Source organism: Alphaproteobacteria bacterium (assembly GCA_024244705.1).
In the GTDB taxonomy this organism is placed as follows: Bacteria; Pseudomonadota; Alphaproteobacteria; order JAAEOK01; family JAAEOK01; genus JAAEOK01.
Window position 1 is genome coordinate 1 of the sequence record JAAEOK010000070.1, and the last position, 48,913, is coordinate 48,913.

General features: G+C 61.0%; 42 protein-coding genes and 1 tRNA gene. 19 read left to right on the forward strand and 24 right to left on the reverse strand.

All coding sequences use genetic code 11. The features are described 5' to 3' along the window. Positions 1–307: 307 nt before the first annotated feature. The 9 genes from GY791_11790 to GY791_11830 all read left to right on the forward strand — a co-directional run bounded on the left by GY791_11790 (position 308) and on the right by GY791_11830 (position 8,209). Positions 308–1,087, forward strand: a complete 780-nt coding sequence (locus GY791_11790) for an alpha/beta hydrolase (GenBank protein ID MCP4329107.1) — start codon at positions 308–310, stop codon at positions 1,085–1,087. Positions 1,088–1,233: 146 nt separating this feature from the next. Next, on the forward strand, positions 1,234–1,998 hold the full coding sequence (locus GY791_11795) for a phosphoribosylaminoimidazolesuccinocarboxamide synthase (protein MCP4329108.1): 765 nt from the start codon (positions 1,234–1,236) through the stop codon (positions 1,996–1,998). A 14-nt stretch (positions 1,999–2,012) separates the two neighbouring features. Further along, entirely contained in the window at positions 2,013–2,264 is a 252-nt protein-coding gene (gene purS / locus GY791_11800) for a phosphoribosylformylglycinamidine synthase subunit PurS (protein MCP4329109.1), read from the forward strand. A 2-nt stretch (positions 2,265–2,266) separates the two neighbouring features. Beyond that, a complete protein-coding gene (gene purQ, locus GY791_11805) occupies positions 2,267–2,956 on the forward strand; it encodes a phosphoribosylformylglycinamidine synthase subunit PurQ (protein ID MCP4329110.1) in 690 nt (229 codons plus the stop codon). Then, positions 2,956–5,169 carry a phosphoribosylformylglycinamidine synthase subunit PurL gene (purL, locus tag GY791_11810; GenBank protein ID MCP4329111.1) on the forward strand — a complete coding sequence of 738 codons (2,214 nt, stop codon included), beginning with the start codon at positions 2,956–2,958 and terminating at the stop codon, positions 5,167–5,169. Before purQ ends, purL begins: the two co-directional genes overlap by 1 nt. A gap of 23 nt (positions 5,170–5,192) precedes the next feature. Continuing rightward, positions 5,193–5,450 (forward strand): BolA family transcriptional regulator, encoded by a 258-nt coding sequence (locus GY791_11815; protein MCP4329112.1) that lies wholly within the window; start codon positions 5,193–5,195, stop codon positions 5,448–5,450. Positions 5,451–5,456: 6 nt separating this feature from the next. Further along, a complete protein-coding gene (grxD, locus tag GY791_11820; protein MCP4329113.1) occupies positions 5,457–5,792 on the forward strand; it encodes a Grx4 family monothiol glutaredoxin in 336 nt (111 codons plus the stop codon). A 62-nt stretch (positions 5,793–5,854) separates the two neighbouring features. Beyond that, entirely contained in the window at positions 5,855–6,523 is a 669-nt protein-coding gene (locus tag GY791_11825) for an FkbM family methyltransferase (GenBank protein ID MCP4329114.1), read from the forward strand. 87 nt (positions 6,524–6,610) lie between these two features. Beyond that, positions 6,611–8,209 carry a phosphoethanolamine transferase gene (locus tag GY791_11830; GenBank protein MCP4329115.1) on the forward strand — a complete coding sequence of 533 codons (1,599 nt, stop codon included), beginning with the start codon at positions 6,611–6,613 and terminating at the stop codon, positions 8,207–8,209. Positions 8,210–8,268: 59 nt separating this feature from the next. Here GY791_11830 and rpsD read toward each other — a convergent pair whose 3' ends face one another. From rpsD to GY791_11865, 7 genes are all read right to left on the reverse strand, one after another. Further along, positions 8,269–8,883 carry a 30S ribosomal protein S4 gene (gene rpsD / locus GY791_11835; GenBank protein MCP4329116.1) on the reverse strand — a complete coding sequence of 205 codons (615 nt, stop codon included), beginning with the start codon at positions 8,881–8,883 and terminating at the stop codon, positions 8,269–8,271. Between the two features lie 230 nt (positions 8,884–9,113). Further along, positions 9,114–9,932: a mechanosensitive ion channel gene (locus GY791_11840; GenBank protein MCP4329117.1), complete on the reverse strand. Its 819-nt coding sequence runs from the start codon at positions 9,930–9,932 to the stop codon at positions 9,114–9,116. Positions 9,933–10,025: 93 nt separating this feature from the next. Beyond that, positions 10,026–10,823, reverse strand: coding sequence for an RNA methyltransferase (locus tag GY791_11845; GenBank protein MCP4329118.1), 798 nt, complete (start codon positions 10,821–10,823; stop codon positions 10,026–10,028). Next, positions 10,823–12,433 carry a citramalate synthase gene (locus GY791_11850; protein ID MCP4329119.1) on the reverse strand — a complete coding sequence of 537 codons (1,611 nt, stop codon included), beginning with the start codon at positions 12,431–12,433 and terminating at the stop codon, positions 10,823–10,825. The genes GY791_11845 and GY791_11850 overlap by 1 nt, the downstream gene beginning before the upstream one ends. Next, positions 12,430–13,812, reverse strand: a complete 1,383-nt coding sequence (locus GY791_11855) for a cysteine--tRNA ligase (protein ID MCP4329120.1) — start codon at positions 13,810–13,812, stop codon at positions 12,430–12,432. Before GY791_11855 ends, GY791_11850 begins: the two co-directional genes overlap by 4 nt. Positions 13,813–13,950: 138 nt before the next feature. Then, complete coding sequence (locus tag GY791_11860) at positions 13,951–15,615, reverse strand: NAD+ synthase (GenBank protein MCP4329121.1); 1,665 nt, start codon at positions 15,613–15,615, stop codon at positions 13,951–13,953. A 42-nt stretch (positions 15,616–15,657) separates the two neighbouring features. Continuing rightward, a complete protein-coding gene (locus tag GY791_11865; protein MCP4329122.1) occupies positions 15,658–16,467 on the reverse strand; it encodes an AraC family transcriptional regulator in 810 nt (269 codons plus the stop codon). 94 nt (positions 16,468–16,561) lie between these two features. On the opposite strand from GY791_11865, the gene GY791_11870 reads away from it, so the two are divergent. After that, entirely contained in the window at positions 16,562–17,773 is a 1,212-nt protein-coding gene (locus tag GY791_11870) for an MFS transporter (GenBank protein MCP4329123.1), read from the forward strand. A 12-nt stretch (positions 17,774–17,785) separates the two neighbouring features. Here the strand turns inward: GY791_11870 and GY791_11875 are convergent, their stop codons facing one another. Next, complete coding sequence (locus tag GY791_11875) at positions 17,786–18,382, reverse strand: LysE family translocator (GenBank protein MCP4329124.1); 597 nt, start codon at positions 18,380–18,382, stop codon at positions 17,786–17,788. A gap of 239 nt (positions 18,383–18,621) precedes the next feature. Between GY791_11875 and GY791_11880 the strand changes: the two genes are divergently transcribed. Beyond that, entirely contained in the window at positions 18,622–19,488 is an 867-nt protein-coding gene (locus tag GY791_11880; GenBank protein ID MCP4329125.1) for an AraC family transcriptional regulator, read from the forward strand. A 22-nt stretch (positions 19,489–19,510) separates the two neighbouring features. Here GY791_11880 and GY791_11885 read toward each other — a convergent pair whose 3' ends face one another. The 10 genes from GY791_11885 to GY791_11930 all read right to left on the reverse strand — a co-directional run bounded on the left by GY791_11885 (position 19,511) and on the right by GY791_11930 (position 30,657). Then, entirely contained in the window at positions 19,511–20,632 is a 1,122-nt protein-coding gene (locus GY791_11885) for a nicotinate phosphoribosyltransferase (GenBank protein ID MCP4329126.1), read from the reverse strand. A 26-nt stretch (positions 20,633–20,658) separates the two neighbouring features. Then, a complete protein-coding gene (locus GY791_11890) occupies positions 20,659–22,038 on the reverse strand; it encodes a 3-deoxy-7-phosphoheptulonate synthase class II (protein ID MCP4329127.1) in 1,380 nt (459 codons plus the stop codon). Positions 22,039–22,215: 177 nt separating this feature from the next. Then, positions 22,216–23,268: a GNAT family N-acetyltransferase gene (locus GY791_11895; protein ID MCP4329128.1), complete on the reverse strand. Its 1,053-nt coding sequence runs from the start codon at positions 23,266–23,268 to the stop codon at positions 22,216–22,218. Next, complete coding sequence (locus GY791_11900; GenBank protein ID MCP4329129.1) at positions 23,265–24,206, reverse strand: hypothetical protein; 942 nt, start codon at positions 24,204–24,206, stop codon at positions 23,265–23,267. The genes GY791_11895 and GY791_11900 overlap by 4 nt, the downstream gene beginning before the upstream one ends. A gap of 77 nt (positions 24,207–24,283) precedes the next feature. Beyond that, positions 24,284–25,240 (reverse strand): glycosyltransferase family 4 protein, encoded by a 957-nt coding sequence (locus GY791_11905; GenBank protein ID MCP4329130.1) that lies wholly within the window; start codon positions 25,238–25,240, stop codon positions 24,284–24,286. Positions 25,241–25,512: 272 nt separating this feature from the next. After that, a complete protein-coding gene (gene gorA, locus GY791_11910) occupies positions 25,513–26,895 on the reverse strand; it encodes a glutathione-disulfide reductase (protein MCP4329131.1) in 1,383 nt (460 codons plus the stop codon). Positions 26,896–26,982: 87 nt separating this feature from the next. Next, positions 26,983–27,876, reverse strand: coding sequence for a hypothetical protein (locus GY791_11915; protein MCP4329132.1), 894 nt, complete (start codon positions 27,874–27,876; stop codon positions 26,983–26,985). Between the two features lie 81 nt (positions 27,877–27,957). Continuing rightward, positions 27,958–29,415 (reverse strand): NADP-dependent succinate-semialdehyde dehydrogenase, encoded by a 1,458-nt coding sequence (gabD, locus tag GY791_11920; protein MCP4329133.1) that lies wholly within the window; start codon positions 29,413–29,415, stop codon positions 27,958–27,960. A gap of 141 nt (positions 29,416–29,556) precedes the next feature. Then, positions 29,557–29,799 (reverse strand): hypothetical protein, encoded by a 243-nt coding sequence (locus GY791_11925; protein MCP4329134.1) that lies wholly within the window; start codon positions 29,797–29,799, stop codon positions 29,557–29,559. 243 nt (positions 29,800–30,042) lie between these two features. Then, the gene (locus GY791_11930) at positions 30,043–30,657 is read right to left on the reverse strand and encodes a TetR/AcrR family transcriptional regulator (protein MCP4329135.1); all 615 of its coding nucleotides are present in this window, start codon (positions 30,655–30,657) and stop codon (positions 30,043–30,045) included. Between the two features lie 166 nt (positions 30,658–30,823). On the opposite strand from GY791_11930, the gene GY791_11935 reads away from it, so the two are divergent. Genes GY791_11935 through GY791_11945 form a run of 3 tightly spaced genes read left to right on the forward strand, consistent with a single transcriptional unit; the run spans position 30,824 to position 34,675 of the window. Then, positions 30,824–32,902, forward strand: a complete 2,079-nt coding sequence (locus GY791_11935; GenBank protein MCP4329136.1) for a VWA domain-containing protein — start codon at positions 30,824–30,826, stop codon at positions 32,900–32,902. Then, positions 32,899–33,516 carry a rhombosortase gene (gene rrtA, locus GY791_11940; GenBank protein ID MCP4329137.1) on the forward strand — a complete coding sequence of 206 codons (618 nt, stop codon included), beginning with the start codon at positions 32,899–32,901 and terminating at the stop codon, positions 33,514–33,516. Before GY791_11935 ends, rrtA begins: the two co-directional genes overlap by 4 nt. A gap of 34 nt (positions 33,517–33,550) precedes the next feature. Next, a complete protein-coding gene (locus GY791_11945) occupies positions 33,551–34,675 on the forward strand; it encodes a DUF3089 domain-containing protein (GenBank protein MCP4329138.1) in 1,125 nt (374 codons plus the stop codon). Here GY791_11945 and GY791_11950 read toward each other — a convergent pair. Both GY791_11950 and GY791_11955 read right to left on the reverse strand, forming a co-directional pair. Next, on the reverse strand, positions 34,635–34,883 hold the full coding sequence (locus tag GY791_11950; GenBank protein MCP4329139.1) for a hypothetical protein: 249 nt from the start codon (positions 34,881–34,883) through the stop codon (positions 34,635–34,637). The two genes, GY791_11945 and GY791_11950, sit on opposite strands and share 41 nt — an antisense overlap. Continuing rightward, on the reverse strand, positions 34,865–35,404 hold the full coding sequence (locus GY791_11955; protein ID MCP4329140.1) for a RidA family protein: 540 nt from the start codon (positions 35,402–35,404) through the stop codon (positions 34,865–34,867). The genes GY791_11950 and GY791_11955 overlap by 19 nt, the downstream gene beginning before the upstream one ends. Before the next feature lie 144 nt (positions 35,405–35,548). Between GY791_11955 and GY791_11960 the strand changes: the two genes are divergently transcribed. Next, positions 35,549–36,136 (forward strand): NAD(P)H-dependent oxidoreductase, encoded by a 588-nt coding sequence (locus tag GY791_11960; protein ID MCP4329141.1) that lies wholly within the window; start codon positions 35,549–35,551, stop codon positions 36,134–36,136. Between the two features lie 11 nt (positions 36,137–36,147). Here the strand turns inward: GY791_11960 and GY791_11965 are convergent, their stop codons facing one another. The 3 genes from GY791_11965 to glmU are packed head-to-tail and all read right to left on the reverse strand — an operon-like array spanning position 36,148 to position 39,718. Next, positions 36,148–36,495, reverse strand: coding sequence for a hypothetical protein (locus tag GY791_11965; protein ID MCP4329142.1), 348 nt, complete (start codon positions 36,493–36,495; stop codon positions 36,148–36,150). A 25-nt stretch (positions 36,496–36,520) separates the two neighbouring features. Next, positions 36,521–38,344: a glutamine--fructose-6-phosphate transaminase (isomerizing) gene (gene glmS, locus GY791_11970; GenBank protein ID MCP4329143.1), complete on the reverse strand. Its 1,824-nt coding sequence runs from the start codon at positions 38,342–38,344 to the stop codon at positions 36,521–36,523. A 3-nt stretch (positions 38,345–38,347) separates the two neighbouring features. Further along, positions 38,348–39,718 carry a bifunctional UDP-N-acetylglucosamine diphosphorylase/glucosamine-1-phosphate N-acetyltransferase GlmU gene (gene glmU, locus GY791_11975; protein MCP4329144.1) on the reverse strand — a complete coding sequence of 457 codons (1,371 nt, stop codon included), beginning with the start codon at positions 39,716–39,718 and terminating at the stop codon, positions 38,348–38,350. Positions 39,719–39,942: 224 nt separating this feature from the next. Here glmU and GY791_11980 point away from each other — a divergent pair, with 224 nt between their 5' ends. After that, positions 39,943–41,178, forward strand: a complete 1,236-nt coding sequence (locus GY791_11980; protein ID MCP4329145.1) for an O-antigen ligase family protein — start codon at positions 39,943–39,945, stop codon at positions 41,176–41,178. 21 nt (positions 41,179–41,199) lie between these two features. After that, the gene (gene waaF, locus GY791_11985; GenBank protein MCP4329146.1) at positions 41,200–42,207 is read left to right on the forward strand and encodes a lipopolysaccharide heptosyltransferase II; all 1,008 of its coding nucleotides are present in this window, start codon (positions 41,200–41,202) and stop codon (positions 42,205–42,207) included. A 15-nt stretch (positions 42,208–42,222) separates the two neighbouring features. Here the strand turns inward: waaF and GY791_11990 are convergent, their stop codons facing one another. Further along, positions 42,223–46,317 (reverse strand): type I secretion C-terminal target domain-containing protein, encoded by a 4,095-nt coding sequence (locus GY791_11990; protein MCP4329147.1) that lies wholly within the window; start codon positions 46,315–46,317, stop codon positions 42,223–42,225. 162 nt (positions 46,318–46,479) lie between these two features. On the opposite strand from GY791_11990, the gene GY791_11995 reads away from it, so the two are divergent. Together GY791_11995 and GY791_12000 are read left to right on the forward strand one after the other, a co-directional pair. Then, complete coding sequence (locus GY791_11995; protein MCP4329148.1) at positions 46,480–48,750, forward strand: adenylate/guanylate cyclase domain-containing protein; 2,271 nt, start codon at positions 46,480–46,482, stop codon at positions 48,748–48,750. Between the two features lie 88 nt (positions 48,751–48,838). Further along, positions 48,839–48,913, forward strand: a tRNA-Val gene (locus tag GY791_12000).

The window sequence follows — 48,913 nt, forward strand, 5'->3', positions numbered from 1 at the left end:
AGTCCGGCCGCACCAAAATCGTCTCGAAGTGAAACCGGAGAACCCATGGCAAACCTCCATCCGTTTGCCATCTTGAATCAGAAAAACACCGTTCCGGAAAGCCCCTATATGAGTCCCACTCACAGAGACTTGGTATAACCCGTCGAGAGACTGCTACTGCGCGGGCTGGCCTGGCTGCAGTCGGCAGCCGGAATGGATCGATACCTGGAACGGAAAGAAAATCGACGGCCTCGAAGTCGTCGTTGAATATCCGTGCACGAGCGGGCTGGGCGACGATTTCAAGGCCCCGCATTGGTGTGAACCGAACGTGTGCAAGCGCGCCGTCGCGATCGGAAAACTGATCGAGGCCAAGGTGTCGCAGGGCTACCGCCGCAAGAATATTTTCCTCGGCGGGCATTCGGCCGGGGCGTGGACGTCGCTGCTGATAAAGCGACACGACCCGGGCAAGTTCAACGGCGTGATCGCGGTGGCGCCGGCCTTCAACGGCCAGCGGTCGGAACGGTTTTGTATTGCCAAAGACTGCAAGGGCGAGATCGACGCCGGAAAGCGCGCTTGGTTGCGGGCCGAGAACAATGCGCATCTGGGTTCCGGCGCGCCGCGCTTGGACGCCCTCGTCTTCGCCTTCCATTGCGACCGGTTCGGCTGGCCTAACGAATATCCCTTCGCCGCAAATGCCTCAGTCTCGCAGATCACCTATCCTGATTTCGGCCGCGGAGTTCGGCCGCCGGGCAGCTGCGATCCGAAATTCGCGATCAGTGGGTTTTTCGACGGTATTGCAGGTGAAGTATGCAAGAAGATCGAACGCGACGCCCGAAACAGATCCAGCAACAGCCCGTCATGCAGCCGCAAACGGATCGCTTATTGTCCCGCCGGATGGACCGGTACTTGCGAATTAGACCAGCACACAAAGGTGCATCACAGCCAGGCATTCCAGGATTGGATAAACGACCCGGCAAATGGCAACGAATTCGTCCGCATATTCATCACGAAACGTCGGGCGGCATGGGCCAATGTCAATTATCAACCACGGAAGACGGCGCCGTGCGATTTCCTGCCGCTGCCAGCCCAATGCCAGCGGTCCAAATAGCCGACTTTCGCTTCTTATCCGGGATACCCTCGTCGGCCGCGGCAAACCCCGCCGCAATCGTTTGTGTTGGCGCGCCGGAGTTGCTATATGGAGGCCAACTCCTCCGCGGGCCGCGCCAGTGCGGCACGATACCCGGAATCCCGAACATGACGCGACGACGACAACTATACGAGGGCAAGGCGAAGGTCATCTTCGAGGGCCCGGAGCCAGGCACCATCGTCCACTACTTCAAGGACGATGCGACCGCGTTCAATGCCAAGAAAAAGGGCACAATCACCGGCAAGGGCGTGATCAACAACAGGATTTCGGAATACCTGATGTCGCGAATCGGCGAAATCGGGGTGCCGACCCATTTCATCCGCCGGCTCAACATGCGCGAGCAGCTGGTTCGCGAGGTCGAGATCATCCCGGTCGAGGTCGTGGTCCGAAACATCGCGGCCGGGTCGTTCTCCGAGCGCTTCGGCATGGCCGAGGGCACGGCGCTGCCGCGTTCGATCGTCGAGTATTATTACAAGTCGGACGATCTCGGCGACCCGATGATCACCGAAGAGCATATCACCGCCTTCGGCTGGGCGACGCCGCAGGAGCTCGACGAAATCATGAACATGGCGCTGCGGATCAACGACTTCCTCAGCGGCCTGTTTCTCGGTATCGGCATTCGCCTGGTCGATTTCAAGATCGAGTTCGGGCGCCACTACGAGGACGAGCAGGTGCGCTTGATCCTGGCCGACGAAATCACGCCGGACAGCTGCCGGTTCTGGGACATCAAGACCAGCGAACGCCTCGACAAGGACCGGTTCCGTCGCGACCTGGGCAAGGTCGAAGAAGCCTATCAGGAGGTCGCGCGGCGGCTCGGCATCCTTCCCGAAAGCGGTCCCACGGACCTCCAGGGTCCATCGACGATGCAGTGACGGCCGCGCAGGGGATGAAGGCACGGGTCCATATCACGCTGAAGAACGGGGTTCTCGACCCGCAGGGCAAGGCTATATCGAACGCGTTGTCACATCTCGGATTCGCCGGTGTGGGCGAGGTCCGGCAGGGCAAATATATCGAGCTCGACATTGCCGAATCGGATGCCGCCGCAGCCCACGCCGCGGTCACCGAAATGTGCGAGCGGCTGCTCGCCAACACCATCATCGAAAACTACGCCATCGACATCGACGAGGGAGCGACGTAAGCGTGAAAGCCGCCGTCATCGTCTTCCCGGGCTCGAATTGCGATCGCGACGTTGGGGTTTCGCTGGCGCAGAGCATGGGGACGGCGCCGGACATGGTGTGGCACGGCGACGGCACCCTGCCCGAGACCGATCTGATCGTTATTCCAGGCGGTTTCGCCTATGGCGACTATCTCCGCGCCGGCGCCATGGCGGCCCATTCGCCGGTCATGCGCGAGATCGTCGACCGCGCCGGCAAGGGTGTCCCGGTGCTCGGAATCTGCAACGGCTTCCAGGTCCTGACCGAGGCCGGGTTGCTGCCCGGCGCGCTAATGCGGAACGCGGGCCTGAAATTCGTCTGCAAGGATGTCCACATCCGGGTCGAAACGAGCCAGACCCTGTTCACCAGCGGATACGAGTCCGGTCAGGCGCTGCGTCTTCCGATCGCCCATCACGAAGGCAATTACGTCACCGACGATGCGACCCTCGACCGTCTCGAAGAGGGTGGTCAGATCGCGTTCCGATACTGTACCGCGGAGGGCGAATTCTGCGACGACGCCAACCCCAACGGCTCGCAGCGCCATATCGCCGGCGTCTTCAATGAAACGAAAACGGTCATGGGCTTGATGCCCCATCCCGAGCGGCTCGCCGACCCGATGCTTGGCGGCACCGATGGCCGCGGCATGTTCGACGGTCTGGTCGAGGCGTTGGGCTGATGGCCGACGATGGGGTCGCTCCGGACGTGACCGCCGAGGTCGCCGCCGAGCATGGCCTGTCGGCGGACGAATACGCGCGCGCCGTGGAGATCATGGGACGGGCGCCAAACCTGACCGAACTCGGCATCTTCTCGGTGATGTGGAGCGAGCATTGCTCCTACAAATCGTCCAAGGTGTGGCTGAAGACGCTGCCGACCGAGGCGCCATGGGTGATCCAGGGTCCCGGCGAGAATGCCGGCGTGGTCGATATCGGCGACGGCATAGCGGCGGTCTTCAAAATGGAAAGCCATAACCACCCCTCCTTCATCGAACCTTACCAGGGCGCGGCGACCGGGGTCGGCGGTATCCTGCGGGACGTCTTCACCATGGGCGCGCGGCCGGTCGCCAACCTCAACGCGCTCCGCTTTGGCAGCCCCGACCACCCCAAGACGCGCCACCTCGTCGCCGGCGTCGTTGCCGGCATCGGCGGCTACGGCAATTGCATGGGTATTCCGACCGTCGGCGGGGAGTGCAATTTCCACCCCTCGTACAACGGCAATATTTTGGTCAATGCGATGACCGTCGGCCTCGCGCCCGCCGACCGCATTTTCTATTCCGCCGCCACCGGGCCTGGCAATCCGGTGGTCTATGTCGGCTCGAAGACCGGCCGCGACGGCATCCACGGTGCCACCATGGCGTCGGCCGAGTTCGCCGAGGATTCCGAGCAAAAGCGGCCGACGGTCCAGGTCGGCGATCCGTTTACCGAAAAACTGCTGCTCGAGGCCTGTCTCGAACTGATGGCGACCGACGCCATCGTTGCCATCCAGGACATGGGCGCCGCCGGGCTGACGTCGTCTTCGGTCGAGATGGCGTCCAAGGGCGGCGTCGGCATCGAGCTCGACCTCGACCAGGTGCCGCGCCGCGAGACCGGCATGACGCCCTACGAGATCATGCTGTCCGAAAGCCAGGAGCGGATGCTGATGGTCCTGCGACCCGACCGCGAAGCGGTGGCGCGGGCCATTTTCGAAAAGTGGGAGCTCGATTTTGCCGTCGTTGGACAGGTCACCGATAGCGGTCGCCTTGTTTTGCTCGAACGGGGGGCGGTCGTGGCCGACATACCGGTTGCTCCGCTGGTCGCCAATGCCCCGGAATATGAGCGGGCCTGGACGCCGACCCCGCCGCGCGCCGTCATAGCGGCCGAGGAGGCGTCCGGCGACATCGCCGTCGGTGACGCCTTGATCCGCCTGCTCGGTTCGCCGGACCTTTGCGGTAAGCAGTGGATATGGGAACAATACGACCACATGGTGATGGCCGATACGGTGGGCCGTCCTGGCGGCGATGCTGCCGTGATTCGCGTTCATGGAACAAAGCGCGGGCTGGCGCTGACTTCCGATTGCACGCCGCGCTATTGCCTCGCCGATCCGGTCGAAGGCGGCCGCCAGGCGGTCGCCGAGGCGTGGCGCAACCTAACCGCGGTCGGCGCGCGGCCGTTGGCGCTTACCGACAACATGAACTTTGGCAATCCGGAGCGGCCCGAAATCATGGGCCAGTTCGCCGGCTGCATTGAGGGCATGGGCGAGGCGTGCCGGACCCTCGACTTCCCAGTCGTTTCCGGCAACGTGTCGCTGTACAACGAGACCAACGGCGCGGCCATCCTGCCGACGCCGGTCATCGGTGGGGTCGGCGTTGTCGACGATGTAAAAAGCGCCGCCACCCTGGCCTTCAAGGCGCCCGACGAAGTGATCATCGCTTTTGGCCGGACCGAGGGATGGCTCGGCTGTTCGCTCTATCTGCGCGAGATCCTGGGGCGCGAGGATGGCGCGCCGCCGCCGGTAAGCCTGAGCCGGGAACGGCGGACCGGGGATTTCGTCCGCGAAGCGATTCGCGCCGGCCGGGTGACCGCGTGCCACGACGTCGGTGACGGCGGTTTCCTGGTCGCGCTCGCGGAAATGGCGCTCGCCGGCGGCATCGGTGCCGTACTGGCGCGCGACTTCGAGAACATCCCGGCCACCGCATGGTGGTTCGGTGAGGATCAGGGACGTTATATCGTAACGGTCCCGCAACAAGACTTCGGCCAATTGTTGATGGATGCCATGACCATTCGTATTTCGATCGTTCCGCTCGGCCGAACTGGCGGCGACTCGTTGACAGTGGAATCGGAGAAACCTATATCCCTTGCGGACTTGCGCGTTGCGCACCAACAATGGCTGCCGCGTTACATGGACGCAATCTAGGAATACGGACGGAGGTCGGCACGATGGCGATGGAAGCGACCGAAATCAGGCGACTCATCCTCGAGTCCCTCCCCGACGCGGAAGTCGCGATCGAGGACCTGCGCGGCGACGGCGACCACTATGCCGCCCATGTCACATCGAGTGCCTTCGAAGGCAAGTCGCGGGTGCAACAGCACCAAATGGTTTATCAGGCACTTCAGGGCAAGATGGGCGGCGAACTGCATGCGTTGGCTCTGCAGACCGGTTTGCCCGGAACCCTCCCGACAGGGAACGAGGAGTAGTTACATATGGTCGACAACTCAGTATTTCAGCGGATTCAGCAAGATATCGAGGACACCGACGTGGTCGTCTTCATGAAAGGGACGCCGGTGTTTCCGCAATGCGGATTTTCGGCTGCGGTTGTGCAAATCCTGTCTCATATGGGCGTCAAGTTCAAAGGCATCGATGTGCTTACGGATCCGTCGCTGCGCCAGGGCGTCAAGGATTTCTCGAACTGGCCGACGATCCCGCAGCTTTATGTCAAAGGCGAGTTCCTCGGCGGTTGCGACATTATTCGCGAGATGTTTGAAACCGGTGAACTTCAAAAAGAACTTGAGAATCGAGGCGTTACCGCGCAATCGTGATCTCGAATTCGCCGTAGCTTGCGCGGGGGCTGCCCGGGCGGCCCCTTTTTCGATTGGTGGCAATGGGATTTACAAAGGGCAAGCGACCGGAGCATGGCGAGTTCGGCCGCATTTCCTACGCGCAGGAGGCCGAAGACCTTCTCCTGTTCAACGTCTACAAGCGTCAGCGTGAGGGCTTTTACGTCGACGTCGGCGCCCACCACCCGACACGATTTTCAAATACCCAAATCTTCTATGACTATGGCTGGTACGGGATCAACATCGATGCTCACCCGGACAGCCTGGCCCTGTTTCAACGCGATCGGCCGCGTGACATCAACCTCCAACTCGCCATCTCCGACGTCAGCGAGCCTCTGACCTTCTATATGTTCGACGAAACCTCGGTCAGTTCCTTCGACGAGGAGCTCTCGAAGGGACCGCGGCGGGCGCAGTACTCCATCCTCGGCACCACGACGATCACGCCGCGTCGCCTCGACGACATTCTGTCCGAGTTCCTGCCCGACGGGCAGAGCATCGATTTCCTCAATGTCGATGTCGAAGGCCACGATCTCAACGTCTTGCGCTCAAACGATTGGGTCCGGTTCCGACCGACCTTCGTCCTTGTCGAGTCGTTGGAACGCCGCGCCGCTGCGGTCAATGACGATCCCCATTGCCAGCTCATGACCAAACACGGATACCACCTCTACTGTCAGACCCCACGCACCCTGTTCTTCCGCGACTCCGCGGCTTGATCCGACTTCCTATTGCTATTCCGCTGCATCATCGCGACACTGCCCGCCGCCGCCATTCTGTGACATGACGGCTTTGGGTCGAAGATTATGGTTTGGGTCGGGATTATCTGTCTGACGGCGATCTTCGCGCCGGCGATCTGGATTGCGCATGTCCATTTCCGCCGCTACGGGATCGAAGGGCTGTTGGGGACGCTCGTACAGGCGGCCTTCCTATACGCCGCCACCATAGCCATCCTCGGCACAGCGCTCACTGCAGTAGTCCTATTTCTACCGCTGGCCGTTGCTCTGGTGGTGCTGAACTTTCTAAATTTGAACTTCTATCTTCTGTACGGCCAGCCGATCCGGGAAAGCATGCTTGCGGAAATCCTCAAGTTCAACCCGCTCGAATGGCGAGAATTCGCCCACGGTGTCCCGCCCAAGATCAAGGTGATTTCCCTCGGCTACGCAGCGGCCTCGCTGGTTTCGATCGGGTGGCTGATCGCGTTTCGACCGATCAGCGACGAGGCTGGGATAGCGGCGGGCGTGCTGGCCATCGCCCTTCTGCTCGCGGCCTGGATGCGCGGCTTTCTGTTTTCGATCTACCCGATGAAATACATCAAGCAGCTTGGCCTGGTCGTTTCACAGGGACGAGCGATCAAGCGTTTGAGAAGCGACAGCGGGCGGGAGGATATTCAGGTCGAATCACCCGCCGGATTGACCGACGAGGTGTTCATCGTTGTCATCGGAGAATCGGTACGTCGCTCCAACCTTTCGATTTACGGCTATGACCGCGAAACCACGCCGTTCCTGGATTCGATCGAGGACGAGTTGATCGTCTTCGACGATGCGATCAGCGTCGCGAGCGTTACCCATGCCGCGTTGAAATTCGCGTTAACACCGGCATTGATCGACGACGAGGCGCCGGTTTTCACGCGCAAGACCCTGCTCAACGCGGCCGGAAATGGCGGGCTCGAAACCCATTGGATATCGAATCAGCCGCGCGACATGGTGTTCGACTACGTGTTCGAGGTAGTGGCCGAGGAGGCCGACCACAAAACCTATCTCAACACCGACCCCTTCAAGTCGCCGCTTGACGAAGCACTGCTCCCCTTCATTTTCGGTGCCATCGATGGCCGCAAGCCGTGCCTTGTAATGGCCCATATGTTCGGCAGTCATTTCCGTTACGACAAGCGCGTCAGCGATCAATTCCGCCGCTTCACCAAGGACGCCAACTATACCCAGGACGTCAGGGATCGCGGCCTCATCGTCGACAACTACGACAATACGATCCTCTACCTCGACCATTTTCTCGAGCAGATTATCAGCGCCTGCCGGGAGCGCGAAATTGCCGCCGTCGTCGGTTTTATCTCGGACCACGGCGAAGCTCTATTCGACAACGGCCGGGATTTTGGTCACGCCCTGGTTCGACCATCGCGCAAGGAGTTCGAGGTTCCCTATCTCTATTGGGCGTCGCCACATTTCAGGAATCGGCATCCGAACAATCCGCTGTTCCAGGTGGCGCGGCGCGTTACGGAACCGGCGGAAACCCAATTGGTGTTCGAGGACCTTTCCGCGATCATCGGGCTGACATACGACAACGTCACCATCAAACGGTCGAACCTGTACCCGTTCGCAATGCGGAGCGGCACCAAACGGGAAATCATGAGCCACGGGCGGGTACACGATTTCGACGCGTTGGACCCGTGAGACGGAAAGGGCGGCGCCTGCCCGGCACCGCCCCATTTTTGATTCGGCCGCGCTCCCGGTTAGCGGGAATAGAACTCGATGACCAGATTCGGTTCCATGTGGACCGGATAGGGCACGTCCATGAGCTTGGGCCCGCGAACGAACGTTCCCTTCATCTTGGAATAGTCGACCTCGACGTAGTCGGGTATATCGCGTTCGGGAGATTGCACCGCTTCAAGAACCAGCGGCAACTCACGCGACCTGTCCTTGACCTCGATGACATCCCCGTCCTTGACCATGTAGGACGGAATGGTGACACGACGGCCGTTGACCCGGATGTGGCCATGATTGACGAACTGCCGGGCAGCGAAAACGGTCGGCACGAAGCGCATGCGATAGACGACGGCATCGAGGCGGCGTTCGAGAAGCTCGATTAGAAGCTCCCCGGTATCGCCGCGGCGCCGCACCGCTTCCCGGTAGTAACGGCGAAACTGCTTTTCCGTGATGTTGCCATAATAACCCTTCAGCTGCTGCTTGGCGCGAAGCTGAATGCCAAAATCCGATGGTTTGCGGCGGCGTTGGCCGTGTTGGCCGGGACCATATTCGCGACGGTTAAAGGGACTTTTCGGCCGGCCCCACAGATTGACGCCCAATCGGCGATCGATCTTGTGCTTGGATTCATTGCGTTTTGACATCTCTTAATCCCGTATTAGCGGTGTTGTTGGTGTCCCGATTGGCCCGCTGCAAACGGCGACGGACGGAGCGACAGCTCGCATTCTCGGGAATGGGGCGCGAGTATAGGAAGACCGAAGGAGCTGTCAAATGGAATCGGCTCCCCACCGGTCCCGCCGAAAAGCCATCGATCGCGGCCGATATCGTCCTTGGTCAATTCGGCCGGGACCGGTTGCCGTCAACCGTCAAATCGTCACTCGGCGGCTTCGGCCACGTTGTAAACCGTTCGAGTCGGAAACGGAATGGAAATGCCGTTGGCGTCGAGCGCTTCCTTGATCGCCTGCGTGAGGTCGAACTTGAGCCCCCAATAGTCGCCGTTGTCGCACCAGACGCGAACCGTGAGGTCGACCGAGCTGTCGCCCAGATTGACGACCGCGATCATCGGTTCGGGATCCGATTTGGCCCGCGCATCGCCCTTGATAACGGCTTCAATCGTGGTCTTCGCTTTTTCGATGTCATCGGCATAGCTGATGCCGATCGCCAGATCGCAACGGCGCGTGGCATGGAAGCTGTAGTTCATGACCGCGGAGCCCCAGACCTGGGTGTTGGGGATAATGATCTGGATGTTGTCCGGTGTGCTGAGCTCGGTAACGAACAATGAAACGGTCTGGACGGTTCCGGCATGTCCGCCGACTTCAACATAATCGCCGGATTTGAAAGGCCGGAATATCAGCAACATGACCCCTGCGGCGACGTTGCTGAGCGTGCCCTGCAAGGCGAGGCCGACGGCGAGGCCGGCACTGCCGAAGATAACGAGGAGGCTGGTGATTTCGATGCCGAACTGCGCGATGACCGCCAGAACGGTGACGGTCAGCACAAGGTACTTCGCCAGCGCGCCGAGGAAACCGGACAGCATCGGATCGATCTTGCCCGTGCGTTCCAACGAGCGTTTGACTAAGTTTCGTACGCGGCCGGAAATCCACAGCCCGACGATCAGGATAGCAATTGCGGCGACGATGCTGATTCCGTAAGTAACCAGCAATGTCATGACCGTATCGGTGACCGAGTTCATGCTCTCACCCAATGTTCTAGTCTCCTGTCAAAAAATGCTGCGACCGTCGCGGCCTCTTCGCGGATGTCTCGCTCCGCTCTCCGTATTCCGAATTCATTCCGGTAAATCACCGGATTCCTGCTTGGCCAACGCCGCAGGACCGTGAACGCTCAATCCGGTGACGATCCCGCGCAGGGTTCGAACCTCCTGCTCGGTTAGATTGGCGCGTTGGAACATATTGCGAATATTTCGAACCATTGTCGGGCGTTTTTCTTTCACTTGCAAGAAACCGCAGCGGTCCAATTCACCCTCGAGGTGCTCGAAGAAGCCCAACAATTCCGCCTTGGTCGCGGGCCTCGTGGTGCCGATCGGCAGTGCGAAGTGGGTGACGCTGCGGCTGGCACGATACCATTCGTAGGAAACGAGCAGAACCGCCTGAGCGAGATTGAGCGATCGAAAAGCCGGGTTGAGATCGACCTCGATCGCCGCATCGGAAAGGGCGACATCGTCATTGGTCAACCCGCGCCGCTCCGGCCCGAACAGCACGGCGCAACGCTTATCGGCGGTGCTTGCAGCATGAATCTCGGATGCCGCCCGCGCCGGCGACAGCACCGGCTTGATCATGTCGCGGCGGCGTGCGGTGGTGGCGTAGACTCGCCGGCAATCGGCGATTGCCGCCGCGGTCGAATCGAAGAGACGAGCGCCCTCTATCACCGCGTCGGCGCCCGCCGCGGCGGCGGTCGCCTTGGCATTCGGCCAACCGTCGCGGGGCCGGACGAGGCGTAGCTCGGTCAATCCGCCATTCAACATGGCGCGCGCGGAGGTGCCGATGTTTTCGCCGAGTTGCGGCTCGACAAGAACAACGACCGGGCCGCCGAGAACGGGTTCCTTGGAGCGGTCGGTGCCGGCCATTACGCCGCTTTTTCGGGGAGCACGGCGCCCGTCCGATACAATTTGTAGGTAATGCTGTCGTGGAGCGCGTTGTACGAGGCGTCGATGATGTTGGTGGACACACCGACGGTTGCCCAATGGTGGCCCTCACCATCGGCACTCTCGATCATCACCCGAGTGACCGCGCCGGTTCCGGCCTGGGGGGTAAGAATACGAACCTTGTAATCGACCAAGCGGACGTCCTCAAGGTTCGGATAAACCGGTATCAGCGCCTTGCGCAAAGCGAGATCGAGGGCGTTGACCGGTCCGTTGCCCTCGCCGACCGTCATCAAATGTGTTCCTGCCACCTCGACCTTGATGGTCGCCTCGGACAACGTGATCAGGTCGCCCTTGGCGTTCCACCGCCGTTCGTCGATGACCCGGAAACTGTTCAAGGCGTAGTAGTCGGGCACCGACTCGAGCGCTCGACGCGCCAGCAATTCGAAGCTGGCCTCAGCGCCGTCATAGGCATAACCGTCGAACTCCCGCGCCTTGACCTCCTCGACCAGTCGTTCGACCTTTTCGCCGCCGCTCTCGACCTCGATTCCGATTTCGCGAAAGCGGGCGATGATATTCGAGCGGCCGGCCTGATCGGAGACCACGATGTGGCGGTGGTTGCCGACGAGTTCCGGCGCAATATGTTCGTAGGATTTGGGATCTTTCTCCACCGCCGACACATGGAGCCCGCCCTTGTGGGCGAACGCCGATTCGCCGACATAGGCGGCATTGCGGGTGTGCGGCCGGTTGAGGTGCTCGTCCAAAAAACGGGAGATATGGGTCAGCTTTGCCAGGTGTCCGGTCGAAACACCGGTCTCGTAGCCCATTTTCAGGACCAAAGACGGAATGATCGAAACCAGATTGGCATTACCGCACCTTTCGCCGAGACCGTTGAGGCTGCCCTGCACTTGGCGAGCCCCGGCGCGGACCGCCGCCAAGCTATTGGCGACGGCGTTTTCGGTATCGTTGTGGCAGTGGATACCAAGATGGTCGCCGGGGATGAGGGCAACCACCTTGGCGACGATGCGCTCGATGTCGTCGGGAAGCGTGCCGCCATTGGTGTCGCAAAGAACGATCCAACGCGCACCGGCGTCGTAGGCGGCCTTGATGCAGGACAGGGCGTAATCGGGGTTGGCGTTGTAGCCGTCGAAGAAATGCTCGGCATCGAACATGACCTCGTCGACCCGCGTCACCGCCTCCCGAATACTGTCGGCGATCATCGCGACGTTTTCGTCACGCTCGATACCGAGCGCGACGTCGACGTGGAAATCCCATGTCTTGCCGACCATGGTGACGACCGGCGCCTTGGCGCCGAATAAGGCGTTCAGTCCGGGATCGTTGGCCGTGCTGCGCCCCGGCCGACGGGTCATTCCAAAGGCCGCGAGCCGCGACCGCTGCAAGCGGGGCGGGTCCTTGAAAAACGCATCATCGGTGGGGTTGGCGCCCGGCCATCCGCCCTCGATGTAGTCGATGCCCAGACCATCTAGTTCGCGTGCGATTACAGACTTGTCATTGGCGCTGAAATCGACACCTTGGGTCTGCGCCCCATCGCGCAGGGTGCTGTCGTACAGGTAGATGCGTCTGTCAACGCTCATTCGACTCCTCCTCGGCGGCGCCAAGTCGTGCCTTGGGGCCCGTCCTCGAGGACGATGCCGCGATCCGCGAGCTCGTTGCGAATTCGATCCGCCTCGGCAAAATCCCGTCCCTCCCGTGCCACCACCCGCTTGGCGATCAATCCGTCGATCTCCGTGGCGTCAATACCACCACTGCCGCCGGTAAACCACTCTTCCGGCTCCTGCTGGCCGAGACCGAGCAGCCGCCCCCCCGCCAGCAACGCTCCTTTCAATCGGGCGCGCTCGTCATCGTCGTCCGACTTATTGAGGGCCGAGACGATTTCGTGCAGATGCGAAATCGCCAGCGGCGTATTCAGATCGTCGTCGAGGGCGGCGAGAATTCCTTGCGGCACTTCGCTCTCGGTTGCGGCGATCGCCTCGACCCCACGCAATGCCCCATAGATGCGATCGAGCGCCGCGCGGGCCTGACGCAATGCGTCGCGCGTGAAATCCAACGGTTGACGATAGTGGGTCGCGAGCAGCGTCAGTCGAACCGCTTCTCCCGGGGCGTCATTGAGAAGTTCGCGTACGGTCAGGACGTTGCCCAGCGACTTCGACATCTTCTCGTGATCGACATTGAGATAGCCATTATGGACCCAGTAGCGGGCGAACGGCTTGCCGTCATGGGCACAGGTGCTTTGAGCGATCTCGTTTTCATGGTGGGGAAAGATCAAATCCTGACCGCCGCCGTGAATGTCGAAGGTCTCTCCCAGGTGAGCCTCGCTCATGGCCGAGCACTCGATATGCCAACCGGGACGCCCGCGACCCCACGGGCTGTCCCATCCGGGTTGATCGGGGTCGGACGGTTTCCACAGCACGAAGTCGGCGGGATCCTGCTTGTAGGGCGCCACTTCGACCCGCGCGCCGGCGATCTGGTCTTCGCGGTCGCGCCCGGACAGGCGCCCGTAATCGGCCATCGACGGGACATTGAAGAGGACGTGACCATCGGCCGCGTAGGCGTTCCCCGTAGCGATGAGGCGTTCGATCATCGCGATCATCTCGGGGATGTGTTCGGTCGCCCGTGGCTGAACGGTTGGCAGCAGCGCGCCCAGAGCCGCCATATCCTCCTGATAAGCGGCCTCGGTACGTGCGGTCAGGTCGGCAATTGCCTCGCCATATTCGCGCGCCGCATTGATGATCTTGTCGTCGACGTCGGTGATATTGCGCGCATAGGTGACCCGCCCGTAATGGTGACGCAGCAGACGATACAGGACGTCGAAGACCACGACCGGCCGCGCATTACCGATATGGGCGAAGGAATAGACCGTCGGACCACAGACATACATGCGCACGTTCGCCCCATCCAAGGGCGTGAATTCTTCCTTGTCGCGCGTCAGCGTGTTGTGCAGCAATAGCGCCACGACGGCCCTCAAGCATCTAATATTAAACCATTTTTGCCGGAAATCAGGGAGCTTTCCGGCGACGGCGGATGAGAGGTAGCAGATTCCGAAACGCCGGTCCACGCCTGCGGCGGCAGCGGCCGACGATAGGCAGGCGCATCAAATCAAACTTTTGACCGCATTGGTAATGGGATAGCGCCGTTCGCGTCCGAACGAGCGGCGGGTGATCTTGACGCCCGGCGGCGCCTGCCGGCGCTTGTATTCGGCGATGTCGAGCATGCGCCAGACGCGGGCAACGATCGCCCGGTCATGGCCCCGCGCAACGATATCGTCGACCGCCATCTCTCCTTCGATCAGGCATTTCAAGATGTCATCCAGCTCGTCGTAAGGCGGCAGCGTATCCTGATCGGTCTGATCGGGTTTGAGCTCCGCCGACGGCGGCTTGGTAATGATGCGCTCGGGAATGACCCGCCCGTCCGGTCCCAATCCGCTTCGCGGACGATTTTGATTGCGCCAATTGGAGAGCGCGAACACCGCCGTCTTGTAAACGTCCTTGAGAACGGAATAGCCGCCGCACATATCGCCGTAGAGCGTCGCATAGCCCACCGACATCTCAGACTTGTTGCCGGTCGACAGAACCATGTGGCCGAACTTGTTCGACAGCGCCATCAGGGTAATGCCGCGCGACCGCGCCTGCAGATTTTCCTCCGTTGCATCGGCCGGCAGGTCGTCGAAAAGCGGCTTGAGCATTTTGTCGAATGCCGTCATCGCCGGCTCGATCCCGACCGTGTCCAATCGCACGCCGAGAAGCTCCGCACAGGCGGTTGCATCTTCGAGGCTTTCATCTGAGGTGTAGGGCGACGGCATCATCACGCAATGCACATGATCGGCGCCCAACGCGTCGACCGCCACCGCGGCCGACAGGGCCGAATCGATGCCTCCCGAAAGGCCAATCAGCACGCCCGGGAAACCGTTCTTGCCGACATAGTCACGCAGGCCGAGCATCATCGCCTGGTAAATGTCCTCGACGCCGCCACTGCCTACCGACGCGATCTCGCCTGCTGCGCAGAGCCAACTTTCGTCGCCTCTCGTCCACACACCGGAAAGCACCGCCTCCTCCCATGCCGGTGCTTGCAGACGGAGTCGGCGGTCGGCGTCAAGGACGAACGAGGCGCCGTCGAAGACAAGCTCGTCCTGGCCGCCGATCTGATTGACATAGATCAGCGGAAGGCCGGATTCGGTAATCCGGGCGACGGCCAGATTGAGGCGCTCGTCAGGCTTGTCGGTTTCGTAGGGCGAGCCGTTGAGAACGACCAGAATTTCCGCCCCCGATTCCTCCAGGCACTCGGTGACATCCGGCGTCCACATATCCTCGCAAACCATGACCCCGAGACGCACGCCGCGAAAGCTGACCGGTCCCGGCAGCGGGCCCGGCTTGAACACGCGCTTCTCGTCGAAGACACCGTAGTTCGGTAGGTCGTGCTTGAGACGAACCGCCGCGATCTCGCCACTGTCGAGCAAGAGGGCCGCGTTGTGTAACCGCCCCTCCACCCGCCACGGCGCGCCGACCAAAAGCGCCGGTCCGCCGTCGGACGTGGACTTCGTCAATTTCTCAATCGCGTGCTCGACACGATCCTGAAAAAATGGCTTCAGAACCAGGTCCTCGGGCGGATAACCACTGACGCAAAGTTCGGAAAAGACCACGAGGTCGCCATGCTCCCGCGCGGCCGTCTCGCGGGCGGCAAGGATGCGCGCCACGTTGCCGTCGATGTCGCCGACCGTCGGATTGATCTGCGCCAGGGAAATCGAGAGACGATTGGTCATGGCTTAAATATAGGCATTGGCGGGGAACGAGAAACACAAAGTTCAGGCCCGCTCGCCGTCCGTGGCGCGTTCGAAATAGCGTCCGGGAGTCTCTCCAGTCACCTCTCGGAACATTGCGATAAAAGCGCTGGGGCTGTCATAGCCGACGGAAAAGGCGACGCTTGTTACCGGTTCCCCGGTGGCCAAGCGGGCCAGGGCTTCGTGAACGCGCACCTGCCGGCGCCAGGCACGGAACGAGAGGCCGGTCTCGGCCAGGAAAAGCCGCGCCAAGGTGCGGGCGCTGGCGCCGGCGGAAACCGACCACGCTTCGAGGGTCCGGTTGTCGGCCGGCGCCGCGGCAAGGGATTCGGTGACATAGCGCAGGCGCTTGTCCTTGGGGATCGGCAGATGGAGGGCGATCAGCGGCGCCGCCGCGATCTGGTCGAGCAGGACCGCGACCTGACGCGCCTCCGGCCCTCCCGCGGCATGGTCCGGCGGCAACCCAATCGCGGCCAAAACCAATTCCCGAAGCAGCGGCGACACTGAGAGGACGGAGCAATTCGAGTCTTCGATCGGTGCCGCCTCGGAATGGATGTAGACGGTCCGCATCTCGACATCGCCGACACACCCGACCTCGTGTTCGATACCGGATGGGATCCATACCGCGCGGTGCGGAGGGACGACCCAGGTTCCAATGGGCGTCTGCACCCGCATCACGCCGGCGGTGGCGTAAAGGAACTGGGCATGATCGTGGCGATGACGGGCGATGACGTCGCCGTCGAGGAGATCGCGCGAGAAGGCGACAACCGGCCGGGCCGGCCATTCGGGCCGGATCTGCTGGGACGGTGCGAGAGGTTGTCTTTTTCTCGACATTTATTGACATGATGCCGATAGACAGCCATCGGGCGCAAGCCCTATATCGACCGCTGATGACCGATACCACGAGGGTGCCTTGGCCCCAACAACGATGACGACTGGCGCTCGGAGCTGGCGGCGACCGGAGATCCTTTTGATCTTGATGGCGGCGGCGGTGCCCTTGTCCCACGCGTCGTGGCAGGCGCTGCTCAATAATTTCGCGGTCGAACAGGCCGCGTTTACCGGCGCCGAGATGGGAATTCTGCAAAGCGTGCGGGAAATCCCCGGCTTCCTTGCGTTCGCGGTGGTCTTCGTTCTATGGCTGATGCGCGAACAAACGCTCGCCATTGTCGCGTTGCTGCTGTTGGGAATCGGAACCGCCGTGACCGGCTTCTTCCCGACGGTGGTCGGCCTGTGTCTCACGACGTTCATCATGTCGATGGGTTTTCACTACTACGAGACCGTCCAACAATCGCTGACCCTGCAGTGGATCGACAAGAAGCGGGCGCCGCTAGTCTTCGGCCGCATTATTGCCATCGGCTCGTTTGCGGGGATCGTCTCGCTGGTCCTCATCTACATCGCCTTCGATCAATTGGGAATGGATTTCCGCTGGGTCTATCTGGTCGCCGGTGGCGGAACGGTGGTGATCGCCGTGGTCGCCCGGTTCGCATTTCCCCGCTTCGAACAGCCGGTCGAGCAGCACAAGCACATGGTTATCCGCCGCCGGTATTGGCTCTACTACGCGCTCACCTTCCTGTCGGGCGCCCGCCGCCAGATCTTCATCGTGTTCGCCGGTTTCATGATGGTCGAAAAGTTCGGCTACTCGGTCGCCGAGATGTCGATCATGTTCCTGATCACCGGCGTCTTGAACATGTTCCTGGCGCCGAGGATCGGCCGGCTTATTTCGCGCTGGGGTGAGCGCCGCGCCCTGATCGTGGAATATATCGGCCTAATCGTGATCTTCGTCTCCTATGCCTTCGTCGAGGATGCGACCTTCGGCGCCGGGCTCTATATCGTCGATCACGTGTTCTTCGCCCTGGCGATCGCGATCAAGACTTACTTCCAGAAAATCGCCGACCCCGCCGATATCGCACCGACCGCCGGCGTCAGCTTCACGATCAGCCATATTGCGGCGGTCGTGATTCCGGCGATCTTCGGGTTCGTGTGGTTGGTCTCACCGGCCGCCGTTTTCATGTCCGGCGCCGGCATAGCCGTGCTGTCTCTCGTCCTGTCGATGAATGTCCCGCACAATCCGCAAGACGGAAACGAAGTTCTCTATCGGCGGCGGCCGCGCCCGCTGCGTTCGCCGTTGCCGGCCGAGTGACCATGCTGCCGCTTAGTTGAGGATCAGCAACACCGAGGCCGCCAGCAACAAACCCATGGCGACGTTGAAGACCCTATAAGGGCGCGGACTGCGCAGGAAATGCCGGACGCCGGCGCCAAAGACCAGCCAAACCAAGGTGCTGGGCGCGGCCGCGAGCAGAAATAGAACTCCGAATAGAGCCGATTGTAGGACGGCGCTGCCGGAATCGGCATCCAGGAAAGTAGCCGCAGCGCTGCTGCAAACCAACCACGATTTGGGATTGACCCATTGAAAGGCCGCCGCACCAACGAACCCGATCGGTGCGGCCTCGATTTCCCCTTGCGGCGCGCCGGCGGTCGCGATCTTCCACGACAGCCATAACAGCAGCGCAGCTCCGCCCCAGTTGATGGCCCGTACGATTTCTGCGTCGCCAAGTATGAGTTGGCCCAGCCCGAGCGCGACCAGGAACATCATAAGGCTCATTCCGAGGACCACGCCGAACAGGCAAGGCAGGCCACGAAGGACGCCGACATTGGCGCCGGTCGCGGTCAACATGACGTCGCTCGGCCCGAGGGTCACCGCGGCGACGAACGAGAACAGAACGAATGCGACGATCTGTTCGCCGTTCATGCCGCTCGCCCTTCTATGGCTGCGCGCGGGTTGCCTCGATCGGCCTTTGCGACACTGCCATGGCGGACAATCACAAACCTGATCTTCGTATCCCCGACGCGCCGGTCGTCACTTGGACCAGCGCGGCGGCACGACGAAGTCTTGGCGGCCGGGCGGAATATCGCGGCGGCATTGATGTAATTAGGGCCTGTTGTCATGATCGCTGTTTCTTCGACTGGCAAATGCATAAATAGTGGCAGATGGTCGGCAATAGCATCAGATCGGGCGTCCAGGGTCTTGAACGATCGTGCAGCCATGGCCGCGACGACTGGTTCCGCTGCACTCCCCCAGTCGGGGGCATCGAGCTGCTCGAGGCACACTTCCGAGACCCCGCCTTTGCCAAGCACCGGCACGACACCTATGCGATCGGATTGACCGAAATCGGCGTCCAAGTGTTCGACTATCGTGGCACCACCGAAGCCAGCACACCCGGCCGTGTCGTCGTCCTCCATCCCGACGAGGCTCATGATGGTCGTGCCGGTACCGAGATCGGTTTCGGGTATCGGAATGTCTATGTCGACCCGTCGCGCATATTCGACGCGGTCTACGCAATCACTGGTGAGTATCGGCCGCTGCCCTTCGTCCGCACCGCGGTCATGACAAGCCGAACGTTGGCAGCCGCGGTGCGCGCGGTTTTTGCGTTCGAGCTTCAGCCTTTGGTGATCGACGATCTAATCGTTCGCTTTGCCGAGGGTCTCTTGGAAAACGAGTCGCCCCGCGGGAGATTTAAGCGGAACCACACCTTCGACATCGCCGCCATCAGACGTGCACGCGACTTCCTCGATACCGAGCGGACCCGGGTCGTTCGATCAAACGAGCTCGAGGCCGTCACCGGCCTGAGGCGCTACGACCTCGCCCGCCAGTTCCGCACCAGCATGGGCACCAGCCCTTACCGATATGGGCTCTTGCGGCGATTGGAGCTGGCTCGCGACCGGTTGCGTACACGTCAGTCCCTCGCCGATGTCGCCGCCGAGACGGGATTCGCCGACCAGGCGCATTTCACGCGAATTCTCAAATCGACAATCGGGCTCACGCCCGGGCAATACCAATCGATGATCCGGGAATAAACTCGATGGGTGCCGCCGCGCCTCAGCTTTTCCGGAACAGGAACTCGCGGCCGACCTTGACGCTGGTCTTGCCGTCATAGGCGATGATGTCCGCGGTGGCATAGGTTTCCGACCACTTCTCGGGCAGGAATGAGCCAGTGCCGATAACATCGACCGGTGCCGCCGCGGCCGCGATGACTTTGCATTTTTCCGGCCCGAAGCCGGAGCTCGCGACGATTTTCACGTTATCGAAGCCGGTCGCGTCGAGCTGTTCGCGCAGGTGCCAGATCGCCGCCGCGGAGACCCCGGTCCCGATCAGGTGGCGGAGCTCGGATTCGGTCCGGTAACCGCGGACGGCATTCGGCGCATTGCGTTCAAGCACGGCGTAGGATCCTGGCGGATCAAGCCCTTCGACATAGCGCCCGCCCGGCGTATCTATCCGCACCAACAGTCGGCCATCGGCGGCCAAATCCGGAAATCGTCGGCAGACGGCGATCGAATCGGTGACTTCGAGGCCGAAATAGTCGACCAGCACGGTCATCGGCAGCGCGGGAAAGGATTCGTGGAACATCTCAGCCGCCCGCACGGTCGATCCGGCATATCCGATGATCGCGTGGGGCATGGTTCCGAGCCCCGACTTCTGATTGAAGTAGTGTGCGGTGGCGGTCGTCGCATTGCCGATGAAACCCTTGGCACCGACTTTCTCACGCGCCTTGCTCGACCCGACGCTGGCCGCGTAAGCCATCATGTCGGCCATCTCGGTGCCCGCACAATGGCGGGCGTCAAAGGCCATGAACGCAACATTGGGCAAATCCATGCAAATCATGCACGCGTTGTAAGCAGCGACACATGGCGGACCGAGCTTCTGCAGAAACAGAGTCTCGAGGTCGACCAGGTGGTAGAGCGAACCGGTGATATAGATCAGCGGCTCGCCGGCACCGACCCACTTGCCTTCCGCGTGCAGCACCTCGACTTCGAAACGGGTATCGCGGGTCGCGGCCATATCCTCCAACCACTGGACGGCCAGCCGCGGCGCCGAGCGTACCGGGCGCCGCATGAACACGGCGTAGGTGACGGTAACGTCGCCGAAACCCTCGGCGATCCGTTTGCTGACATTGAAGTACTGATCGGTCCAGGCCGAGATACTCGCCGCATCTGGATACATGGGAATCGGCCTTTTTGGCGCGAGGATTACAGTGCCGCGGCGACCCGCGCGCCCATCCGGTCACGCTCCGCCTTCAGTTCTTCCGAGATCAGGAAGGCCAGCTCCAGCGCCTGCGACGCATTGAGGCGGGGGTCGCAATGCGTATGGTAGCGGTTGGCCAGCGCATGCTCGGTGATCGCCTGGGCGCCACCGATGCACTCGGTCACGTCGCGGCCGGTCATCTCGAAATGGACCCCGCCGGCATAGGTGCCCTCGGCATGGTGAACGTCGAAGAAACCGCGCACTTCCTTCAAGATGCGGTCAAATGGCCGCGTCTTGTAGCCGGTCGAGGATTTGATGGTATTGCCGTGCATCGGGTCGCAGGACCAGACCACCTTGCGGCCCTCCCGCTGCACCGCACGGATCAGGGGTGGCAACTTGGCCTCTACCTGATCCGCCCCCATCCGGGCGATCAGTGTCAGCCTTCCGGCCTCGTTTTCGGGATTAAGCACATCGATCAGGCGGATCAGGTCATCGGGGTCAAGCGACGCCCCGCACTTCATGCCGAGCGGGTTCTTGATCCCGCGTACAAACTCGATATGGGCCTCGTCGAGATTCCGCGTACGGTCGCCGATCCACAGCATGTGCGCCGAGACGTCGTACCAATCGCCTGACGTACTATCGACGCGCGTCAGAGCTTGCTCGTAATTGAGCAACAGGCATTCGTGCGAGGTGAATAATTCGGTCTCACGAATCTGGGGCACGGTCTCCGCCGTCAGGCCACAGGCCGCCATGAAGGCGAGCGTTTCGCCGATGCGGTCGGCCATCTCCTGATAGCGCGCCTGCTCCGCGTTACCGACGAAGCCAAGCGTCCATTGATGCACCTTGTGGAGGTCGGCGAAGCCGCCTTGGGCGAATGCCCGCAGCAGGTTGAGTGTCGCCGCCGCCTGATTGTAGGCCTGCACCATGCGGCCTGGGTCGGGTATGCGGGCAGCAGCTTCGAAATCTATGCCATTGACGATGTCGCCGCGATAGCTTGGCAGTTCGATGCCGTCCTGAGATTCCATTAGCGCCGACCGAGGTTTGGCGAACTGGCCCGCGAGCCGCCCAACCTTGACCACCGGACAAGCCGCGCCGTAAGTCAGCACAACCGCCATCTGCAACATGACGCGAAACGTATCGCGGATATTGTCGGGATGAAATTCGGCGAAGCTTTCCGCGCAATCGCCGCCTTGAAGGAGAAAAGCGTTGCCGTCCGCGACCTTGGCCAATAGCGCCTTCAGGTTACGGGCCTCGCCGGCGAAAACGAGTGGCGGAAAGTGCGACAACGTCGATTCCGCGCCGACCAAGCTTTCCTGGTCAGGATATTCCGGGACTTGGCGGATCGGCTTGCCGCGCCATGATTCCGGGCTCCACTTCGCCGACATGATCGCTCCTCATTTGCTTAGGTCGCCGCAGGCAGAGGGTTTTACTCCTCTCCCGCCCGAAAATCCAAGGCGAATTCGGGTTGAAGGTGGTCCGCCGAGGCGAGCGGACGTTCCGCTCTGGGAACATCTTGTGCCGTGGCCGGCCCAATTCAGGCTGGCGGTATAATGCGCGCGGCGTTAGGCGCCGTCGGAGTAGATCATCCGCAGATCCCAGTTTTCATCCGACAGAACCGCGCGATTGCCAATAGTCCAAGAATCGGGTGGCGACGATATTTGGGTGGTCTTGACGAGCACGGAGGGTACGTAACGTCCATTGTTGTCGTCGCCAAGAGGCCGGAAGCCGGCGTCAGCAAGCCGAGCACAGGCTTCCGGTGGCAGCGTCACCGACCAAATATCCAACTGGTGTTCGCCGCACAGTTGAACCGCGGCGTCCAACAGGGCCGACCTCGTTTCTGGCGTCACTGCCTCCCAGTCGACCACGATCACCGGGCCCGGCTTATAGCGCGATCGCTTTAGGATCAGATAGCCCTCCAGCTCGTCACCGCGCCACAATAGAAAGCGATATGTGCTCAAGGGGTTGCGAAATCGCCACGCTAAGAAGGATTGATCTCGCACGTGGCGAATGCGGCCATCACCGCCAATCCTCTCGATCAACCCTGCCATCTCCTCAACCGCCGGAGTTTTGGTGAGGAAAAGTTTGCCGTTATGGCCAGGAATTCGATGCTCACCATCGCCGAACTCATCGAACGCGGCGACGCCCGACGCGACGGCTCTATCCGCCGGACGATAAAGCGACCGATAGGGCGCGACCGGTCGCCAGCCCTGACGAACGGACCGGAAATACGTCACCCGGCTGGCGCTGAAGTTCACGATGAAGCGATGACCAGCAGCCGCTAGGTCTTGCTCTGCGGCCGCCATGATGTGGCGAAACAGGCCGCGGCTCTGGTGCTCCCGCGCGACGACCGTATCGCCGCCGCAGGGTATGAGTGTGCCGCCGATCACGCCTTCGGCTTCCCAAACGGCGCCGACAAACCCGCGCATCCCGACCACCTCACCAGCGGCGAGCGCCAGATGTATGAAATGTCCCTGATCGAATGGGTTCTGGGTATATTTCCAGTCGAGATAGGCCCGATTGACTTCGATATCCGGGTTCCACAGGTTGGTTTGGAGGCGGAGTACGGCGTCCTTATAAGCCGGCGTGTATCTGACGATTTCGTAGCCTTGAGTCATTGGGCTCCGGGCCAGTATCGACCGGAATCGCGTAATGCATCCAACGCCGCCGCCAACTCGTCGGGTTCCGGCGGTACATTGAAATCGGGAGCGAGCTCCTCCAATTCGGGGTAGATGCGCTTGCCGTCGATCAGAGTCATGTTGCCCAATCGCGAGATCGTATGAAAACCATCGGGGAAGGGCCATGTCGGATCGGCGAAAAGCTCAATTGCCGGCTCTTCCGTATATTCGGTCGGCGAAAGGACGAGGACGCGATTGATGACCAAGGATCCGCCGTAGGTCTTTGCACAGTTCTGCGCCGGCCGATACAGAACGCCGTCATGCACGAAAGGCGTGCCGCCGGGCCGGGCCGAACCGGCGTCGACCTTGACCGGATTGGCGGGATGGGCGTGCCAAGGACCGAACAAGGATTCAGCATGCCAGAGATGAAGGCCGGCCCGGTCAAGACCACGCAGGCGCACGGTCGCCCACAGCCAATATCGTCCATCGTGACGAACGATCGTCGGGTCGACCAACGGCAGTCCGTCGATCAGCGGACCCATGCTACGCCAACGCCCGGGCAGGCTCTCGGCTCGGAATAGGTAGGCGCCATTCGCCTGGAAAATCTCCGGACAGCAGTAGACCTGACCCTCGTCTTCGAAGATGAATGGATAGGACATGTGTACTGGAATCGAGAGGATGTCCACCGCGGCGCCGGCGACGCCGTTATCGTCAATCGAGAACGCCGCGATCCGCCCCTTTTGGGATTCGCTGTCGAACCGCTCGACAAAAACGAACAGACCGTCATCGGTTTCGACGCCGAAGGGATCTGCATAGAAATCGTCGCCGCCAGGCAGCGGCAACCACTCGACTACCGGACGAAAGCTAGGATCGAGGAAGGACTCGATGGGCGCACGAACAAGAGCGGCTCCCCATTTTTCGAAAATTTTCGCACTCATCGGCTCAAGACTTCCGTGGGCCCGTTATGGCGCGCCTTGCCGGCTCCATGTGTGCCGTCACGTGGTTGGGTTTCGAACTACGCCAGGAGGGCCGCTACACTCGCCTGACTCGATTTCGTGGGTGGCATCGCATGATGCTGGCGGCATGTCATCCCCCTGAATGTGGCGAGGCTCGTGTTTTCCGTGCACGATTCAATAATCCGCGCCAAGCCTTCCCGGAAGTCATCGGCGACGTGGCGTGTCGCGCACTCAAAAGCCGACTTAACGGGATTTTCCCCTCTGGCAGTCGCAATCACCATTTCCGTCAGCGCTGGAATATCGCCGAGCGGCGCAATTTTCAAGACCGGTGGGGGCGCCATCTCCGAGATCCCACCGACGTCCCAGGCGACCACGGGGGTGCCCGCCATCAGCGACTCGAGGATAAGCATCGGACAATTTTCGAACCGGCTCAGTATGAGCGAAACGCGGGCCCGTTCGAGGAACCGGAGACGGTCGGGACCGTCGCGATGTTCGTGCACTTCCAACGCGCATCTGATTCTCGGAGAAGGCCGGAATTCCTCGGCGTCCCGTCCGATCAGTACGGCCCTGAAATCAGCCGGTAATCGTTCCAGCACCGCATCAAGGAAATCGGTCCCCTTGGCGCGGTCGAACCTGGCGATGAAAACGAGATCGAGGGATTTTTCTTCCGCAGCCGTATGGCGGACCTCCACGGGGAGCGGATTCTTATAGACATGGATCCTCTCCGCCTTGGCACCCAAGGCGAGTTCGTCGAGAAGGCCGTAGCTCGGCGATGACGTGACATGCGCCGAATGGATGGCCCGAAGTTGATCCTTGAATTTCTCCGTGTTTATCGCTCTGCCCTGGTAATGCTCGACGATCGCCGCCGGGCAATGCATGCGCACGTGAACCTTGTACTCGTCCGGTAGAACAAGAGAAACGGCGCCCAACTCCGGCGTCTCGATAATGGTCGTCGCCGGATCGAAATTGTTGCACACGCGCCGGACCATCTCGGCACGAAATTCAGGCCGTTTCATATCTTCGTCGTTGGCCAGGTAGTGTGTTTTGAATCCGAGCGAATCGACAAACTTCAATAGACTGTTGCTATAGCTCGAGACACCGTTGATGCGCGACGACGGGAACGGATTAATGAGGACGTAGTTCAGATTTGGGAATCGAGCGGGCTGCACGTGACGACATTTCCAATAATTTTTCGGCCAAGATTCCGGCGAGCGGATGGTGCCTGACCGTATTGCATGATTCGTGGCTCGGAGCCACCAAGAAATCGCGAAAACATCGCCCGACGGGCCTATTCCGCCGCCGCGGTCTCCGCTTCGTCCGGTACCGGCTCGCGCATCGTGACGAATTCCTCGGCCGAGGTCGGGTGGATGCCGACCGTGGCATCGAAATCCGCCTTGGTAGCGCCGGCTTTCATGGCGACGGCAAATCCCTGGACGATCTCGCCGGCTTCGGGTCCGACCATATGCAGTCCAACGACGCGGTCGCTCGCGCGATCAACCACGAGCTTCATCAACGTCCGTTCGTCGCGTCCGGTCAACGTGTGCTTCAAAGGCTTGAAATCGGAGACGAATACGTCAATTCCGCCGGGACAATCCCGGCGCGCGACCGCTTCGGTCTGGCCCACGGTGCCGATCGGCGGCTGGCTGAAAACGGCGGTGGGAATATTGGCATAGTCCATCCGCTTCTCCCCGCCGCGATAAAGACTGTCAACAAGAACCATGGCCTCCACGATCGCCACCGGGGTCAGGGCCAGCCGGTCGATGACGTCGCCGAGGGCGTAAATCGACGGTACTGACGACTGGAAGCGGTCGTCGACCTTGATGGCCCCGTTCTCGGCCAACCCCACGCCGATCGCTTCGAGTCCCAGGTCGCGGGTGTTCGGTGCCCGCCCGGTCGCATACATGATGGCGTCGGCACGGATCTCTGTGCCGTCCTCGAGTTCGGCGCAGAGATCGCCGCCGGCGCGCACGATACGCGCGATATTGCTATTGAATCTCAAGTCGATGTTCTTCTTGCGCATTTCGACCGCCAGCGTCTGGCGCACGTCTTCATCGAAGCCGCGCAGAAAATGAGGGCCGCGGTAGAGTTGGACGGTTTCGACACCGAGCCCATTAAAGATTCCGGCGAACTCGACCGCGATATAGCCGCCGCCGACAATGATGATGCGTGGCGGGAGTTCTTCGAGGAAAAACGCCTCGTTCGACGTGATCGCGAGGTCGCGGCCGGGAATATCGGGCACCACCGGCCAGCCGCCGGTCGCAATCAACAGCCGCTCCGCCGAAATCGAGCGCCCGTCGACCTCGACGCGCTGCGGCCCCGTCACCACCGCCCGACCCTCGAACAAGTCGACGCCGGCATTTCCCAGCAGCCGTTCGTAGATGCCGTTCAGGCGAGCGATTTCCGTATTCTTGTTGGCGATCAGCGTCGGCCAATCATGGCGTCGGTCTGGATCGGTCCAGCCAAAACTAACCGCATCTTCGAAATCCTCGGCGAAATGAGCGGCATAGACGAACAGCTTCTTCGGAATGCAGCCCACATTGACGCAGGTCCCGCCGAGATAGCGATCTTCGGCGATGGCGACGCGTGCGCCCGCCGCGCCGGCCATGCGGGCCGCCCGGACGCCGCCCGATCCGGCGCCAATCACAAAAAGGTCGTAGTCGAATTGCGGCATGAACCACCTACCTAGCAAGGACCCCACCCAATTTAGGGCGTTGCGGCAGCGATTTATAGGGAGACGCTCACTCCCGGATCGCCGCGCCTAAAGAGATTCCGTGATCGCGTGCGCGAAGGCCGTGGCGGTCGACGGAATGTCGGCAAAGAAAAGCTGGGGCTCGATGAGTTCGGCCTCCATGAGGGCGAGGCCGCCGTCGGCGAGACGCGCCATGTCGATTCGCGCGTAGATTGCTTCCACCGGCAACTTCTCCATGACCGCCTCGGCCGCGGCGCGATCGGACGGCGTCGGTTGTTCGCCGACCGTTCGGCCTCCGTACATGACTTGAGAGCGCCATTCGCCGGCGGCCGGCACCTTGCGCGCGGTATAGGCCAGTGCGCCGCGGAGAAAGACGAACGACCATTCGCCCTCGGACAGGATCGCGGGCAGGAATGGCTGCACCATGTAGGAATCGCCGGACAACTCCAGGGCGGGCGCTTCGGTCGAGCCGGTCGGATCGTCGATGCGGTAGGTCTCGAAGGCGCCGACGCCGATCGTCGGTTTGATGATAATGCCGTCCGCGACAAAGCCGCTGGGCAACGTCCGCAGCACACCGTCGGCCAGGTCGAGGCGGCTACAATACCGGGTCGGAACGACAGGTACCCCCGCCTGCTCCAACTCTGCCAGATATCGCTTGTCGTAATTCCAACGCACCGTGGCCAGCGGATTGACGAGACGACAATGCCGCGAGAGGTCTTCCAGGACCGCGAAGAAAAGCGCCAGATCCTCAAGATAATCCCAGGTGCTGCGCAAAATCGCGAGGTCATAGCGGCGCCAGTCGATATCCGGCCGCCGCCATGGCACACGCGTCCCCACGATGCCGTGCTCTGACAATGCCGCGATCAGGGTATCGTCTTCGGCGAACAGCCCTTCCTCGGTCGGATGATCGTCGCCAAAGAACTTTGGCAGCCGGTCGGTGCTGAGAACCGCAACCGTTGTCATAGCAAATTCAGAGGCCGCCGGTTTGCGGATACGGCACCAATCCCGTCCCGCGGGAACGGCGGCGCCGTCGAACCCACCTGGTCAGCGGTCGATATCGCCGATGCAGAGGTACTTGATCTCGAGAAATTCATCGATTCCGTAGTGAGACCCTTCGCGCCCGATACCGGATTCCTTGACGCCGCCGAAAGGGGCAACCTCGGTCGAGATAATACCGGTATTGATGCCGACGATACCGTATTCGACACCCTCGGCGACACGCCAGATGCGGCCGATATCGCGGCTGTAGAAATACGCGGCGAGGCCAAATTCGGTATCGTTGGCCATGTGGATCGCCTCGTCCTCGGTGTTGAAGCGAAACAGCGGCGCCAGCGGCCCAAAGGTCTCCTCACGCGCAACCGCCATGTCGGTGGTAACGTCGGCAAGAACCGTTGGCTGAAAAAAGCTGCCGCCGAGTTCGTGGCGCCCGCCGCCGATCACGATCTTGGCGCCCTTGCCGACGGCGTCCGCGATATGCTCCTCGACCTTGGCGATCGCGTTGAGGTCGATCAGTGGGCCCTGGGTCACGCCGTCGTCAATGCCATTGCCGACCTTCAGCGCGGCAACCGCGGCACTGAGCTTTTCGGCGAATTCCTCATAGACGCCATCCTGCACCAGCAGCCGGTTGGCACAGACGCAGGTCTGACCCGCATTCCGGTATTTCGACATGATCGCGCCGTCGACCGCCGAATCGATGTCCGCGTCATCGAAGACGATGAACGGGGCATTGCCGCCGAGTTCGAGGGCCATCTTCTTTACGGTGCCGGCGCATTGCTCCATCAACAGCTTGCCGATCTCCGTCGAGCCGGTGAAGGACAGCTTGCGCACCACCGGGTTGGAGGTCATCTCGCCGCCGATCGCCGACGACGCGCCGGTGACGATATTGAAGACGCCCTTCGGAATGCCCGCTCGGTCGGCGAGTTCGGCCAGGGCCAAAGCCGAATAAGGGGTCTGTGTGGCCGGTTTGCCGACAAACGTGCAGCCGGCGGCAAGCGCCGGTCCGGCCTTGCGCGTGATCATCGCATTGGGGAAATTCCACGGCGTAATGGACGCCACCACCCCGATCGGCTCCTTGGTGACGACGATCCGTTTGTCCGCCTGGTGCTGCGGAATAGTGTCGCCATATATGCGCTTCCCCTCCTCCGCAAACCATTCGATGAAGGACGCGCCATAGGCGATTTCGCCGCGCGCTTCGGCAATCGGCTTGCCCTGCTCGGCGGTCATCAATTGGGCCAGGTCCTCTTGATTTTCCATCAACAGATTGAACCAGCGCCGCAGGATCGCCGCGCGTTCCTTGCCGGTCAGCTTGCGCCACGCCGGCCACGCGGCATTGGCCGCGTCAACGGCGCGGCGGGTCTCATCCACGCCCATCTTGGGGATGGTTCCGAGGGTGCTGTCATCGGCTGGATTGTTGACGTCGATCGTCTCGCCGCCATCGGCGTCGGTCCATTGTCCGTCGATATAGCACTGTTGGCGAAACAGGCTCTGGTCGCTGAGCTCCATAAAAACTACTCCTGCGTACACGATGTCTGGATTCGGTGCGCAGTATAACGGCGGACTAGATGGGTGTTAAGGTTCATCCAAAGCACGACGAAGCGCGCGCCGGTCGCCCGACGCGCGCTCCTCGCCGGAGGTCCAGGGAGGCTACTCGAGACCGAGGATGGCCTTCGCTTTGGCCAGCGTGACCATGGCCTCGTCGTTCTGCCCGGCGACGCAGAGAGATTCGCCCTCACTTCGCAAACTGCGAACTTCGGACATCTGTTGATCGGTAATCTGCGGGCCGGCGGCCAACGCTTGGTCGATTCGGCCAATATCGTCGACGCAATCCGCGAACGCCGGTAGGGCCAGCGCGGTCGACAGGATCCCGGCTAGAAGCAGTACTTTCATGCTTGGATACTCCTTGAAGTTGCATGGTTGGGACGCCTGCAGTCTAGCCGCGAAGCGATGTCGCGGAGGTGACATTTGCCAAGCATAAAAGGGGGCAAATATCTGACATTAAACGTAAATTTCACTTTTCGTCACGATTCGTGATCGTCGACGGGATGCCTGAAAACGAGGGCAAAGACGCGGCCGTCAGCCGCTTGGCCGGTCAAGTACAAAGGTTACGAAATGCAACGCCGATGAGGCCGCCTAGCGGATGCCGGTGGCGGTCGCCTTCAGGCCGTTGAGAAATGTCGACACGAAGGTCCGTGTCAGATCGGTCACGGTTTGGTCGGTGACCACTCCAAGCTTGCCACCATTGGCTAGCGAACTGATGCCGTGTATCCCGCACCACAGGATCCGTGCGGCGCGCAATTTCCGCCCCTCCTGCCGCGGTCCGAACAATGGCTCCAACGGCGCTTCGACCAGCGCCAGCAGACGCTTGATCTTTTCGTCATACCACGGCGGCAGGGCGGTCCCGGGCTTTAACCGGTGTTCGAAGAGCGCGTTCCAGCGATTGGCTTGGCGGCCGGTAAAGTCAAGATAGGTCACCGCCAAGGCTTCCAGCGACGATGCCGGTGTACGCTTCGACGATATACCCGCGAGCGCGGCATAGAGTTCGTCGAGGGTACGGCCATTCATCTCAACGATCAGATCGTCCTGGCTCTTGAACAGATTGTAGACGGTGCCGACAGAATACCCGATCCGCTTGGATATATCCCGTATGCTCAGTCGCCGAAGCCCCCCCTCCTCGACGATCGATGCCGCCGCGGCCAGGATCATGTCGCGTATCTCGGCTCGTGTGTGGTCGGAACGACGGCCCATCGATTTTGACCTCAATTGAACACCGTTCATTTAAAGCTTGTTTTCGGCGCGGGTTCAATCCATATTAATTGAACATCGTTCATTTATGGCGCGCCAGCGCCGTTTTTCTCGGCGATTTATTGAACAATGTTCATTTAATCGCCGGAATCAGGAGGGACAGACAATGATGCTACGTTCGTATCGATTCCTGTGTGGATATGCAGCCGCATTGATTTTTGCCCTGGGCGTGTCGCTCGCCGGCGGCCCCGCTACCGCCGCGGGCTTGCTGGCACCAGCCGATGGTAGCCGGGCCAACATCGAGATCAAGACGCACAATGTCACGGTGATCATCGAAAACAGTTTTGCCATCACCACCATCGACCAGGTGTTCCACAACCCGCATCCTCAAGCACTTGAGACCGTTTATTCGTTTCCGGTCCCCGAAGACGCGGCGGTCGCGGAATTCACCTATTGGATCGACGGCCAGCCGGTCATCGGCGAAGTACTGCCAAAGGAAAAGGCGCGACAGGTTTACGAAACCGAGCAACAGGCGCAGCGCGAGGCCGGTCTAGTCGAGCAGAAGGATTACCGGACGTTCGACATCGCCGTCTCCCAGGTTCCGGCCGGTCAGGACGTCCGCACCCGCCTCGTCTATATCCAGGCCATGCCGGTGGATACCGGCGTCGGTCGCTACGTCTACCCCCTCGAGGAGGGTGGCGTCGACGAGGACCGAAAAGCGTTCTGGCTGCTCAACGACCAGGTCGCGACGGAGTTTACCTTCGACCTCCGGCTCCGCTCGGGCTACCCGGTGTCAGACATGCGGCTGCCGGACCACCCGAATGCCCTGGTTTCACGCCATTCCGAGCAGGAATGGTCGGTGCGCATAGCCCCCAATCAATCGGCCGAAGACGACGGTCCGATTCAGCCGGCCGGGATAAGGTATCCCGGCACAGCCGCACGGCTGGATACCGACATCGTCACCTATTGGCGATTGGAAAGCGGCCTGCCGGCGGGCATCAATCTGGTTGCCAACAAAGCACCCGGCGATAAACGCGGAACATTCATGCTGGTCGTCACGCCAGGTGATGACTTGCCACCGATCAGCCGCGGCCGCGACTGGGTATTCGTCCTCGACAAATCGGGCTCGATGCAGACCAAGTTCCACACCCTGGCCGAAGGCGTCGCAGAAGCCGTCAGCAAGATGCCGCCGGATGACCGATTTCGAATATTCCTCTTCGACCGGACGGCGTCGGAAATGACCTCCGGCTTCGTTGCCGCGAGCTCAACCGAAGCGCGAACCGCGTTGGATCTATTGCGAGCGGTGCAGCCGGATAACGGCACCAACCTCTATGGCGGCCTCGACCTCGGCCTACGTGCCGTTGATGCCGACCGGACAAGCGGTATCGTGTTGGTGACCGATGGCGTCGCCAATGTCGGCGAAGTGCGGCAGCGGGCTTTCGTCGACCGCGTCAGGCAGCAGGATACCCGCCTGTTCACGGTGATCATGGGGAACAGCGCCAACCGGCCGCTGCTCGAGGCGATGACCGGAGCATCTGGCGGCTCGGCGGTCAGCGTTTCGAACAGCGATGACGTCGTCGGCGTGGTCATGGAGGCGCTGAGCCGTCTCGGTCATGAAGCGATGACCGATGTCGAGCTGTCGATCGAGGGTGTTCGCACCGCCGATGTCACCCCGTCTGCTCCGGGTAATCTGTACCGCGGCCAACAGTTGTCGCTGTTCGGCCACTATTGGAATGGTGGTCCGGCGGAAGTCATATTGAAAGGCCGCATCGGCGGTGAGGACCGGGTCTACCGCGCACGGTTCGCCTTTCCCGGCGAGGCGACCCTCAATCCCGAAATCGAGCGACTTTGGGCCTTCTCGCAGGTCGACCGACTGCTGACCGAGAACGACCATTTCGGCGAAACCGGCGACCGCGCGCAGGCGATCACTGACCTTGCCATCGAATACGGTCTGCTGACGCCCTATACGTCAATCATCGCGCTCCGCCCTGAGATGTATGCCCAATACGGCATCGAACGCAAACAGGGCGTCCGCCGCAGCATCGAGGAACAGGCGCAGCTGCGCCGCCTGTCGGAGAAAATCGCCAACAACCGGGCCGACGAGAACAGTCCGATGTTCCAGACCGCCCGCGCCGGTCACGGCACTGGCACGGGATCGCTCGGACTGGTCGGATTTCTGGTCGCCGCCGTGGCTGCCATCGCAGCGCTTGGCGTCGGCCGGCGAGCGGCCGGAAAGTCCACGCCGTGAATGACCGCGTGATTATGCAGAGCCATGGCGGACTATCGCCGCCATGGTTCTCTCTTTTCGCCACCGCCGGTTGCGTCGGCCTCTATTTGGCCTTTGGCGCGGCGAATGCGGATCTGCTCTATGATCGCGCGGCGATCGAATCTTTTGAGATTTGGCGACTTCTGGCCGGCCACTTGGTTCACACCGATATCGAGCATTTGGTGTGGAACGCCGGTGCCCTCCTCATCCTCGCCATGACGGCGGAAATGGGGTTTCACCGGCGCTGGCCGGATTTGATCTCTGCCCTAGGCATAGGGGCGATTAGCATTACCGTCGCATTGCTGGTGCTGAGGCCCGAATTGCGACTCTATTGCGGGCTATCAGGCGTGCTCAACACATTGCTGGTCCTCGTCCTCTATGACGGTTGGAAGGCCACCAGGCACTGGATCTTTCCCGCCATTGCCATCGGCGACGTGGTCAAGATCACCACCGAAGCGGCGCTCGGCGAAGCAGTCTTTACCAGCGCCGCATGGCCCTCGGTCCCCGAGGCTCACGCGGCCGGTCTGCTGGCCGGCATCGCGATCGCGTTCTATCGCGATGCGCGCGGAAAATACGATGCCCCGCTGGCGGCATAGAGGTCTACCCGTGCCGGTCCGGCTCGGATTGACCATGGCGTCATTCCTGATGCTGGCAGCCGCGGCCGGCATCGTTGCCGTCGCGGCCGCACCTGAGGAACTTGTCCGCATGTGGGCCAAGCCCGGCCACGCAATCGATCGCTCGATCAGGCTTGCGCCGCCGAATTTTGCCGAGATCGATTCGTGGTGGTCGAGGCCGGGCCTCAACGTCGCGGCATCGAAGAACGCCGACCTCTTCTTCGTTCACGGCACCAGCTATTTCGGTAATCGGCGCTGGAACGATGGGATCGAGGCCGAGTCCGGGGACTGGCGCCTGACCACAATCGCCCTGCCGGCGATGACGGCACCGTTCCGCGACTGCTGTCGTATTTTTGCACCACGCTACCGGCAAGCCAATTTGGCTGCCTTCCTTTCCACCGGAACCGATAGCCGCGCCGCGCTCAACATGGCGTATGAGGACGTACTCGCGGCTTTCAAGTGGTATCTCGATCACGCCAATGACGGGCGGCCGATCGTCCTCGCCGGCCACAGCCAAGGCTCGCTGCATTTGCAAAGGCTGGTCGAGGATGTCTCCTCGGATGCGCGGTTTCGCGACCGTCTCGTGGTTGCCTACCTGGTCGGTTACCCGGCCCGCCTGCCCGTACCCGGAAATGTCCCGGTCTGTGGCACGGCGAATGAAATCGGATGCTTTGTCGCGTGGAATACGCTTGGGATCGGCGGTGCGGCGGAGCGCTGGCGGCATCGGGTCGTCGTTTGGACCGGCACCGCCTATGCCCCGGCATCTGGGCGAAAGAGGGTCTGCGTCAATCCTTTGACGTGGTCTCGCGATGGTGCGGTTGCGTCGCCATCCGACCATCGCGGCGGACGACTGGTGCCCCTATCGAACGCGGTGCATCCCAGTCTCGTCTCCGCCCGCTGCCACGACGGACTACTTTACGTTTCGCGTCCTTCCCATCCCGCCTACGCCGTCCTTCGGCTACCGGGACGGGACTACCATGTCATGGAATACAATCTGTTCCACGAAGACATCAGACTGAATGTGGCGGAACGGCTCGCAGCAATGCGCGCACGGCCTCGGAGCCGCACGGACAGCAACGCCGAATCCGTGGCCGGCCTCCTTATTCGATCCCGAGGATCTCCTTGGCCTGGGCCAAAGTAGCCACCGATTGAGTGTGATCACCACTATTGTGAAGCGCCTCGCCATCGTTGCGCAGGGTGACGACTTCCGCCCGCTGGGCATCGGTCAATGTCGTATTGGTAGCCAATGCTTGGTCGATTTTTGCGACATCCGATGGGCATTGGAAAGCCATCGCCGGCGCGGCCAGGAACGACAACGCCGCGGCCGCTATCAGAATCTGCTTGCGCATTGGAACCTCGTATTTGCGATCCGAGAAAGGTGCATTCTATCGCCATTATTATTGCAGCGGGATGACAAATTGTGGCGCCCGCCGCGCCGGCGGTTTGGCGCCGCGGACTGTTTCGCCAGCCAGATCTCGTATTCGACCAACATACCGGGTAGCGCCAGTGCGTCGACCACCCGCAACGTGCCGGCCGCGGGCTTGACATCGACCTCGGCAAAGAATGCGGCAAAGCACCCGAAGATGTCTTGGTGGAGTGCCGGATCGACCTCTTTCGATAGGGTGAATTCGATACGGATCACGTCGTTCAGGCCGTAGCCATTGCGTTCGACATAATCCTTCAATTCGGCAAGGATCGCCTCCGTCTGAGCCACCGGGTCGCCCGGATTGCGGATGGCCATATCGGGACCGTGGTCACCGAGTCCGGCGATCAGGAACAGCTCGCTAAAATCGGATATCTTGAGGCCCCAATTGAACATGATCCTCAAGTCCGGGGCATTTTCGTTGTGGATGGCGGTTTTCTTGGCCATCGCCGGATCTCCCATCGATTGATATTCGATCACCAGTATAGAACGGTTCGCTGTGAGGCCCAGCGGCAAGCAATCCTTGGCCGCGCCATGCGATGTTGACATAGGTCAACGTCAGGCTTCGTTCGAGCGCTCTAGGAATCTCCAATGCCGAAATCGATCGCCATTATTCAGGGCCATCCCGATCCGAGTGGGACACATTTCTGCCACGCGCTTGCCGAAGCCTACGCCGACGGCGCCAGTTCAGCCGGGCACGACGTCGAGCGTATCGACGTGGCCGGACTGGAGTTCCCACTTCTCAGAACCCGTGAAAGTTTCGAAAATGACCCACCACCCGCATCGATCTTGGAATGCCAGCGGGTAGTCGAACGGGCCGGTCATCTCGTCATCATTTACCCCCTCTGGCTCGGGACGATGCCGGCGCTGCTGAAGGCCTTTCTGGAGCAACTCATGCGCCCCGGTTTCGCATTCCAACCCGCCACATCGGGACCGAACTGGAAAAAGCTGCTCGGCGGCAAATCGGCGCGCATCGTCGTCACCATGGACATGCCGGCCATTTTCTACCGCTGGTATTTCGGTGCCCACAGTCTAAAGAGCCTGGAGCGCAATATCTTACGTTTCTGCGGTATTCGCCCCATTCGGGAGAGCTTGATCGGCGGCGTCGCGGCGCTCGACCCTGCAAAAGCCGGGCGATGGTTGTCGAAATTTCGGGATTTCGGGCGGCGTGGCGATTAACGGGCGGTGGTCTAGGAACGCCAACCGAATAGGTGCGATCCAAGCAACAACAGGCCGATCGCAGCCATACCCATGAGCAACGGCGGCAAGACCGACGGCATCTGTTGCAACGCTTCGGCGCGGCGGCGGAATTCGGGATCGTCGAGCCGGCCCTCGCGCATGAGGCGGATCAGGGTCGGCATTCCCATGAACCGGTCGGAAGCCGGCAGGTTGGCCCACAGCCGTGCATGATTGGTTCGCACCCAGTCGATAATTTCGCGACGCGCATTCGATTCGGCGATCGACCGCCGCCAAGCCCATACGCAGCAAACGAGCGCAACGAATGAAAGGACGATGATTGGTGGGCTGGCGTCAAGCATGGGGTCGATGCGGAGATGGCAGTCTCTATTCCACGGTCACGCTTTTCGCCAGATTGCGTGGTTGGTCGACGTCGGTGCCGCGGAGGACGGCGACATGATAGGCCAGCAATTGAACCGGAATCGTGTACAGCACCGGGGCAACGAAGGGATCGACCGCGGGCAATTCGATCGTTGCGGCCGGTCCATCACCGATCCGGTCTATCCCTTGGCGGTCTGACAAGAGGACGACCCGCCCGCCGCGCGCGATCACTTCCTGAACATTCGATGCGGTTTTTTCGAACAGGGCGTCGCTCGGCGCGATGACAATGACCGGTACCGTCTCATCGATAAGCGCGATCGGTCCATGCTTCATTTCGCCGGCGGCGAAGCCCTCGGCATGGATATAGGAGATCTCCTTGAGCTTGAGCGCGCCTTCGAGTGCGATCGGATAGGAGGTCCCTCGGCCAAGGTAAAGAATATCCAAGGCCTCGACGACATCCTGGGCCAATTCTGCGATCGTCTCGTCGTGGTTTAATATCTCGACCAGCCGCGATGGAATCTCGGTGAGGGCACCCGACAGGCGGCCCGCTTCCAATGTATCGATCGCTTCACGGGCCCGCGCCAGCGCAATCGTGAAGCAAGCCAGGGTGGCCAACTGGGTGGTAAACGCTTTCGTCGAGGCGACGCCGATCTCCGGTCCGGCATGGGTGGCCAATACCGACCCCGCCTCACGGGCCATGCTGCTCTCCGGCATATTGACAATGGCAAGGGTGGCTATGTCACGCGCGTGAGCATGGCGCAGTGCGGCCAGCGTGTCGGCCGTTTCGCCGGACTGGGAAATAAACAGGCACAGACTGTTTTCCGGCAGGATCGCCTCCCGATAGCGAAATTCCGAAGCGATGTCGATTTCGACAGGAACGCGGGCGATCATTTCGATCCAGTATTTGGCCACCATCGCGCTATGGTACGACGTGCCGCAGGCAACGATCATGACGCGCGAAACGTCCGCGAGATTATGGGACAGCGCCGGCAAGGTGACGGCTCTCGACACCGGATTGATAAAACTCGAAAGGGTATCGCCGACCGCGGCCGGCTGTTCGTGAATCTCTTTCTGCATGAAGTGACGGAAGTTGCCCTTGCCGATCAAAGCACCGGACAACGCAGTACGGTTGATCGGGCGTTCGATCTCGTCGCCGCGGGCATCGATGATCCGCGCTCCGTTTGACGACACCACAGCCCAATCGCCCTCTTCGAGGTAGGAAATGCGCTGCGTCAAAGGGGCCAAGGCCAGGGCGTCGGAACCGACATACATCTCCCCGTCCCCGTAGCCGATGGCCAGCGGACAGCCGCGGCGGGCGCAGAACATGACGTCATGGCGGCCGGCAAATATGACCGCGAGAGCGAAGGCGCCTTCCAGCTCTTCGAGCGTCGCGCTGACCGAGTCCTCGGGCGTCGCGCCAGATTCCAGGCTCTCGGTGATGAGGTGGGCGACGACCTCGGAATCTGTTTCCGTTTCGAAGACCCTGCCCGCGGCTTCCATTCGACGGCGCAAGGTCTGAAAATTCTCGATAATCCCGTTGTGGACGACCGCGACCTTGTCGGTGGCATGGGGGTGTGCATTTTCCGTATTCGGCGCGCCATGGGTCGCCCACCGCGTGTGGCCCAAACCGATCGTCCCGGCCACCGGCTCGCGCTCGATCAGTCCGGCTAGATTCGCGAGCTTGCCTTCCGCGCGTCGACGTTCGATGGAGCCGTTGACCAGGGTCGCGATCCCCGCCGAATCGTAACCGCGATATTCGAGTCGGCGCAATCCATCGACCAGGAGAGGTGCGACAGGTCCGTTTCCAAGAATGCCGATAATTCCACACATGGCCTATTTCTCTTTTTCCGGTCGCTCCGCGCCGGCGCGGGCGGCGTTGCGTTCACGCAATTTCGGCGCGCCGCCGGCGACCTGACGAATCGGCGCCCGCGTCGCCGCCACCGCCTCTGCCTCGACATCCTCCGAGATCACGCTACCCGCGCCGATTACCGCGCCGGCGCCGATACGGACCGGCGCCACCAATGCCGTATTCGAGCCGATGAAGGCGCCTGCCCCAATCTCGGTTCGATGCTTGCCGACACCATCGTAGTTGCAGGTTATCGTGCCGGCGCCGATATTGGCACCATTCCCGACAGCGCTGTCACCGACATAGGATAGATGGTTGGCCTTCGCATCGGCGCCAAATTGAGCGTTCTTGATTTCGACGAAGTTGCCGATGCGGACCCCGTTCCCAAGCTCGCTGCCGGGGCGTATGCGCGCGAACGGACCGATCGACGCATCGTCCCCGATTGCCGCGCCTTCAATATGGCAGAAGGCGCGCACGGTGACGCGATCACCGATGACGACGCCCGGTCCGATGAAGACATGGGGCTCGATCACGACATCGCGTCCGAGTCGCGTATCGTAGCTCAAATAGCACGTCGTCGGATCGACCATGGTCACGCCGGCCGCCAGCGCCTGTGCGCGGGCGCGGGTCTGGAAGACCGCTTCGGCGACGGCGAGGTCGGCACGCGCATTGATACCCATGAGTTCATTGGCATCGCTGCTTTCAATGTAAACACATCCATGCCCCGCGGCCCGGGCCACCTTGACGATGTCGGTGAGGTAGAATTCACCCTTCGCGTTATCGTCGCCGATCGCCGCGAGCAGAGTGGCGAGGTGGCGGCCATCGACCACCATCAAGCCCGAATTGCACAACGCGATCTTGCGTTCCTCGGCGCTGGCGTCGCGGGTTTCGACGATCGCCTGCAACGCGCCGTCTTCGCCCGTAATCAGGCGGCCGTAATCGGTCGCATCGGCCGGCCGGAAACCGAGCACCGCAACCGCCGCTCCGTCACTGCCCCGCTTTGCCGCCAACAAGGCGGCGTAGGTTTCGGGACTCACCAAGGGCGTGTCACCGTAGGCAACCAGGACGTCACCGTCGAAACTCTCGAGACACGGCAAAGCCGACCTGACCGCGTCGGCGGTGCCCCGCCTCTCGCTTTGAACGGCAACTTCGGCAGGGGCGAAATCGATCGGTCGATCGGCCATTTCAGAACCGACGACGACAATGACCTTGCCGGCTCCGAGTTCGCCAAGGGCGGCCAGAACGTGACCGATCATCGGCATCCCGCCGACCTTATGCAGCACCTTGGGCAGATCGGATTTCATGCGCGTGCCCAAGCCCGCCGCCAGGACGACTATCGCTAACCGCTGATCAACCATTTCCGATGACCGTGTATGCCACTGATTCCACGCCGTGATCGAGCGCGAGGTTGCCACATCGCCGTCTTTGACGCCAGGAATAGAAGACCGCCGAGGGCACGACAATGGGCCGTCGGCCAAGGATTTCTTGTCGGCCACATATTCCTGTGCAACCCTGCCGACGGTGCCAACACCGGCGCCCTGCGACGACCACATCCTGGCGGCAGATCCGAGCCCAAACGACAATGCTGCAACGACCCATGCTCGCCGCGTCCTGGCACCGGTTCAGAGACGATCCAGCCCAATCGTTGAGCGTATTTGCACTGTTTCTGTTCGGCTTCGTCATTCCCATCGACCCGACCCTTGTCGCGGTGGTCACCGTTGTCATCGTAGTGCTATGGCTGGTGCGGGGCCGTTTTCGACGCCTGCCGGCGCAATGGAACCAAAGCGTCGTCGTGCGCGCATCGCTGATTCTTTTTGCGCTGCTCGCGCTTGGACTGCTTTATACGTCGGCCGATCTTTCCGACGGCTTAACGGCATTCAAGAAATACCGGGAGTTGCTTCTGGTCCCAATTCTCATGGCCCTGACCGACAACGAGCGCGAGCGCCGGATCGCGATTTGGGGGTTTGTCGCTTCGATGCTCTTGACCTTGTGCATCTCATTCGGGGAAGCATTGGGCTGGTACAATGTCGGCCGACCGTCGGAACCGACCGCATTTTTTAACCGCATCATCTATGGCATTTTTCTCGTCTACACGATGTTTTGGGCGGCTCATCGGGCGCTCGATGGTGCTGGAATGCAGCGGTTGCTTTGGCTGCTTGTCGTTGTGGTTGGAACCTACATGGTGCTCTATGCGACCGGATCCCGCACCGCCTATGTTCTCTACTTTGCAATGGCATTGTTGTTTGCCTGGCAAAAATTCGCTTGGCGCGGAGCGATCGTCGGCAGTCTAGTGCTGGCCGTGCTGTTACTGATCGTGTTGAACACCTCGCCAATATTCTCGCACCGTATCGACCGCGCGATCGTGTCGACGATGGAGCACAAGTGGGGCACCGGCGGGTCCCCCACCGGCAACCGCCTCGATCAATGGCGGCGCTCGGTATTGGCGATTGGCGACGCCCCCCTCTTCGGACATGGCACAGGTGGTTACGGCGCCGCCGTTTCGCCCTATTCAAAGTGGCAGGTCCGAAACAGCCAGCCCCACAACGAGTATCTGTTGATCACCGTTCAGTTGGGCGCCGTCGGCCTGATCGTATTCTTATGGCTGCTCGTCGCACAGTGGCGGACCGCGGGTCGGCTGCCGCCGCCCGATCGATACCTGGGCCAAGGAATCCTCGCCTGCTTCGCCATCGCATGTGCCTTCAACTCTTCATTGCTCAACAGTCCGGAAGGCCATTTCTGGGCATTTTTTGCGGCGATGCTGTTCGCGCCGCCGGAACACGGGCGCGCTGTCGAAGGCGGCGCGGTTGGAGTCGAATAGCGGCCAATGGAGGGCGAACGCGTGCGAAAGATCCTGATCGTCGGTCCGGCCTGGGTCGGCGATATGATCATGTCGCAGGGCCTGTTGAAAATCTTGAAACTTCGCAACCCGGATGCCGACATCGATGTGCTCGCGCCGCCGTGGACGCGACCGCTCTTGGCGTTCATGCCCGAGGTGCGGCGCGCCATCGAAATGCCGTTTCGCCACGGCGAGCTCAATCTGCGCGGCCGACGAACGCTGGGCCGCTCGCTGCGACCGGAGGCCTACGACGTCGCCTATGTCATTCCCCGCACCTTGAAGGCAGCGCTGATCGCTTACTGGGCCGGCATCCCCAAACGCGTCGGCCACCCGCGGGGGCGGAGTTTCGGGATTCTCACCGACCATCGTGCAGCGGATCCTGAGAATTCCCCCCACCAAACCGCCCGATTCGCGGCCCTGGCCGATGATACCGGGCAACCCCCGGAGGCGTTCCCGCCGCCGGCGCTTTCGGTGGGGCCGGACCAGGTGACGGCCGCGCTCGAAGCTTTGAGCCTTTCGCCGCCTGAAGGGCCGCTGATGATCATCGCGCCGGGTTCCGGCAATGCGCCGGCAAAGCGCTGGCCAGCGGAACACTTTGCCGAAATCGCCCGCCATCGCCGGACCCAAGGATGGGCGGTCTGGATCGACGGCTCGCCCGCGGATGCGCCCATCACGGCCGAGGTCGCCGACCTGAGCGGCGGTAGCTGCCTGGATCTCAAGGGCCGCGCGTCAATCGCCCAATCGGTGGCACTGATATCCCTCGCCACCGAGGTCGTCACCAACGATAGTGGCGCCCTTCACATCGCGGCCGCCCTTGGCAAACGTACGGTGGCCGTTTTCGGGCCGACGGATCCCGCCTTCGCCCTGCCGAAATCGCCGGGCGTCGAAGCGGTCCGCACCGGAATCGAATGCAGTCCCTGCTACGCCGACGAGTGTCCACTCGGTCACTTCAAATGTATGCGGGACCTGACGCCGGCCATGGTGCTCGCCGCGTTGGACAGGTGCCAATAGGTGGAACCACGTCGCTTAGACCACCAATTGGTTGTTTTCCAATAGGATATCGATGAACTCTTCCGACGTTGTCGGTACACTACCCCCATTTGCGGCAGCCCAATCGGCATTGTCTAGCCCGCTCAAAACGATCTTGAGTTGGAGGTCGAAGTCCGCGTTGTTCGCCGCTCCATCGTAGTCTACATCGATTTCGGTATCTCCGCTTGCATTGATCGAGATGTTCAGGAAGCTGTCGAGTGCTGCGCCGTCGGCCAAGGCGGGCACACCAACGAGAAGATCACTGAGATTGAGTTCATCGCCACCGATCTCGGCCAATTCAAATCCAATAACAGTGTCGACGTCGTCGTCAGCATTTTGCACCAAGGTCTCGCTCAGACCAGGCCCGTCGACCAACTCGATGTTTTCGCCGGTAACCGTGAGCTGATAGTCGCCACTGCCGCCAGTCGTTCCGACGTTCGTTCCAAGCCGCGCCGACGATTCATCCAGATTCGCGGAGCTGACCGCCAGTACGTAACTTCCAGCCGAAAGCTGCCCGAGGACTATGAAGGGGTCGAATGTGCTGGAGCCGCCATCGCTCGCCACACCGTAGTCCACACCGGCCCCAACGGCGGATTCCGCACCGTTGTCGTTAACCGCTATGAGCGCGCCAAGCAGTCCGGCGCCGCCAAGAACGACGGGCAGGCTGCCGTCATCTGCGAAAAGGAAAAATTCCATATCGAGGCCCGGCGAAATCGATTTGCCGTCGAACGTCACCGCCGTCGTTTCGCTGACTTCGAAGAACCAATATTGAACTGTGGTATCGGCGATCAAGTTGGCGTCGGCCGTTACCTTGTCCGGCCCGACCTGTTCGACATCCGGACTTAGGATGACCTCACCCGCCGGCCCACGGTGTCCCGAACGCCAAATGAAGATATCTTTGTCATCTGCATGACCGATGAGGTCATCGCTCCCCCGCCCACCAACAATCGTATCAATTGAACCGTCCGCACTCCCCGATTGATCATCGGCACGTATGGTATCATCGCCTGTGCCGCCGTCGACGATATCGGCGCCGGTGCCGGCAACGATATCGTCATCGCCGCCTTGCCCGAAAATGCGGTCGCTGCCTGCGCCACCATCAATGGTATCGGACTCACCACGCGGGTCGTTGTCGAGATGCAGCGAATCCGCATTTTCTCGGATATAGTCAGCGACTTGCTCTGCCGTCGTCGGATCACCGCCAATTTCTCTGAGCAGGGCCGCATAGCCCTCGCCGTCTATCAACGATTGCGACAACAGGTCGGTATAGATGACGTCACCGAAAATGACATCGTTGCCGGCACCGCCGCGCAGGTCGTCGCCACCAACAGGAGACGGATTTACGATCAAAGACGGTAGCGTCTGCTGTATCGCGAAACCAAGCTGTGAGACGTTGTCGATATTCTCGGCACCGCCGGTATTATCGATTCGGTTGATCGAAGCGAAGGCGTTGGGCGCCTCGATATTGATACCGAACGCCTCGACACCAAGGGCGGTCCATATACCTCGCCAGAAATCAAGTCCATTGCCCGCGGTGACCGGTGCTCCGGAAGTCGTTGGCGCGTCAAAGGCATTGAATGCGGCCGAATCGCTTGGCACACCATCGGTAATGAAGAAAAGTGAGTTACCGGCAAATTTCGACCCGTCGACGTCATGCAACGGTTGAAAATCGTCTCCGGCAGCCAACCCGTTGTCGGTCAGAAGTATATTAAGAGCGCTATTCAACGGATTGAGATAGTTGGTGCCGCCACTCGCGTTAATGCCCGCGAGATCATCGTAAAAAGACATGAAAGCTGTCTGATGAAACTCGAAAACGCCAGTGCCTGTCTGTGGCAGCCCTGTCAATGGGTCGATCTCGGTGAGAAATTGGTCAAGAGTTGCAAGCGTGATGGTCGAAGTGCTGATCTCGACCGCGATTGGTGACCCGGCGGCCGAATTGAACGGAATGACTGCAAACTTGACCACAAGGTCAATTCCGGCGCGCACCGCGTCGGCGGCATGGGTTGCATAGGTCCGGGACAATTCAAGGATAGCTTCCTTGGCGGTAACAATTCTATCACCACCCATACTGCCGGATCTGTCGAGAATCACGATTGCATTCTGTCCAAATATGCCCTCGGTTCCCGGTGCCTGTTCCTCCTCGGCACCGCCGATGTCGCCAAGAATCACATCATCCCCAATTCCACCGACAAGGCGCGGGCTGTCGCCATCGACGCCGTCATGAGGATCGATCTGGCTAGTCGATTCGGCAGGATTCTCGATGTTGTCATCGTTGTCACCAACCAGCAGTTTGTCCTCGACCTCGGTCACTGTCACCGTCACCACCGCGCTGTCGGTCAGACCGCCGCTGTCGGCGATGGTATAGGTGAAGGTGTCGGTGCCGTTGAAGTCGGCCGACGGCACATAGGTGAACGAACCGTCGCTGGCGACGCTGACCGAACCGCCCTCGGCGCTCGACGCGCTGAACGAGGTCACCGTGATCGCGTCGCCGGTGTCGATGTCGGTGTCGTTGCTCAGAACCCCCGACGGGCCCACCGTCAACGCCATGTCCTCATCTACGAAAAATTGGTCATCCACCGCTATTGGTGGGTCGTCGACACCGGTAATTCCGATCGAAGTGTCCGCCGTGTCGGTAAAGGTCCCATCAGACAGAGTATAAGTGAAATCGATACTGCCCAGGTCTCCCGCGGCGAGTCCTTGGAATGGATTTCCCTCCACAATCGATAGGGTGAAACTTCCATCGCCATCAATTGTTAGGAGCGCAACGCCAAGATTCGTCTCGATTGTGAAGCCGTTCTCGAAGCTGCCGCTGACCACGGCACCACCCGGCACGCCGGATACGACAGGCGTTGTCACGGCAACAATCATGAGATCATCGCCATCGGGATCACTGTCGACACCCATGCCCGTATTGTCGGAAATCAAATTGCCGCTTTGCGACAGGAATTCATTGGGAGACGCGACCGGCGGGTGGTTGATTAGAATATCAAGGGTTCCACTCTCTTCCTGAGTCGTTTGACTGGAAAAGGAGAAATTGGTACCGCCAAGTGGATCCAGCGGGATCGTGGTGAGGTCAAATGCTACGTCTTCGAGGAAGGGGCCGCCCTGAATTGAATCGAGCAGAAACTCCCGAAGTCGCGCCAAACGGCCTTGAAACCCTTCAAGGTCGTAGTCCGTCTGATCGTCATCCGCCGATTGCGGCAAAAATCGTTCTGCCCCGAAGAAAAGAGAATGATAGACATCCGCATCTTCCGGGACTTCCGGCGGTTCATTTGCGCTCTTAAAAATTAGAAGCGGGTTTTCGCCGGTTAGTAGATATTCGCCTACGACATTCCAGACTGCGACAATGCTTTCCGGTGTAAATAGGTCGACCAAAGTTTCCTTGAAGATGTTGAACAGCACACCGACCTTGGTGCCGCGAATGCCGATCGTCGCCGTCGGCGTATTCACGACCATGGCATCGGGCCCGCTATGCGCGATCTCGCCCGAAACGAACACCATCGCGCCCTTGATCAGGGAAAATACGGCGGCGCCGGACCCCTCATCAGCATTGTAGACAAGCTCGTTCAGCACCATACGGGCGCCGGCATCCAACGCCAAAGTGGTGTCGTCGACAAACCTGATGCCGATCGCCCCATCGGGACCGGTCTCGATGACATCGCCCTTGAAAACCGGATCGCCCTCGCTGAGCTCGACAATCGAGCCGTCGGCGTGGGTCGCGCTGACATCGCCGGTCAGATCCTCGACTTCACCAATCGCATTGCCTGTCGGTGCCGGACCGGCTTGAGCATATTGACCGGGGGCCAGTGGTCCTGCCAACCGTTCTACAGTATCGAAATCCAGGGCATGACCGTCCTCGGTGACGATGCCCGAGTGATCGCCGGGACCGAAGAAGTCGCGAACGATCAGCTCATCGTCCTGGTCCCGATTCAGGACGAGGTCGTCGCCGCTCCGGTCATAGGAAGCGTCCTGCAGGTAGGTTCCGTCAATTGGAAGATCGGCCGCACCTCCACTGTCCGTGACGACGGTGGGTGCGATCTCTCCGCCGACGCTCTCCGACCCCAAAGAGGTGCCGTCGGTGGGTAAGGACATGCTAAAGACTCTCCCCGATTGTGCCTCGTATCATGGATTCCGCGACAACAACCACACGCTTTGACTAACACGACGGGGCGAAAATTTACATATAATATTGTTACAAAGAAGGCAGGGTCCGCGGAAACCCAATCAAATCATTCGAGTAAGAATTTGTCCTAAATGATTGATAAATTTAAAGATATTTTTCGACAGGGAAAAATTGGGCGACCGGGCAAAGGCCTCGGGCGTTTCGGCGCCGTCGTCGGTGTCCTGCTCCTGGTTGCCATCGTCATGGTTCGATACATCGACCCGCCTACGGTCGAAATTCTTCGTCATCAGTTGTTCGATTTCTATCAGCGCATCGATCCGCCCGACCTCGACGGCGTGCCCATCGTCATCGTCGACATCGATGAATCGAGCCTGGCCGAGATCGGGCAATGGCCATGGCCGCGCCCGGTGATCGCGCAGATCGTGCGCCAACTGGCAGTCAACGGCGCCGTCGTCATCGGTTTCGACGTCGTGTTCCCCGAACCGGATCGCGTATCTCCGCCCATTCTCGCCGATCAAATCGTCGGAATCAGCGACGAAATTCGCCAGCAGCTGCGCCGCCTGCCCGACAACGACAACGTCTTCGCGGAGATCGTCGCGGCCACCCGCACCGTCATGGCGCAGGCCGGCAGCTTGAACGCGGACGCACTCACCGACCGACCGCCGCCGAAGAAAACGGCGGTCGCCGAGATTGGCGGGGACCCACGCCTCTACCTGTTCAACCACGATGGCATTACGCGAAATGTCCCCGCCTTGGAGGATGCGGCACATGGTCTTGGGATGATCACCATCTTGCCGGAACGCGACGGCATCACGCGGAGAATTCCTTTGGCGCTCAATGTCGGCGGTACCGTCGTGCCATCGCTCGGAGTCGAAATGCTTCGCCTCGCCACCGGGCAAAGCACGATCGGGATCCGCATCGAAAAGGCCGAGTATTCAGACAAACCCGGCATATCGAGCGTTGTGGTAGGCGGCGTTCCGATCCCGACCGATCGGTTCGGTCAGGTTTGGATTCGATTCAGCAACGCGATGTCGGTGCCCTATATTCCAGCGAAGGACATTCTCGACGGGTCGGTCGACCCCGCGCTGATCGCCGGCAAGTTCGTGCTCATCGGCACCTCGGCAGCCGGCTTGCTGGATATCAAGACGACACCGGTGGCCAAGTCCATGCCCGGTGTCGAAGTCCACGCCCATTTCCTCGCCAACGTTCTCACCCAGAACCTCCTTTCGCGCCCCGACTATCTGAATGCCGTCGAATACATGGCGATGATCTTGGCCGCGCTCATGATTCTAATCCTGATTCCAAGACTGTCGGCGGTCGCCACCCTGTTGTTCGGCGCCGCCGTCATGTTCACGTTGGCGGGAGTCTCTTGGTACCTCTATGTCGACCAGGGCGTCTTATTCGACGTTACCGCGACTGCGGTGGCCACATTCGCCATTTATGGCGTGCTGACCTACGTCAAGTATGTCCGCGAGGAAGCCGACAAGAAAATGGTTCGGCGGACATTCTCGCAATATCTCGCGCCGGCGGTCGTTGATCGCCTTGCGCAAAACCCGGATCAAGTGAAGCTCGGCGGTGAAAACCGTGACATGACGATTCTGTTTTCGGATATCCGCGGCTTTACCTCGATCGCCGAACATACCAACGCCGAAGAGCTGACGGTCTTGATCAACCGCATCCTCACGCCAATGACCGAGGCTATTTTGGAGCACGGCGGTACCGTCGACAAATATATCGGAGACTGCGTGATGGCGTTTTGGAACGCGCCCATCGATGATGCCGACCACCAACGGCATGCCTGTCTCGCCGCTCTCGATATGATGCGGCGGGTGACCGAGCTGAATGCATCCCTGCAGGAGGAAAGCGCCGAATCGGAAGGCCGCGCGGCACCGGAAATCAGGATCGGGGTTGGCCTCAATAGTGGCGTGTGCTGCGTCGGCAATATCGGTTCGGACCAACGCTTCGACTACTCGGTCCTCGGCGACGCGGTCAACCTGTCATCGCGCCTCGAGGGCCAGACCAGCTTTTACGGTGCGCCGATCGTGGTCGGTGAAAGCACGGCGTCCGGCGCCGCCGACCTCGCGCTGATCCACATCGACCGGATCAAGGTCAAGGGCCGGCAGCAGCCGGTTCGTATCTTCGCCTTGGTCGGCGATCAGGCATTGGCGGAACAGCCCGATTTCCAACGTTTCATCGCCGACCACGACGCTTTCATGGAAGCATATTTCGAGCAGCACTGGGACGTCGCCAGCGACCTGCTGCCGAAGTGCCGGGCTCAGTCCGCCGGGCTCGACCTGTCGATGGACGCATTTTACGATTTGTTCGCCGAACGCATCGATTCGTTCCGCGCCGAGCCGCCCGGCGAGTCCTGGGACGGCGCCTTTGTCGCGACCAAGAAATAGCCCGGGTCCCGAAACGCAATCGGGCGCGGCGAATTCACCCGGGCTTGCTTGACAGGGTCGCGGACCGGCTCTTATATGCGGGCCATCCGGGCGCTTAGCTCAGCGGGAGAGCGCTGCCTTCACACGGCAGAGGTCGCAAGTTCAATCCTTGCAGCGCCCACCA

Bases quoted from the DNA above. Each gene is read 5' to 3' on its own strand.
- GY791_11795 (MCP4329108.1), top strand. From the start codon at position 1,234: ATGACGCGACGACGACAACTATACGAGGGCAAGGCGAAGGTCATCTTC.
- purS (MCP4329109.1), top strand. From the start codon at position 2,013: ATGAAGGCACGGGTCCATATCACGCTGAAGAACGGGGTTCTCGACCCG.
- purL (MCP4329111.1), top strand. From the start codon at position 2,956: ATGGCCGACGATGGGGTCGCTCCGGACGTGACCGCCGAGGTCGCCGCC.
- GY791_11815 (MCP4329112.1), top strand. From the start codon at position 5,193: ATGGCGATGGAAGCGACCGAAATCAGGCGACTCATCCTCGAGTCCCTC.
- grxD (MCP4329113.1), top strand. From the start codon at position 5,457: ATGGTCGACAACTCAGTATTTCAGCGGATTCAGCAAGATATCGAGGAC.
- GY791_11825 (MCP4329114.1), top strand. From the start codon at position 5,855: ATGGGATTTACAAAGGGCAAGCGACCGGAGCATGGCGAGTTCGGCCGC.
- GY791_11830 (MCP4329115.1), top strand. From the start codon at position 6,611: ATGGTTTGGGTCGGGATTATCTGTCTGACGGCGATCTTCGCGCCGGCG.
- rpsD (MCP4329116.1), bottom strand. From the start codon at position 8,883: ATGTCAAAACGCAATGAATCCAAGCACAAGATCGATCGCCGATTGGGC.
- GY791_11840 (MCP4329117.1), bottom strand. From the start codon at position 9,932: ATGAACTCGGTCACCGATACGGTCATGACATTGCTGGTTACTTACGGA.
- GY791_11845 (MCP4329118.1), bottom strand. From the start codon at position 10,823: ATGGCCGGCACCGACCGCTCCAAGGAACCCGTTCTCGGCGGCCCGGTC.
- GY791_11850 (MCP4329119.1), bottom strand. From the start codon at position 12,433: ATGAGCGTTGACAGACGCATCTACCTGTACGACAGCACCCTGCGCGAT.
- GY791_11860 (MCP4329121.1), bottom strand. From the start codon at position 15,615: ATGACCAATCGTCTCTCGATTTCCCTGGCGCAGATCAATCCGACGGTC.
- GY791_11865 (MCP4329122.1), bottom strand. From the start codon at position 16,467: ATGTCGAGAAAAAGACAACCTCTCGCACCGTCCCAGCAGATCCGGCCC.
- GY791_11870 (MCP4329123.1), top strand. From the start codon at position 16,562: ATGACGACTGGCGCTCGGAGCTGGCGGCGACCGGAGATCCTTTTGATC.
- GY791_11875 (MCP4329124.1), bottom strand. From the start codon at position 18,382: ATGAACGGCGAACAGATCGTCGCATTCGTTCTGTTCTCGTTCGTCGCC.
- GY791_11880 (MCP4329125.1), top strand. From the start codon at position 18,622: ATGGTCGGCAATAGCATCAGATCGGGCGTCCAGGGTCTTGAACGATCG.
- GY791_11885 (MCP4329126.1), bottom strand. From the start codon at position 20,632: ATGTATCCAGATGCGGCGAGTATCTCGGCCTGGACCGATCAGTACTTC.
- GY791_11890 (MCP4329127.1), bottom strand. From the start codon at position 22,038: ATGTCGGCGAAGTGGAGCCCGGAATCATGGCGCGGCAAGCCGATCCGC.
- GY791_11895 (MCP4329128.1), bottom strand. From the start codon at position 23,268: ATGACTCAAGGCTACGAAATCGTCAGATACACGCCGGCTTATAAGGAC.
- GY791_11900 (MCP4329129.1), bottom strand. From the start codon at position 24,206: ATGAGTGCGAAAATTTTCGAAAAATGGGGAGCCGCTCTTGTTCGTGCG.
- GY791_11905 (MCP4329130.1), bottom strand. From the start codon at position 25,240: ATGAAACGGCCTGAATTTCGTGCCGAGATGGTCCGGCGCGTGTGCAAC.
- gorA (MCP4329131.1), bottom strand. From the start codon at position 26,895: ATGCCGCAATTCGACTACGACCTTTTTGTGATTGGCGCCGGATCGGGC.
- GY791_11915 (MCP4329132.1), bottom strand. From the start codon at position 27,876: ATGACAACGGTTGCGGTTCTCAGCACCGACCGGCTGCCAAAGTTCTTT.
- gabD (MCP4329133.1), bottom strand. From the start codon at position 29,415: ATGGAGCTCAGCGACCAGAGCCTGTTTCGCCAACAGTGCTATATCGAC.
- GY791_11925 (MCP4329134.1), bottom strand. From the start codon at position 29,799: ATGAAAGTACTGCTTCTAGCCGGGATCCTGTCGACCGCGCTGGCCCTA.
- GY791_11930 (MCP4329135.1), bottom strand. From the start codon at position 30,657: ATGGGCCGTCGTTCCGACCACACACGAGCCGAGATACGCGACATGATC.
- GY791_11935 (MCP4329136.1), top strand. From the start codon at position 30,824: ATGCTACGTTCGTATCGATTCCTGTGTGGATATGCAGCCGCATTGATT.
- GY791_11945 (MCP4329138.1), top strand. From the start codon at position 33,551: ATGGCGTCATTCCTGATGCTGGCAGCCGCGGCCGGCATCGTTGCCGTC.
- GY791_11950 (MCP4329139.1), bottom strand. From the start codon at position 34,883: ATGCGCAAGCAGATTCTGATAGCGGCCGCGGCGTTGTCGTTCCTGGCC.
- GY791_11955 (MCP4329140.1), bottom strand. From the start codon at position 35,404: ATGGCCAAGAAAACCGCCATCCACAACGAAAATGCCCCGGACTTGAGG.
- GY791_11960 (MCP4329141.1), top strand. From the start codon at position 35,549: ATGCCGAAATCGATCGCCATTATTCAGGGCCATCCCGATCCGAGTGGG.
- GY791_11965 (MCP4329142.1), bottom strand. From the start codon at position 36,495: ATGCTTGACGCCAGCCCACCAATCATCGTCCTTTCATTCGTTGCGCTC.
- glmS (MCP4329143.1), bottom strand. From the start codon at position 38,344: ATGTGTGGAATTATCGGCATTCTTGGAAACGGACCTGTCGCACCTCTC.
- glmU (MCP4329144.1), bottom strand. From the start codon at position 39,718: ATGGTTGATCAGCGGTTAGCGATAGTCGTCCTGGCGGCGGGCTTGGGC.
- GY791_11980 (MCP4329145.1), top strand. From the start codon at position 39,943: ATGCTGCAACGACCCATGCTCGCCGCGTCCTGGCACCGGTTCAGAGAC.
- GY791_11990 (MCP4329147.1), bottom strand. From the start codon at position 46,317: ATGTCCTTACCCACCGACGGCACCTCTTTGGGGTCGGAGAGCGTCGGC.
- GY791_11995 (MCP4329148.1), top strand. From the start codon at position 46,480: ATGATTGATAAATTTAAAGATATTTTTCGACAGGGAAAAATTGGGCGA.